Raw genomic sequence first — 53,056 nt, forward strand, 5'->3', positions numbered from 1 at the left:
ATGGAATTAAAGAACACTGGCATGTGATAGAAAGAGTAATGGTATGCATAAGTCCTAGTCCAACATCTAAAAAACTTATTCGAAGAGGTGCTAGAATAGCAAAGAGATTTAAATGTGAATGGATTGTGGTTAATATAAATAGTAAAAGAATTTTTGCACCAAAAATCACTGAAAAGGATGCTGCTACTTTAGAAGGACATTTTAAATTAGCAAGGCAGTTAGGTGCAGAAGTTGTAAATTTGACTGGGAAGAGTATATCAAAGGAATTAGCTCAGTTTGCAACTGAAAAGTATATAACACAGATTATTATTGGACATAGTACAAGAACAAAGATAGAAACTTTATTAAGAGGTTCGACGGTTACAAGACTACTAAAGCATACAAGAGATATAGAAGTTCATGTTATACCAAATGATTTAATATGAAAGGGATTGTTTCACTAAGAATATATATTATTATATATTTATTCTTAATGAAACAATCCTTTTATATATAGAGCTAATGCCTATTGAATACAAGGCTTCCTTTGCTTGAAAAATTTGAAAATGAAATTCTTGTTCCTTCTACTTTTCCATTTATATGTTTATTACTGAATAGGCGAGAAAAGGAATTATTGGGTATAAGTATTATTTTGTTATCTTCAATTGAATATTTACCATATACACTTTCTTCATCTTTTCCAAAGGTATTTACTAGAGTGAAGTTGTTATCTTTTTTTAATTCTAAGATTATAGAAGTGCTTGTCTGACAAAAATATTTACCATAGTAAGGATTTGAGTGAGAATTACCAGGTAGTAACAATATTAAGATGATTATTATAATTATAGATAGTGTTAAACCTTTCATTTATTTAATACCCCTTTCTATTATGTTAAGTAATTTACAATTAGTAATTATAATGTTTGGGGTAAGTTATTTAAAATTTAATAAGAAAATAATTAAAATGTTATCCATAATGTAAGATGTAATTAAAGCTAAATAGGTAGTTAAATCTAACATTTTTTAACGTTTAATAAGTATTTGGATTAGAATGATTAAAAATCAGAATATTAAGATATATTTGGAGTATAAACATAGTAATTTTACTCCTTTTTTTAATGCATTGTCAATTTATGATACTAAGGTTAAATTAAGAAAACAGTAAAAATTACTAAGAATTATAGGTATATTTTGCTTAAACTGTTCTTAATAAATTAGAGTTTTTTAAATTAAGATTAATATTAAATTTTAAATTTTACATTGATGAAAGTATAATCTGGGTATGCATTTGGGGGAAATACATTAAAATTAATACTTCATGATTAAAGGAGGTTTTTAATATGTTGGATATTATGTTTGCTGCAGTTCTATTTATAGGTTTTGTAGCCTTGAGATTTTTTATTGAATGGTGTGATGGGCAAATTGAAAATAAGAAGGATTAATATGTGGAGGAATTAAAAAATGTGGATACTAATTATAATAACTATTTTATTGTTTGTGTATTTATGCTATGCACTCTTTAACCCTGAAAAATTTTAAAATAATAGTTTTTAGGAGGAAACTTTAATGGAAGTATTACAAATAATAATACCTTTGGTGATATTTATACTTTTAGTAGTTCCTATGGGTAAATATCTTTATAAGGTTAGTACAAGGGAAAAAGCTTTTGGTGATGTTTTTTTTGATGCAATAGATAATTTTATTTATAAAGTTTGTAGAATAGACAAGTCTGAAGAAATGACCTGGAAGCAATATATAATCTCTATTATTGTAGTTAACGGTGTAATGACACTTTTAGCTTATATAATTTTGAGAACACAAGGAAGTCTTATTTTAAATCCAAATAAAATTCCAGGAATGGAACAATCACTTACTTTTAATACAGTTATAAGTTTTATGACAAATACTAATTTACAGGATTACAGTGGAGAATCAGGATTATCTCACTTAAGTCAAATGCTTGTGATTATATTTATGATGTTTACTTCTGCTGCTACTGGCTTTGCTGCAGCACTGGCATTTATGAGAGGAATTATTGGAAGACAAAAGACTCTTGGTAATTTCTTTGTGGATTTAACTAGAGTTATAACTAGAGTTTTACTTCCTCTATCAGTTATAGTCACTTTGTTACTAGCAGCTCAAGGAGTACCACAAACTCTTTCTGGCACTCACACCATAACTACTATAGAAGGTAAACTTCAAGATATAGCCTTAGGTCCAGTTGCAGCTCTTGAAGCAATAAAGCATTTAGGTACAAATGGTGGAGGTTTCTTTGGTGCTAATTCGGCTCATCCCTTTGAAAATCCAACACCTATATCAAATTTAATTGAATTATTATCAATGATGATTCTTCCAGGAGCTGTAGTTTATACTTTTGGATTAATGTTAAAGAATAAGAAACAGGGTTGGACAATCTTTGCAGCTATGAGCATATTGTTTTTACTTGTGCTTCCAGTTTGCTACTTAGCAGAAAAAGCAGGAAATCCAATTTTGGCACATGTAGGTCTTAATCAGCTTATGGGAAATATGGAAGGTAAAGAAGTTAGATTTGGTATACCCCAATCGGCACTATTTACAACTGTAACTACAGCTTTTACAACAGGAACTGTAAACAATATGCATGATTCTCTAACACCTTTAGGTGGACTAGTACCACTATTTAATATGATGCTGAATGTGGTATTTGGTGGAAAAGGTGTAGGTTTTATGAACATGATTATGTATGCCATATTAACAGTGTTCTTATGTGGACTTATGGTAGGCAGAACTCCAGAATTTTTGTCCAAGAAGTTAGAAGGAAAAGAAATTAAGTTAATTGCATTAGCAATTATAATACATCCTTTCTTGATACTCATGTTTTCGGCACTAGCTTTAATTGTTCCTCAAGGATTAGCTGGTATATCAAACCCTGGTTTTCATGGCTTGACTCAAGTAGTTTATCAGTTTACATCTTCTGCAGCTAATAATGGATCTGGATTTGAAGGTTTATCGGATAATACAATGTTTTGGAATACTACAGCAGGAATAGTGATGTTTCTTGGAAGATATTTGTCCATGATAATTCTTATTGCTGTGGCAGGGTCCTTAGCTTCTAAGAAAGCTATACCAGTAACTGCTGGTACCTTTAAAACTGATAATGCCATGTTTTCAATAACTTTAGTGGTTATTGTTTTAATAATTGGCGCATTGACCTTCTTACCAGCCATTGCTCTTGGTCCAGTAGCAGAGCACTTGACACTTATGCATTAAATTCAAAGGTAAGATAAATTTTGTAAATATTAAATAAGGAGTATTTGGTATGAGTAATAATAAAAAAAATAAATTTATTACCAAGAAAATAGTTGGTGAAGCTGTAGCTGAATCTTTTCGAAAGTTAAATCCAAAATATATGATTAAGAATCCAGTTATGTTTGTTGTTGAGATAGGTTTCTTTATATCATTAGTGCTAACATTTTTCCCATCCATATTTGGGGATACTGGTAATAATTTAAGAACCTATAATTTAATTGTTGCGTTAATTCTATTTATAACTGTTCTCTTTGCAAATTTTGCGGAAGCTGTAGCAGAAGGTCGTGGTAAAGCTCAAGCGGAAAGCTTAAAGAAAACCCGTAAAGACACTATGGCTAAGCTTTTAGATAATAAGGAAAATGTAAAAGTAATAAGTGCAAGTGAATTAAAAAAGGGAGATATTGTTCTTGTTGAAACAGGGGAATTAATTCCTAATGATGGTGAAGTCATACAAGGACTTGCTTCTGTAGACGAGTCTGCGATAACTGGCGAATCCGCACCAGTTATGAAGGAAGCTGGTGGAGATTTTGCTTCTGTTACTGGTGGAACTAAGGTTGTAAGTGACTGGTTAAAGGTTAGAATAACAGCTACACCTGGTGAATCTTTTCTTGATAAGATGATTGCATTAGTAGAAGGTGCATCCAGACAAAAGACACCAAATGAGATAGCTTTAAACACAGTACTTGTTAGTTTAACATTAATATTTTTAATAGTCTTAGTAGCTCTTTATCCTATGGCTATGTATTCAGGTGTTAAAATTCTTATATCAACTTTAATTGCACTGCTCGTCTGCCTTATACCTACAACTATTGGAGGACTTTTATCAGCTATAGGTATTGCTGGTATGGACAGAGTAACAAGATTTAATGTTATAGCTATGTCAGGTAAAGCAGTTGAAGCTTGTGGCGATGTTAATACAATGATACTTGATAAGACAGGTACTATAACTTATGGCAATAGATTGGCAGCTGAATTTATTCCAGTTTCAGATGCTAAAATTGAAGAGCTTATTGATTACTCTGTAATATCTTCATTTAAAGATGATACTCCAGAAGGAAAATCCATAGTTGAGCTTGGAAATAAGCTAGGAACTAAAGTAGAAGCAGCCAAGTATGAAAATTTAGATTTTATAGAATTTACGGCTCAAACCAGAATGAGTGGAGTGGATTTGAAGGATGGAAGAAAGGTTAGAAAGGGAGCACAGGATTCAATTAAGAAATTTGTAGTTGAAGCAGGTGGTGAAATTCCAAAAGATTTGGATGAAAGTCTAACTAAGGTTTCAAAGTTAGGTGGCACACCACTGGTAGTATGTGTAGATAATAAAATATATGGAGTTATATATTTAAAGGATACAGTAAAACCTGGTCTTGTAGAAAGATTTGCAAGGCTTAGAGAAATGGGTATAAAAACTGTAATGTGTACAGGTGATAACCCTTTAACTGCAGAGACAATTGCCAGAGAAGCTGGTGTTGATGAATTTATAGCAGAAGCTAAACCAGAAGACAAAATAGAAGCTATAAAGAAGGAACAGAGTGAAGGAAAAATAGTTGCCATGACAGGTGATGGAACTAATGATGCACCAGCCCTTGCTCAGGCAGATGTAGGCCTTGCTATGAACAGTGGTACTACAGCAGCTAAAGAAGCAGCAAATATGGTTGACTTGGATTCAGATCCAACAAAGATATTAGAGGTTGTCGAAATTGGTAAACAGCTTCTTATAACTAGGGGAGCATTAACTACCTTCAGTATTGCAAATGACGTTGCCAAGTATTTTGCCATAATACCAGCCATATTTACTGTAGAAATACCAGAAATGCAGATTTTAAATGTTATGAGATTATCAACGCCTTCCAGTGCAATACTTTCAGCATTAATATTTAATGCCATAATAATTCCAGCATTAATACCTATTGCCATGAGAGGTGTAAAGTATAAACCTATGAAATCAGAAATGCTTCTACTTAGAAACATGATGGTATTTGGTGTTGGTGGAATGATAGTACCATTTGTTGGCATTAAAGTAATAGATTTAATTATAACACCATTGTTAAGAATCTTGAATTTAAGTTAATTTATTGAAGGAGATTAAAGCCATGAAAACATTAAAAAGATCAATTCTCATAAGTATTGTATTTCTAATCTTATGTGGAATAATATATCCATTAACTATGACAGGAATAAGCCAGCTTATTTTGAATAAAAAGGCTAATGGAAGTATAATAATTGTCGGTGGGAAAGAGGTTGGTTCTGAGCTGATTGGTCAAAGCTTTACTGATCCAAGATTTTTTCATGGAAGAGTTTCAGCAGTTAACTATAATACTTACACTGAAGCGGATACAAAGCCTGATAAAAGTGGTAAAGCTGCATATGGAGGAGTGGCTTCTGGATCACAAAACCTTGCGCCATCAAATAAAGCATTAGCTGATAGAGTTCAAAAGGATATAGCAGATTTTTTGAAAACTCATCCTGGAGTAAAGAAAGAAGATATACCTACAGATTTACTTACAAGCTCAGGTTCAGGACTTGATCCCGATATAAGTCCCGAGTCAGCAAAGATACAAATGCCAGCTGTTTCAAAGGCTACAGGTATAAGTGAGGCTGAGCTTCAAAGCATTGTAAACAAATATACTGAAGGAAAAGCTTTGGGAATATTTGGAGAACCTAGAGTTAACGTTCTTAAAGTAAATATTGAAATAGCATCAGTCTTAAAGAAAATTTAATCTTTGCAGATACAAAATTTTTATTATAGGACAGAGGACAATTGACATAGGACAGTGAAGGATGATTTTTCTCCGTTATACTACGAAAAATCTTCAATTTATATGAATTAGTTTTCTGACGTAAGGAAGAAAGCTTACCTTTATTGTCCCATGTCCTTTGTCAATTGTCCTCTAAAAAAGCCTCTTTACATTAGATGAATCAAATGTAAAGAGGCTTTTTTATATGGCTGTATTTTCAGAAACGTTAACTATTTTATCAAAATAAGATTTTACAGGAACTTCAGTAACTTTTATCTTAAGCCAGTTGATTGTAACTCTTGTCCCACTTATCACTAGGTTGAATTCTCCGTTAGCTTCTTTTATAACAGGAACAGATTCACCAGTTATTGAGGATTCATCCACAAGTGCCAGGCCCTCAATTACTTCCCCATCAATGGGAATAATATCATTAGTTTCAGCAATAATTATATTTCCTTTTTTTAAATCACAAGCATTTATTAATTTAATATTTCCATTTTTGGTTATAAGCTTAACAGTTCCTTTGTCTGTAGTGTTGTTCAGGCTTTTAGCTTGTGTGTTTTTTTCCTCTAAAGTATACTTTGCAAAAGATACAAACAGAGTTTTGAAAAAGCCTTTTTTTTCATCCTTATCCATTTCATTTCACCTCTATAATGAATAAATAATTGTAAACATAAAAATTCCTAGTATTAGAATAATTATATCTCTTATAATTTCTTAGCTGAAGTTTTGAAAATAAGCTAAATTTACAGTTTCCTATCTATTAAATATATTCTTATTGAATTATTGTGCAAAGTCGCAGGTATATTTGCTGTTTTCTCAATTTAATATTCGTTCTAGTAATTGACCTTAGTTAATTATAATCTTATACTGATGAGTAAATGCAAAGTGTAGTGGTGGATTGGAGGATATATGATAAAAACGCTTAAGGGTAAAATTTCAGTAGTATATATATGTCTTGTTTTAATGATTGCAATAGTAGGTTTTACTTCTGTACTTAGTTTTCATATAATTAGCAAGTCTATAGATGGATTGATGGTGAACAATTATAAGAGTATAAATGCAGTGAACAATATGATTGAAGTTATTGATGTACAGAATATGGACATGTTAAATTATCTTAACAATGAGCAAATAGGAATTGATTCCTTTTATAAAAATGGTGATGAATTTTACAAATGGTATAATATTGAAGCTAATAATATAACAGAATCAGGAGAAAAAAATTATGTAACCAAGATCAAAGGGGATTATACTAAATATATGGTGCTGTTTTCAAAGCTGCAGGCAATAAAGAATAGGCAGGGAACAGATAAAGCATTTGATTTTTACAATAAACAAATTATAACTTTATATAACAATTTAAAATCTGAGTTAAAGGGTTTATCTTCCTTAAATGAAAAGGCTATGTTTGGAGGAAAAGATAAAGTAACTAATGATACTATAGTAATAATGTATATAATTTTAGGGTTATCCTCTGCTGCGGTAATAGGAGGTTTCTTCATATCAACATTTTTTATAAATAAATTTTTAAAACCAATATATACACTTACAGAAGGTATAAAGTCAGTTAAAGAAGGTGAACTACATAAAGAAATATCTGTAGCATCAAGTGATGAAATAGGACTTTTATCTCGTGAATTTAACAATATGACAAAGAGGCTTCAGCAGTTTGAATATAGTAATAAGGGGAAGCTTTTGAAGGAAAAAAACAAATCTATAGCTATTGTAAAGAGCATATCTGATCCATTAATTGTTTTGGATACAGATTATAAGATGATTTTGCTAAACAATGCTTGTGAAGATATTTTTGGGATAAAGGAGGAGGATGTTTTAAATAAACATTTTCTAGAAGGCATAAGGAATGGAGAATTGTACGAATATATATCTAGTGTTTACAAAGAAGATAATGAAAAAAGATCAGAAAAGATAATGAATATTAAAGTAAATGGAAATGATTATTATTTTAATATTATTTCTACAGCTATACAAGATAGGGATTCAAAAGCATATGGAATAGTTGTATTGCTTCAAAATGTTACTAAACTTAAACAACTTGAAAAAGTAAAAACGGATTTTATGGGAACTATATCCCATGAATTGAAGACACCTTTAACTTCAATAATGATGGGCTTGAGTTTGATTACAGATAAAAAAATAGGAGTCTTAAATGAAAAGCAGGAAACGATTGTAGATACAATGAAAGATGATGGAGAAAGACTTTCTAGTCTTATAACTGAGTTACTTCAACTTTCTAAAATTGAATCAGATAAAGCTGTATTCACCATGGAACAATGTTCTATTATTGGAGTAATTGAAAATTGTATAAAAAGATTTAATGACCAAGCTCTGTCTAAAGAAGTAAATCTATATTATGAAGGAAATGAGGAATTTCCAAAGGTAACAATTGATGCAGAAAAAATATCCTGGACTTTAAACAATTTAGTGTCAAATGCATTGAAGTATGTCAATGCTGGAGATGAAATTTCTATAAAAGCAGGGGTAAAGGACAAGAAAATGTATATTTCAGTTGAAGATACAGGAGTAGGAATTCCTGATGAATATCAAAAAATAATATTTGATAAGTTTGTTCAAGTGAAAGATGGAAATTTAGAAATGAGAAGCAGTGGTTTAGGTCTTGCCATTGCAAAGGAAATTGTAGAAGCTCATGGTGGTGAAATTTGGTGTGAGAGCATATTAGATATAGGAAGTAAATTTACCTTTACTCTTCCTATATATGATTAAGCTATAAAGGAGGTATTTATGAAAAAAGCATTAGTGGTGGATGATACAAAGAATATTAGAACTTTACTTACTACATGCCTTGAAATAAATGATTACGAAGTCATTACAGCTAAAAGTGGACATGAAGCAATGGAACTTTTAAATATTGAAAAATTTGATTTAGTATTTTTGGACATAAAGATGCCTGAAATAAGTGGAACTTCTGTTTTAAAAGAAATGAGGGAAATGGGAATAGATATTCCTGTAATAATTATGACTGCATTTGCTACAGTGAAGAATGCAGTGGATTGTACAAGACTTGGAGCTGCAGCGTATTTGCAGAAGCCTTTTACTGCAGAAAAAGTTAAATCAGTGCTAAATGAAATTTTTAATAATGATGATAATATAGATGATTTAGAAGGCTTATTAAAGCACAGCAGGGAATTAATTGAAGCTGGAAGGAATGAAGATGCGTATAATATTTTGAAGAAGGCTTTATCCATAAATCCTTCTTGTTCAGAGGTATATTATCTAATTGGGATAGTTCATGAAAAAAATGGAGATGTAAAGCAAGCACAAAAATTTTATGAAATTGCAGAGAGATTTAAAATAGATATTTAATAGTTGCCCTAAAAATGCTTGACTTGAAGTTAGCTTTAAGTGGTAAACTATATGTTAGTAAGGTAAAACATGCACGTTATAGAAATAATTGAATATTATTTTTAAAATGTGCAGTTTAACTTTTTGAGTTCAATAGTTTTTTATTCATGTAAAATAGAAAAAACTTAAGCAGGGGGTAAAAATTAAATGGAAAATGTAACATTAGGAAAAACGGGGTTAGTTGTAAGTAAAAATGGATTTGGAGCACTTCCTATTCAGCGTATTACAAAAAAAGATGCTGTTTATTTATTGCAGAAAGCATTTTATAATGGCATTAATTATTTTGATACTGCTAGATGGTATTCAGATAGTGAAGAAAAGCTTGGTGCTGCTTTTTGCTATATTAGAGACAAGATTACTATCAGTACGAAGACAGGAGCTCAAACAGCAGAGGATTTTTGGAAGGATTTAAATCAGAGTCTTGATAATCTACAGACAGATTACATAGATATATATCAGTTCCATAATCCAGCTTTTTGTCCAAAACCAGGTGATGAATCTGGACTTTATGATGCAATGTTAGAGGCAAAAAAACAAGGAAAAATAAGATTTATTGGAATTACAAATCATAGACTATCAGTAGCAAAAGAAGCTATAGAATCAAATTTATATGATACTTTACAATTTCCATTTTCTTATCTTGCAAGTGATGCAGATGTGGAATTGGTGAAAGCTTGTAAGAAAAATAATATGGGTTTTATTGCAATGAAAGCTTTATCAGGAGGACTTATTACAGATTCTGCTGCGGCATATGCATATCTTGCACAATTTGATAATGCTGCACCAATATGGGGAATACAGAGAGAAAGTGAACTGGACGAATTTTTGTCTTATAATGATGCGCCTCCTGTTTTAACTGATGATATGAAAAAGAAAATTGAACAAGACAAAAAAGAGCTTGCTGGTGATTTCTGCCGTGGATGTGGCTACTGCATGCCTTGTCCAGTTGGAATTGAAATCAATAACTGTGCAAGGATGAGCCTTCTTCTTCGTAGAGCTCCTAAGGAAATGAATCTTTCTAAAGAGTGGCAGGAAAAAATGAGAAAAATTGAAGATTGTCTTCACTGCAATCAATGCATGAGTAAATGTCCATATGGATTAAATACTCCAGAGCTTTTGAAAAAGAATTATGAGGATTATAAGACATTCCTATAAGTGATGAGATTCAATATTTAGCCATATATTAAATAAATTGAAAGTCAAACTTTCTAATTCCATGTATATTTTACAGTTAATAAATTGTTACATATAGTAATCTTACATTACTATATGTAACGATTTTTGTTTTAAAGTGATATAGAGAATTTTAATAATTTCATAAAGATAGATTTGAGTCAAAGATTGTATTTTAGAGGTTTTAACAATATATGATGCATAAATACATAAGTGAAAATGTTTATACAGAAATATAATTGGCATAATTATTGCTTTATTTTCTTGCAATACATATTTTACAAAGCAGGAGGATACAAAATGGTAATTTTAAATGCCTTAGGCAGCGTTTTCAGTATTGTTTTAATGATTTCAGCAGGATTGATTTTGTCTCATAAAGGATGGTTTGATGAAAAAATTTCTAAGGCTTTTTCAAAGTTAGTATGTAATTTAGCTATTCCTTGTCTTATGATTTCTCAGTTTAGTGAAAACTTTGATAAGGATAAATTGATTAGTTTAAGTAAAGGATTAATTGTTCCATTTACATCTATGGCACTTTGCTATTTAGTTGCTGTATTGGTTTCTAAGGTAATTAAAGTTAAAGAAGGACGAATTGGCATTTTTAGATCAATGTTTTTTGTATCTAATACAATGTTTATTGGGCTTCCAGTAAATATGGCCTTGTTTGGAGAAAAAAGTATACCTTATGTATTGTTATATTATATAGCTAATACTGCTTTTTTCTGGACTATTGGTGCATATGAAATTAGTAAAGATGGACAATCTGGTAAAGCTGATATTTTTTCTCTTGCTACAATAAAGAGAATTATGTCTGTACCACTTATGAGCTTTATAATAGCAGCAGCTCTTGTGTTATTAAATGTTCATTTGCCTAAATTTATTTTAGATACCTGCAAATATTTTGGAAACTTAACAACACCTTTAGCTATGCTCTTTATAGGGATAACTATTTATTTTGCCAACTTAAAACAGTTTAAATTTAGTCTTGACATGCTGGCAATATTTTTAGGAAGATTCCTTGTTTCCCCAATGCTGGTGTATGTGCTGTGTATTTTTATACACATCCCTTTGCTTATGGAAAAAGTATTTGTAATTCAAGCGGCAATGCCAGTTATGACTAATACTGCTATAGTTTCAAAAAGCTATAATGCCGATTATGATTATGCTGCAATCAATACCATTATAACAACCATATCTAGTATATTGGTTATTCCTATTTATATGTTATTGTTAAACTAATCAACTTTTGCAAAATAGCTACTTTTACTATAATATATTAATAATGATTTTATTAATATAGGAGGAAATGTACATGAAACCTATTCTTATAGTTGCTCCTAATAGTGACATTTTAAAAATATCCAAAAGAGTTGCTAAAAAATATAAAGAGGTTAGTGTTCAATTAGGATTGATAGATAAAGCTGTTGAGATAGCAAAGAAAGCAGAACACATGGGTGTGGAAGTTTTAATATCAAGGGGAATAACTGCTAAGATTTTAAAAGAAGAGGTTCCTTCTGTAGCTTTAGTTGAAATGATAGTTTCTTCCTATGATATATTTAGTACTATTGCTGTTGCTAAGAAATATGGAAAGAATATTGTTGTTTTAGGCTTTAAAAGTTTAGTAGAGGAAGTTCAGCAAATAGGTCCTATTTTAGATATAAACTTAAAAGCTTATCATATTGAACATGAAGAAGAAGGAGAGTCATATATTAAACAAATAATTTCTTCAGGAGAAAAAATAGATTCTATTTTGGGTGGAACAGTAGCTGAAAATATAGCTTCTAAGTTTGGAATTCATACTGTGCATTTGGAGACAGGGGAAGCGGCAATAGAAAAAAGTATAAAGGAAGCAGTGAGAATACTTGAGGTTAGTCGAAAGGAAAAAGAAAAGGCTGAACAATTCAAGGCTATTTTGAATCACATTAATCAAGGAGTAATTTCCATAAATGAAGAAGGTAAAGTTACTACTTTCAATCTTGGAGCGGAAAAAATAACTGGTATTATTGAAAAAGCTATTTTAGGAAAAGATATCATTAAATTTATGCCAAATACAAAGCTTATTGATGTAGTTAAAACAGGTACGCCAATACTAGGTCAATTATATAATATAGGTAAAACTGAAATATTAACTAATGATATTCCTATAATTGTAGATGAGAAAGTAGTAGGTGCAGTATCTACTTTTGAAGATGCTGCGAAAATTCAAGAATATGAACAAAAAATTCGCAGCAATCTTAGGGATAAGGGATATGTAGCAAAATATAGCTTTTCAGATATCATAGGTGAGAGTGAGATAATACAAAATATTAAAAAGAAATCTTTAAAATATGCTGTTACTGACAGCACAGTGCTAATTGTTGGGGAAAGTGGTACAGGTAAGGAAATGTTTGCTCAAGGTATACATTTATCCAGTAAGAGAAAAAATGGTCCTTTTGTAGCCTTAAACTGCGGTGCAATACCTGGAAATTTAATAGAAAGTGAACTCTTTGGTTATGAAGAAGGAGCTTTTACTGGTGCAAGTAGAAAAGGCAAAATGGGATTATTTACTGAGGCTCACGGCGGCACAATATTTTTAGATGAAATTGGAGAGCTGCCCATTGAATTTCAAGCAAGATTGCTAAGAGTTATTCAGGAAAGAGAAGTTAGACCATTAGGATCTAACAAAGTAATTCCAATTGATGTTCGTATAATTGCTGCTGCAAATAAAGATCTGCTTAAAGAAATTGAAAAAGGAAATTTTAGAAGTGACTTGTATTATCGTTTGAATATTTTAAGTATAAAAGTTCCTACATTGATGGAAAGAAGAGATGATATAAGGATTATTTTTAAGCATTTTTTAAATATTATGTGCTCCAGGTTTAATAAGGTAGTTAAAATATCTGAAAAAGCAATAAATATATTAAAAGAGTATAATTGGCCAGGTAATATAAGAGAACTAGAAAATATTACAGAGAGACTTGTCATACTTTCTGAAGATGAAATAACTGATGAATTAGTAAAAGAAGAGCTTGGAGATTTTATGCATTATAGAGATGAAAATGAAAGTTCCTTAGAACATTTAAAGCAAAATCAAATTTTAAAAGTTTTATCGGAATGTAAAGGTAATCAAACTTTAGCTGCACAAAAACTTGGAATAAGCCGTACTCATCTTTGGCGTCTTTTAAAAAAATATTGATGGTGATTTATCCAGCCACAGTAAATTCTTATGAATTTGTAAACGATTGAATGCATAGGATAAACGAGTTATAATTAGTATGTAATTCAACTTTTGCAGTTTAATAGAAAATAAATATATTTTTAGGAGGGTTATTATGTCATTTCAAGAAAAAAGTTTTAAATCATTTAATGAAAAAGATACAATACAAGCTTGGATTTACACTCCTATTCGTAAACCTCGTGGAATAGTCCAAATTGTACATGGCTTTGGAGAACATTCACGTAGATATTTACATATGATATTAAAGCTGAATGAGGCAGGGTTTGTAGTTGCAGCTGATGATCATGTAGGACATGGAAAAACAGCCAGTGATTCAGGCAATTGGAGTGATTGGGGAGATAAAGGTTATATGACAATGGCAGAAGATGAACATACTCTTCGTAAAATTGTACAAGAAGAATACCCTAATTTACCTTATTTCATGTATGGACACAGTATGGGATCTATGATTGCTAGATGTTATGCTGCTGCTTATGGAAAAGGAATTGATGGTATTATTTTATGTGGAACCTCAGGTGTGTTCCCAAATGCAGCCGAACTTGTACCTATTTTGGAAAAAGAAATAAATGAAGGCAAGGGAAAAGAAACTGATCTTGTTTCTTTGAATAAGCTTTTAGGTTGGATGACAAATCGTTGTGAAAATCCTACTACAGCAAATGATTGGATTTGTGGTGATCCTGATGTGGTAGCAGATCATGCAAACGATCCATTCAATAATTTTAAGACACCACCTAATGTACGTTCATTGTATCATTTTGTTAAAATGATGGATAGTATTGTTGGAACACAGTGGGCAGAAAAAGTACCAACATCAATTCCTGTTTATAATATGGCTGGAGATCAAGATCCAGTTGGTCAGTATGGAGAAGGCGTTTATGCTGTATCTAATTGGCTTGCAGAAACAGGACATAAGGTAAAAACAAAAGTTTATCCTGGAAAACGACATGAAATCCATAACTATCGTGACATCAGAGATGAAGTTGAGGATGGAATGATAGATTTTATGAATAGCATTATTGAAAAATAGAATATAAAATGAAAAATATAAGTGAAGATCAGTTATCAATATGAATTTATGGTATAAAAGTTTTGTTATAAGTTTAGTCAAGCATCTTTGGTGAAGTGGTGGTAGATGAGTAATGAAATTGTCTGCCACCTATTTAGAGAGGTTCTGTTTATGGCGTCCTATTAATGTCATATTCAAAGTAACATAATATTAGTATAACTTTAAGTTTATATGTTGAGAAAAGGAAAAGCCACTGAATCTAGGATAGGCTTTAGACTTTCAACAATCTTTTGAGTCATATCTTGTCCACTACTATCAAAAATATATTTTATTGTGGTCATAACTAAAGATGCATATATACATGCACGGTAATCTGTAAGTTCTGGATCTGAAACATTATGATCAGCTATATAAGCCTTGTATTTGTTTTTCAGTAGTATCTGCATATCATCGTAAAGATGGATAGAACGTGTATTAATTCTCCATAGGGCGCATAGAATATCTTTTTGTTCTAGCAGTCTATCATAAACATTTTTTATATACTGTGATAAGTCATCTCTATTTTTGTCTGAAAACCTTTCATCTAGAAAAGGGGAATAATCAACAAGAATTTCTTCAATAATACTTTTTGCAAGATGGAATTTGTCTGTATAATGTTTATAAAAAGTTGAACGATTTATTAATGCTTTTTCTAATATATTTTGGACTGTTATTTGATCAAAATCTTTTTCATTAAGTAATTGTATAAATGTATTTTTTATATTGTTTCGTGTCTTAATTACGCGCAGGTCTAATTTATGTTCCATATTTATACCTTCTTGTATTTATTATACTTTCATTTTACTAAATTAAGAGGAGAAAAGCAACACATATAGATGTTAAACAACATTATGTATAGTTAGTCAAGTATCTTCATCTCGTGGATACCATCAAGTTATCTTGATTTATATAAATAAGCAACAAATAACAAAACAATCGTTGCTTATCAAATACTTGAAGCTTTTTTGATGATTGAAGATAGGTGAAAAAAATTTTAATCTGTATGTGTAGCATAATAAAAATGATTGTTTAGGGAAAGGACAAATGGATATCAAAAAGCAAAGAAGGAGGAGTAAAATTATGACAAATCATAAAAAGATACTAGGAATTTGCGTTAGTAGTCGAAAAGATGGTAATAGTTCAATTATTTTAAACGAACTGCTGCGACCAGCCAAAGAAGCAGGACATGAAATTGAAATTTTAAATTTGGGGTCATTAAAGATTTTACCTTGTAGAGGTTGCTTTGCTTGCAGCAGTTCCCATAAATGCGTCCTAAAAGATGATTTGGAGATGATTAAGGCAAAGATCGAAATGGCTGATGCTATTGCATTAACATCTCCTTGCTATTATCTTTCTGCACCATCCATATTAAAAGCAATTATGGATAGGTCTGCTGCTTGGGCCATTAGCAAAACAGCGAATAGCAGCAAAAAAAAGTATGGAGTAGCAGTGTCAGTTGCTGGTGGAGCACCAATTGAATTTTCGCTTCAAAGAATTTTTACCAGTTTATTTTTAGGATTAAATAATTGTGAAATTATTGGTCAATTGACCATCGGACATGCTTTCAATAAAGGAGAGGTTTTACTAGATCCAAGTAAGTTGAGGCTAGTGTCTGAGATTGGTGAAAACTTTCTTCATTCCATTGAAGTAGATCACTGCATCAAATCAGCAATTAATGAATGTGAAGAGAAATTGGTATGCCCACATTGTTTGTCAGATGCATTTCAAATTTATAAAGACGGTCGTTTGATATGCCCAGTTTGTGGCGGAGAATTAAAACGTACAAATGAAAAAAATGTTATAGTTGGTTTTAATCGATTTTCCGTGCAAGGAGCACAAGGGCACAATGCGCATATTGTGAATAATGTAATTGGTGGAATGCTGGCTAGCGATGAAATCAGGCAAAGACTACAAAATTATTGGAAGTTTGATGTGTTACCCAAAGAAGGTTATCAAATTAATCTTGATTTAACTGAGGTAAAGAATTCATTGGATTGGGATAATGAAGCACTTGAAGCTTTAAAAGCTGCTATTCCTGCTGCATTTCAACAAATCATCAAGAAAGTCATTACTAAAAAAGCACTTCAAAACGGTGAAACTTGCATAACAAAGGAAACTGTACAACGCTATCTACCTAAATTTTAAGGCTTTGAATAATACGATCTGTTATTTTAATAATTCAAATAAAATTCATACAAATATTACAAAAAACAACTATAATTAAGGGAGGAACTATCATGATAAGTCAGATTAAATTTAAAAAAGGAACTTATAAGTTTCATGCAAATCCAAATTTCAATTATCAATTAAATCGTACCTACGCTTGGAGTAACGGAGATTTGGAAGAACTTAAAATTGCCGCTGACAAAATTACAGATGCTGCGACATGGGAAAAGGAATTGGTAAAATTAGCTGAAAAAGCCTTGAAAGAAAAACGTATGAAACATGCTATAGCTTATTATCGTATGGCGGAATTCTTTATGTACGATGGACATCCTGCTAAAATCATTACATATGACAAAGCTGTTAATCTTTTCTATGATTATTATGCTGATTTATTCAAATCTGGAATGATTAAAAGAGATTTAGTACCATTTGGCGATGCGCATCTTCCTGTATTATATACTATTCCTGAAGACGGTAAATATACGGATACAATTTTACTCCATGGTGGATACGATTCTTATATGGAAGAATTTGTACCAATGATGCTCTATTTACGAGAAAACGGATTTGCGGTTTACCTTTTTGAAGGACCTGGTCAAGGTGGAGCACTAAGAAAAGAAGGCTTGACATTTATTCCTCAATGGGAAATTCCAGTAAAAGCGATATTGGATTTTTACAACCTGGATGATGTAACGATTATTGGGCTGTCTCTTGGTGGAATGTTGGCACCTAGAGCTGCTGCATTTGAAGGACGGATTAAACGTGTTGTTGCTTGGAGTTTACTACCAAATTTGTTTGACATATTTTTATATGATATGCCTGAGAGTTTTCAACAAGTGACACGTTTACTGATGAAAATGGAAAACGAAGAAGTTATTAATTTAATAATGAAGAATTTAATGAAAAAAGATCCACTGATTGAATGGGCCATAAATCATGGAATGCATAATATGGGGGTGTACACTCCATATGAGTATTTGAAAAAGATAAATCAATTCCAATACATGGATGTTGCCACTGAGATAACCCAAGATTTTTTACTTATAGGTGCTGAAAAAGACCACTTTATTTCTGTTGAATTTTGCAAGCCCATAATTGAAGAGTTAAAAAATGTTAAATCTTTGACATACAGACTTTTTACTGAGAAGGAAAGTGCTGAAAATCATTGCAACGCTGGGAATACCAAACTAGTCCTTGACACAATTATAAATTGGATAAAAGTAATTAAGCAGTTTTAATATATAAATCAATAGTTAGGAGAGAGGATATGAAAAATTCAATACAAAAACTAATTAGTGTATTAAGCTCCGAGCAAAGACTGTAATAACACAGAACATATTTTGTTAGAAACTGCTTTAAAAGAGAGATTTAATCAAAATAGTTTTGTGCAAGTTCAGTTAAGAAATTAGGAAATAAATATTATCTTACTCAAAATAGTACTAGATTATTATTAGCATGAGTAAGATAAATATATTATAAGTCATGGTGGAATATATGAAAATGAGATAACGAGAACACTTAAAAACATTTAATATTAAATAAAGAAGGAGAAGTACCCGTTGATAGGGATTCTCCTTCTTTTATTTTGAATTCTTCATAGCACATAAAAATAAGAACAGCAGCTAATATAACATAACGGAGGCATTTAACTAAGTTGTTTTTCATAATTTTATAGACATTAAAATCAATTAAGTAAGTTATACTAAAGTTATTATTTTAAGAAAATAATATTGATAAGATAAGAAAAAAATTATAGGTATATGATATGTAATTAAAAGATATTAAACCATGGAGGGGATAAAATGAGTTTTAAGATTATTGCGGACTATCATACTCATACTAATATTGCTAAAGGACATATTCCTTTATTTAATATTATTTGGGGAGAACATGCAAAAGGAAGTATTGAATCGAATGTTAAAGCTGGAATAAAAAGAGGGTTAAAAGAGATTGCCATAACAGACCATGGGTATAAACATATTGCTTTTGGTATGAAAGTAAGTCAATATGAAAAATTACGTAGATTAATTGATGATTTTAATAAGAGTTCATTATTGAAGGAAAATGGGTTTAAGATTCTTCTTGGCGTGGAATGTAATATTGTCACTAAAGAGGGAGATATAGATATTAAAGATGAAGTAATTGATTACCTAGATATAATTTGTGCAGGTTATCATCCTGGAGCATTACAAAATCCACTTCTATTAACGAATTATACAGAAGCTGCAATTAATGCTATTGAAAAATATGAAATTTCAATATTAAATCATCCTTTAGAACATGTTAATCCGGATATTTTTGAAATTGGAAAGGTTGCTACTCTAAGAAATACTGCTTTGGAAATTAACAGAAGCCATAGAAATATGGATATTGAAACAATAAAAAAATTAAAGAATATGGGAGTTAAATTTTCCTTGGGAAGTGATGCACACAAATCCGAGGATGTGGGGAAATTTGGTGAAGCTTATAATATTGCAGTTAATGCAGGTCTTACAGATGATGATATTGTTAATGCGGATGGAAGTGCACATATATCAATGAAATTATTAAGAAATTAGGTTTAGTAGAGATAACAGATTATAGCAATATTTAAGGCATCAGAGAGAGGGGGGCCAAAAAAGTTTAATAGAAATATTTAATGGATATACTACAATTGTTAAAAGAAGGCTAAAAAATAAGAAATATAAAAATTAATAACATAATCAATAATATACCAGATCCAATATTAAGTGATTTATCTGGTTCATCTGACTTTAGAAAATGAGTCAGTACAAAAGGCCTTTGTAGAAAATTGGGGCTTTCAATGTGGATATTGTACATCAGGATTTTTGATGGTTTGTCATGCTTTAGCTAATATACATCCAGATGCCAATGATCATGTAATAGAACAGTGGCTTCAGTCAAATATTTGCAGGTGTACCGGATATGAAGAGATAAGGAATGCAGTAAAATCAATTTTTTTATATGAAAAGTAACTATAAAAAAGTCTTTTAAATTATAAGTTTTTTTTGTATTATAATAAGTGAACTCTAACATAATTAATCACATCCTTATTATATTTTTGTTTTGTAATTTAATTATAATTTGGATGATTAGTTTTTGTTATAAAATGTTAACTAAAACAATGAGTTAAATATATAAATCAATAGTTAGGAGAGAGGATATGAAAAATTCAATACAAAAACTGGTTATTGTATTAAGCTCCAAGCAAAGACTGTAATAAAACAGAACATATTTTGTTAGGAGCTGCTTTAAAAGAGAGATTTAATCAAAATAGTTTTGTGCAGTTTTTGCTTTAATATTTAAAAATATAAATATTAAATAGGAGCAAAGATTATGAAGTATAAAAACGCACAAAATATATTACCTAAAGAAATTATTAAGATAATTCAACAGTATGTTGATGGAAGTTATTTATATATACCTAGAAAAGATGAAAATAGAAAAAATTGGGGAGAGAATAGTGGATTTAAAAATGAATTAGTAGAAAGAAATACACAAATTTATAATTCCTTTAATAATGGAAGTTCAGTTAAGGAATTAGCAAATAAATATTATCTTACTCAAAATAGTATTAGGAGAATTATTAGGGAATATAAAATGTATTATAAATCAAGTGGTTTTTAGAGTAACTTATCTAGAGCTGAATTATTGTGCTGTAATTTGGAAATTGCAAAGGTTGTAAGTTATGCTTTAACATTATGAAGTTAAATAAAATTAAGGAGTAATTCAGTTATGCTTGATGAAAACATAATTAATCAAATAAAAGAATTTAGTAAGAAACCATCTTTATTTAATAAGAAATGCGGAAATATATGGACTGAAGAAAAAATGGCATATTGAGGAAAGTGGATTTTGGAGAGATAAGATACATTTAGTTCTAGAAAATGGGTTTCAATATGACAATGATATTTGGCTTGATCAATATATAGTTGCAGACAATAATGGAGTTCAAGTATATAGAAATTGGTTTCATGATTATACTGTTAAAACCATTAGTGATATAATTCAAAATAGTGGATTTAAGATTATTAATATATTGGGCGATCTTACTGGTGAAGTTTTAAAAGAAGATAGTGAATGGATTGCTATTATTGCTCAAAAGAAGTAGGAGTAAATTTAAAGTGATTATCTCTTACTTGAAGAAGATGTGTGTTGCCAATGGTAGCTATGAGATAAAGGTCCAGGTTTATAATTAGAGGAGGGCTTAAATTGAGATATCGCTGCTTAATTTTAGATCATGATGATACAGTAGCCAAAAGTACACCAGAAATTCATTATCCTTCTTTTGTAGAGGCTTTAAAGACATTAAGACCGAAAATGAAGGGATTAAGCCTTGAAGAGTTTGTTTCCTATTGTTTTAACCCTGGGTTTTCAGAATTGTGCAAAGATGTATTGAAGTTTAATAAAGTTGAGCAAGAATATCAATATAAAGTATGGAAGAGTTACACAAAAGAGAAATCCCCTGATTTTTATCCAGGGTTTCCTAATTTGATTAAAGAATATAAAAGATTGGGAGGCATAATATGTGTTGTCTCTCATTCAGAAAGCGAACAAATTTTAAGGGACTACAATTTACATTGTGGTTTAATTCCAGATTTAATATTTGGATGGGAGCTGGAAGAATACCAGAGGAAACCTAATCCGTATCCAATTATTGAAATTATGAAAAGATTCGATTTAGCTAATAATGAAATATTAGTTTTGGATGATTTAAAACCGGGATTAGATATGGCAAGAAGTTGTAATGTAACATTTGCAGGAGCAGGATGGTCTCATATAATTCCTGAGATAGAAGATTATATGAGAATAAATTCGGATTACTATTTTTCAACAGTAGATACATTTAAGGAGTTTATATTATCTAAAAATGGCTTAATTAAGGAGTAATCTGTTTATATGAAATAACAAAAGGCAATCTATTAAGGTTGCCTTTTGTTATTTTACATTTTTTATTGAATATAGGCTATATTTCAAAGAATAATTTTTACAATACAAATTGATGTAACAAAATACAATAAAGTATAATAAAGTTCAACAAAATATAATAAAGTACTTGACGATTTCGGAAAAAGTTATTATAATTTGACCATAGATTAATTTTGAAAGGGTAGACTTTTTATGGAAGATCAATTTTATACAATAGATAAAATTGCAGAAATATTAGGCATGCATCACAAAACTATTAGAAAGTTTATAACAGAAGGTAAATTGGCAGCAAGTAAGGTTGGAAAGCAATGGAGAATTTCAGAGCATGATTTAAGCATTTTTATGGAAAAAAATAATGTTAATACTAGTGATAAAAAAATTAATGAAGAATCAAATATTGATTTTGTTACTAATGGAGAAGTGAAAGATAATCTGCAGCAAAGGATAAATGTATCCACTGTTGTAGATATTAATGATATAGATAAAGAAGAATATTTTAGAATATCAAATACTCTTATAGCAGTAATGAATTGTAAAGATTCTAAAATGGGAAAATCAACAATTAATATGAAATATGATGAAAAAGTAAGTAGATTAAGGGTTTTGTTATGGGGAAATATAAGCTTCATTGAAGAAATGCTAAGTACAATTTCTATGCTCGTAGAACGAAATAATTTATCTGATCACAAAAAAGCTGATTATAAGGAGAGTGAATGATTTGAATTATAAAATAGTAAATAAAAATAACAATAAATATATTGAGTTTGCTTCTGATTTGAAGAAACTTTCTTCAGAACAAGATGTGGTAGACTGTATATCCATATGTATGGAAAATAACATTTATACAATAATGCTGCATTCTAATGTGTTATCTGAAGATTTTTTTAATCTTAAAACTAAACTCGCAGGAATGGCATTACAAAAATTTATAAATTATCATGTGAAAGTTGCTGTTATTATTGAAGATGAAAAAAAGCTTAATGAGAGATTTAAAGAAATGATTATGGAAGCTAATAAAGGAAATAATTTTAGAACATTTAAGAATATTCAAGATGCTGAAAATTGGATTTCAAAGTTGTCTGATGGATGCCATTTGTAATGTTCCACATATAGAAATAAATATTATAGCTGAAGCTGCTCGTTCTAATGTTAACGATGTGAATAAAATAATATCAGGTTTTACAGTTTAGAAATGTAAAAGGAGTGAATTAGCATGAATGACAAAAAAGATGATTTAGATAATGGTCCTTTTTTTCATGGTACTAAAGTAGAATTAAAAATTGGAGATTTATTAGAACCACAACACTTATCAAATTATCAAAATAAGAAATCTAACTATATTTATTTTACTGCGACGTTAAATGCTGCTAAATGGGGGGCTGAATTAGCTAAATCTAAATCAAAAGAAAGAATTTATATTGTAGAACCATTAGGTGAATTTGAAAATGATCCGAATTTAACTGATAAAAGATTTCCTGGAAATCCAACACGTTCTTATAGGTCTAAATCTCCTTTGAAAATAATAGCTGAATTAGGTTCATGGGAAAGACATTCCCATGAAGAAATAAATCATATGCTTTCATCTTTAAAAAAATTAAGTGATGAAGGAAAAAATATAATATACGATTAATCCTTTATATAATGTGGACTTATGGTACTAGATATGATTAGTACCATAAGTCCCTGTTTATATATATTAACTGAATTAAAGTCTATCCAAGATTGTCGCAAATGCTAATTTTAATTTTGTCTTGGAGTGTGTAAGGTATAGGAATATCATATTCGTTGTTAGTTAACTTAAATAGTTATCTTATACAGAAAAATGTTATTAAAAATGCAACAAGTGCTGAAAATAATGCAATAACAATAAAACTACGAGTAGCAGAATGAGAAGAAATAACCTTATTTTTAATTTGGTAAGCTGTTGAGATTAAACCTCCAATTATTACAATTAACAGTAGATCAAAGTTTGATTCTATAAGTGGATTACTTAAGTGCAGCCCTCTTAAGAATACATCGAAAAGAATTGCAAACATTATGAATCTACAAGCATAAGCATCTCCTTGATATACAATGCTTTTTGTTCTTTCATCTATAATGCCGTAAATAGAAGTATTTTTACTTTTTTTAAACATTTTTTATTCCTCCTCTAAATAAAATAAATCTTCGAAATTTTTCTGTAAACACTTTGCGAGTATTAGTGCTAATTTAGCAGTTGGACAGTATTGACCAGTTTCTATAGAACTTATTGTTTGGCGACTTACTCCTGCCATATTTGCAAGTTGCTGCTGTGAAATATTGAGTTCAGCACGTGCAACTTTTAGTCTGTTATTTAAATTAGTTTTATCATCCAAGAAAACACCTCCAGTAATTAAATAGTATCATATGTCAATATCTATGTCAAGTATACTTTGCAAAATGACAAGCATGCTTATAAAACTATGAAAAAAACTTCAACTTTTGAAATAAGGTTTGAAATAAGGTTGATAAGACATATATTTTGGTATATAATACTTAATATATAGATAGATTTCAAAAAAGAGAGGTATTTTTGTGAGTGTTTAGTATCTAAAAATAGGTAATTTAATATTGATTCTAAAATTGAAGGTGTAATACCTTTAATTGTTATAGAATTAATTACTATTTATAGATACAAGTCCACGAAACTACTTTGGGGTTAGTACCCTTTATTTAAGTTTGCAATTAGAGCTGTGGAGTATCCATGGCTTTTTTTATTTTACAATTAATACTAGAAGTCTATCTAGGTTTCGTCGGCTTGAATAAAGTTGAGGAAGGAATTTTAAAATGGATAATACGACATTAGAAAAATTGAATTATTATGAATTAAAAGAAATAGTAAAAGGATACTGTGTAAGTGGTTTGGGAAAATCCTTAATAGATAAACTAGAGCCAAGTACAAATATAAAGGTGGTAAATAGAAGATTAGATGAAACCTCAGAAGGAAGGGCACTTTTGGATGCTTCTTATCATATACCTTTTGATGGAATATTTAATGTAAAGCCACTTATAGATAAAATGGAAAAAGGTGCGGCATTAGATCCAGAAGAATTAACTACCATGGAAAATTTTTTAAGAGGCTGTAGAAAACTTAAATTATTCATGGAGAATAAGGATGGGTATGCTCCTACTTTAAGTTCATATAGCTTAAGTATAACAGATTTAAGTTATATAGAAGAAGAAATAAATGTATCAATATCGGGAAATAGAGTGGATTCTAATGCTTCAAAGGAACTAAAAAAAATAAGAAGGCAGATTGATGTATGTGAAGGTCAAATAAAAGGAAGGCTTGAAAAATTTCTAAAAAATCCTTCAAATAAAGAATATATACAAGAATTTTTTGTAAGTCAAAGAAATGGAAAATATACAATACCTATAAAAGCAGCTTTTAAAAATCAAGTTCAGGGTGAAATTGTTGAAAATTCATTAAAGGGAAGTACTGTATTTATAGAGCCAAATGTAATAGTTAAATATACTTCTGAGTTATCAACTTTAAAAGTTGAAGAATCTGTAGAGGAATATAAAATACTGGCTACTTTAACAGAAATGTTGTATGAAAGGATAAGAGAACTTAAGATAAATATGGATGTAATAGCTGAATATGACATGATTTGGGCAAAAGCAAAATATAGCAGTGACATAAAAGGAATAAAGCCTAAACTAAATGAGCATGGTTATATAAAAATAGTTAAGGGAGGATATCCTTTAATAAAAAATGGAGTGCCCTTAGATTTTGAAATAGGAAAGGATTATAGGTCATTAATAATTACAGGGCCTAATGCAGGAGGAAAAACTATAGTACTAAAAACTTTAGGAATGTTAACTCTTGCAGTTCAAGCAGGGTTCCATATAAGAGCTGAACAAGGCACAGAAATTGCTGTATTTAACAAGATATTTGTAGATATAGGTGATAACCAAAGTGTGGAAAATGCTTTAAGTACTTTTTCATCTCATGTGAAAAATTTAGCGTATATAATAAAACAAAGTAATAAGTCAGCATTATTGTTGTTTGATGAAATTGGCAGTGGAACAGAACCAAATGAAGGTGCAGCTTTAGCAATAGCTATTTTGGAAGAAGTGTATTATAAAGGTTGTATAACAGTGGCAACAACTCATTATGGAGAGATTAAAAATTTTTCGGAGCAGCATCCAGACTTTGAAAATGCAGCTATGGAGTTTAGATGTGACACATTAGATCCATTATATAAGCTTAATATAGGAAAGACAGGAGATAGTAATGCTCTTTATATATCAAAGAAAATGGGGATTTCAGATAATATAATTGAAAGAACTAGAAGTTATATAGAAAGTAAGAATTATAATTATGAATTAATAAGGGACAGCAAAATTATAAAGAAAAAAGATATTCAAGGAGACAAAGATGAAAGCTTTGAATTTGCTGTAGGAGACAAGGTTCTTTGGATGGATAAAAATGAAAGTGCCATTGTTTACAAAGAAAGAGATATATATAATAATATAACTATTTTATTTAATAAAGAATTTATTGATGTAAATTTCAAAAGGTTAAAATTAGAAATTAAGGCTTCAGAGCTATATCCAGAAGGATATGATTTAAATCAATTATTCGTTAGTTTCAAGGAAAGAAAGCTTGAAAGGGATATAGAAAGAGGGTCCAAGAAGGCTTTAAAGAAACTTAAAAAAAGTCATTTTAAATAATATATTAAAGGAGTATAAAAATGAATATATCAATTAGATTAGAAAATGAAAATGATTTTAAAAATGTAGAAAATATGATTAGAGAAGCCTTCTGGGATTTATATAGACCGGGATGTGTTGAACATCTAATTGTTCATGAAATTAGAAAGGCAAATTCATTTATTCAAGAGTTAGATTTTGTTGCATGTAATGAGGAAGAAGTTATTGGCAATATTATTTATTCCAAAGCAAAGGTAATTAATGATAACAATGAAGAGTTTCAAGTTTTGTGCATGGGTCCTCTTGGAGTATTACCTTCTTATCAAGGTAAAGGTATTGGAAGTTTGATTATGAAATATTCGATTAATGCTGCAAGAACATTAGGCTATAAAGCAATTGTTATTTTTGGTAATCACAACTATTATCATCGCTTTGGCTTTGAAAATGCCGAAAAGTATAATATTCAAACAGCTTGGGGGGCCAATATTGAAGCCTTTATGGTGCTTGAATTATATAAAGATTCGCTTAAAGGAATTTCAGGTAAGTACTATGAAGATTCTGTTTTTGAGGTAGATGATGAAGAATTAAATCTCTTTGAAAAACAGTTTCCGTATAAGGAAAAACACATCACTGATACTCAATTATGATAAATAGGATAAAATAATCAGATATTTAATTTGTATTTTTTAGTAAATGTAACAATTTAAAAAGCTAACAATTTACCTTAACACTGTATTATTCAAAGCTGAATTTTACAGTGTTTTTTGTGCTGCATTTTAAAGAAAGTATTGATTCCTTTATTGACAAATGTCTTATCAAAATAAATTCTGTTATAAATCTGTACCAGTCCACATTGATATTTTAACAATTGTTTTAAATATTTAAATATTTTACACTTTAAATATAGTACAAATGCTGTTTAAGTAAAATTTCAGGAGGTTAAGTTATGAAAGAAGAGGAAAAAATATTTGCAGGTAGACTATTTGATGCGACTAAGAAAGAACTTAGAGATATTAAACATAAGACACATGAGCTGTGCAGAAAATTTAATTTGCTTGATGAGTATGATGAAAGCCGTCCAACAATCATAAAAGAATTTATCGGAAAAATAGGAGAAAGATATCACTTTCAAGGACCTATACAATTTAATTATGGGTGTCATACGTTCATTGGTGAAAACTTTGCTGCCAATTTTAATACTACAATTTTAGATGATGGTAAAATTTATATTGGTGATAATGTAATGCTTGGCCCCAATGTTTCTCTTATGGCAAGTTCACATCCACTTATTGCAGAAGAGAGAACTACTATGAAGTATGAGGATGGGCATGTATCTGTTTCTGAGTATGCAAAGGAAATTCATATTGGAAATAATGTTTGGATTGCTTGTAATGTTGTAGTCTGCGGAGGTGTCAATATTGGAAACAATGTAGTTATTGGTGCAGGTAGTGTGGTCACAAAGGATATACCAGATAACTATATTGCATATGGTAATCCTTGTAAGCCAATAAGAATGATTACAGAAAAAGATTCAAAGTTAGACTTATTGTAATTATTCATAGTATAACTGGTTTATATATCAAGAATACTTGATACAGGACAATATAATTAATGTAAAATTTTTGGGTAGAGGTGAGTATATTACTTACCTCTCCTGTCATTTAGTATCTTAAATTTCATGCATACTAAAGTTACATGAATAATTATATTAAAAATCAGAGAAATTAAATAAATCACAGGTAAGAAAGGTGAGTAGGTATGAAGAAAATATTTATTTATATAATAACATTTTTTCTATTGATTAATTCAACATATATAGTTAAAGCGTCTAATATGAATATCAATACTGAAAGTTTAAATGCCAATGAGTATGATGTTAAAATTAAGCAGGATTTATTATGTTTAATGATGGCTTATCCAGAGTATATAGAGGATATAAAGAGTGATGAAAGCAATTATGTATATCTGATAATGAAATCTGGCAAAAAAATTTTATATGATGATAAAAAAGTAAAAACTCCTGAGGAAAAACTTGAAAATGCAGATTTGCAGGATATTATGGAGCAGATTTATCCTTTGACCAATATTTCAAAACTAATGGATAAAAATTATGATCCTGGGCGATATAGATCCTATGATTTATTAAAAGAAGTTTATGGTTCTTCTAGACAACAAATAGAGAAAAATCTTAAAAGTGTAAATTTAAATTACACACATGTTCTTTTTAACAATAATAACAAAGCAGCTGAAGCACTTGAAAGTACTATGCAAAATCTTATACCTCTTTTAAAAGAAAATGAAGCTGTTAGAAGATGTTTATTCCCTTGTATGGGTACTTTTAACTATCGATTAGTTGCAGGCACTAATCGATTAAGTCCTCATTCTTTTGGGATTGCTATAGACCTTGCAAGTGATAAAAGAGATTATTGGAAATGGTCTTCACCTAAACAAGGAGAAGAACGCTTAAATTCATATTCTAAAGAAATAGTTGAAGCTTTTGAAAAAAACAATTTCGTATGGGGTGGAAAATGGGGACATTTTGACATTTTACATTTTGAATATAGACCGGAAATTATTTTAAAAGCTAAATATTTTACCAATTTTAATGGTGATAAATTAAATTGGTACAAAGGGGTTAATGTGGAGGAGACTTCAATTAAGGAGTATATTGACAAAATTAACAAAGTGTTTTAATCAGTAATCTTTCTATTCAATTTTAAAAAAATTTATGAGAAAATAGCACTTATTTGCTGTAAACTATTTACTTTAACTCCATATTTGCTAAAGGATATATTAATTCAGCAGGGATAAAATATTAATGAATTCAAAAATATGTGCTTGTAGGAGGTAATTTATTATGGGGATATTTGATAACATTTTAGGAAATGATGATGATAAGAAGAAGGATAAGAATGAAGGAAGACTTACACTTCATAAGGAAGAGCTTGATATAAACAAAAATAGAGTTCAAAAAGGTGAAGTTGAATTAAGTAGAGAAATTGTTGAAGAGGAAAAAACAGTGGATGTTCCAGTTACTCATGAAGAAGTTGTCATTGAGAGGAGATCAATAGATAATGAAGCTAGTGATACGCCTATTAGTGATGAAGAAACAATACGTATTCCAGTAAGTGAAGAAAAAATAAATGTAGATAAGCACACTGTAATAACTGGAGAGGTATCTGCTCATAAACGAGAAGTTGAAGAAACAGAACACGTTGATGAGAAATTAAAAAGAGAAGAAGCACGTATAAATACAAACGGTGATGCAAATATAATAGATAAAAATTCAGAAGATGGTTTCCATTAAAAAATTTACCAAGTGAGTCTTAGAAGAACTTTTATAGTAAGAAAGTGTGTATATTAGCAATGGTAGCGGTGGAATAAAATAAATTAGAAAAGCACCTCTCAATTCATGAGGTGTTTTTTTAGGAGGAATAAAGTGTTAAATAAAGATGTACCTAATAAAAGAAATGTTGAATATTTAACAGATGCTTCCATTGATGGATGGATAGTTCAAAGCGATACACATAAGAACAATGATGAAAGTATTTCACAAGAAGTTTACCGTGATGGTAATAATGGTGTGAAAATGCAGCTTCGTGAAGAAGAAATGAAAATATCCAAGAAAAAAATACAAACTGGAGAGGTATCTATTCACAAAGAAGTTTTAACCAAAGAGGAAAATATTACTGTACCTGTAAAACAGGAGGAGTTAGTTATTGAAAAAAAGGTTTTTGATCCACAATCCTATGGTGAATCAAATGCCCATACTGAAATTATTAGAATACCTATTAGTAAAGAACGCATTGATATACACAAAGAACCAGTAACTTTAGAGAATGTTTCGGTTAGTAAGCATAAATATAAAGAGATGAAACATATAACTGAAATACTAAAAAAGGAAATACCGCATGTTGATATTAAAGAAAACAACAATCAAAAAAGAAAAATGTAGGAATAAAAATGGAGCTATAACTTAATATAGTTCCATTTTTCATACTACTGCTGTTCTTGTTATCAAAAAAATGTAATAGCTTTTTATGCTAAGTTAATTACATAATTTATATATATTGTTGACAATATCAAAAAATATGATACACTTATAGTCAGTACTGAGTATAAGGAGATTACAAATGAAAATACAATTATATATTCTAGGACTTCTTATGAGATATGGTTCTCAACATGGATATAGTATAAAACAAATAGTATCAGATAACATAGCGGCCTTTGCTAAAATCAAACTTCCTACAATTTATTATCATTTAGATAAACTGTCTGAAAAAGGCTATATAAATTCTGTTATCGAAAAAGATGGCAATAGACCTGAAAAAACAGTGTATTCTATTACTGATTCAGGAATTGCTTATTTTAATTCTCTGCTTAATAAAATTTTAGCTGAAAATTATAGTGTAGAATTTGATTTTGATGGAGTATTATATTTTTCTGACTTTGCTGATAAGGATGCTGTTATTAAAAATTTAAATAGACAAAAAGAATATATAGAAAATAAGCTGAAAGAATTAGCTAGAACTAAAGATAATACAGTAAGTAAATTGTTACCTGATTACAGAAGTTACTGCATTAGTATATTTAATCATCATATATATCATTTAGAAACCGAATTAAAATGGATAAATGAAACATTAAAGGAACTCTCTTAAGAGTTCCAAAAAAATGTCATTATAGTCAGTACTGAGTATGTTACGGAGGTATATTTATGGAAAAGAGTCTTTATTCAAGAAATTTTGAAGTTAATTATTATGAAGTGGAGGATAATAGTTGGAGAACTATCTCACATTTAATGGATCAACAACATGATATTCAAGTAATAGTAGATGTATCTGTACCAGATATGATTATACTAGATGCCAAGGTAGAATTATTGCGTTATCCAATTAAAGATTGTATTTTAATTAAAGATAAAATGAAAGAATTAATAGGTGTTAATGTTATTTCAGAATTCCGCTCTAAATGTGATGAATTGTTTTCTAGCGAAATTGGATGTGGCAATGTTAGAATGCTTCTTGGAATTTCTGTGCCTGGGGTAATCTTTAATTATTTTCCACATCAAATTAAAATAGGAAATATTACAGAAAATCAATGGTGGGATTTTTGCAAGGAAAAACTTCCTAAGGCATGTATAGCCCACACAATAATGAGTAATAATGCCTAAATACTAAAGTATTAAATAATTATTTATATAGGAGAGGATTAAAACTATGGATTATAAATTGAAAGAAGTAACAATAAGAACCAGTATTATTTAGGTGGAATATGCATTATTCCAGAATATCAGAATTTATCTGAATATAGACATTCAGATAAATTAGTGTTATTCAAGTTTAAAAAGATAGTATAACAGTAATCTTTAAATACCGTATTATTTAGAATGCTATGTTTCCTTTATGTAAAGGAAGTATATCAATAGAATAATACGGTATTTTTGTATATTTAATTATATATGATTTATAAAATGAATTAAATGCTTATTGCTAATGAATACAAAGGTATACTCTGCTATTTAATTTTTGACATGAAAAAATAATATGTATATAATGATAATAACAAATTGATAATAACACATAGATAATATTAATTGTGTGGATGTATCATAATAAATTGTAAAATTTAGAGTGGCCAATAGTATCATTTTAAACAGGTGAATTTTGCAAGAGGGGAGGGGTAACTGATGTTTACTGTAAATGAAATATTAACAATGAAAGAACCTGGAGATTTATTTTCCGATAGTAGGACAATAAAAGAAGAATATCATAAACTAACAAAGTACTGGCACCCAGACTTCAATTTTAATTCTAAAGAATCCCAGGATGTTATGGCTAAAGTCAATGAATTATATTTTAAAGGATTAGATCTAATGAAGAATGGAACCTGGAAAGCAGATGGTTTCATAAGAATATCTGGAAAAGATAACAAGGTATACGAACTCAAATATCATATTTTTCATAATTTTGAATTAGGTGCTATGTATATAGGAAATACCGCTGTTTTGTATTTAATAGATGAAAACAATAAAGACTTATATGAAAATGCTATTAAAATCATTGATAATTTTACTTATGCTGATTCAGGAATGAAAGAAGAAGTATCAAAGTATTTACCTAAGATACTTGGAAGGTTTGAAACAAAAGATAATAAGTTAGGAATTGTGATACAAAAAACATCTGACTTGTTTTTATTAAAGGATGTATTGGATTACTTTGATGGAAATATTCCTGAAAAGCATGCAGCTTGGATATTAAGCAGCTTATATAATCTTGTATGCTACTTAGATTATGCAGAGCTGTCACATAATTCAATATCATTAAAGAATTATTTTGTTTCACCTGAAGGTCATAGTGGTGCTTTATTAGGAGGTTGGTGGTATGCGGTACCTCAAGGTGAAAAAATGCTTGGAGTTACTGAAGAAACTTATTCAATTATGCCGCCAAAAGTTAAAAATACAAAGGTTGGTGATATTTCTACAGATTTAGAGTCAATTAGGTTAATTGGAAGAAAACTTTTAGGTGACAAAAATGGAACTAATCTTAATTCAAAAAGTTTTATACCTATTCCAATGATAAATTGGGTTAGGGGAGTTTCTTCTTCAAAAGCAGTGGAAGATTATGAAAACTGGATGAAATGTTTATATGACAGTTTTGGAGAAAGAAAATTTACAATAATGAATTTAAATGATACTCAGTTATATGAAAAAGTAAAAAAATTTTAGGAGGTATTAATTATGGGAACTGGTAGATTTAATTATAGTGATTGGAAAAATTATGCAAAGGATACTGTATCAAAGGCAAAGAGTGTAACAGATATATACACATCAAGGTCTATTGTGGATGAATTAGATCCTAAAAATATTAAAATGAGGGAATCTTGTGATTCGCCAAGCAATCCAAATTCAACACCTATAATCATAGGTTTGGATGAAACAGGATCAATGGGCTGTATTGCTGAATCAATGGCAAGAGATGGTTTAGTTACTCTTGCAACAGAAATATATGATAGGAAGCCTGTACCTGATCCACATATAATGTTCATGGGTATTGGAGATGTACATGCAGGGGATACAGCGCCACTGCAGGTTACGCAATTTGAAGCGGATATTAGGATTGCCAAACAATTAGCTAAAATTTACCTTGAAGGACGGGGAGGAGGAAATAGTTTTGAAGGGTATATTCTTGCATGGTATTTTGCTTCAATGCATACGAGAATAGATAGCTTTGAAAAAAGAAAGAAAAAGGGTTTCTTGTTTACAATAGGTGATGAAGAACCAACGCCTAACTTATTAGCTTCTCACATTGAAAGTGTATTTGGATATAATCCTCAATTTAAAGAACTGTCAGCAGAACAATTATTAACTATGGTAAGCAGACAGTATGAAGTATTTCATTTGATTGTAGAAGAAGGACATCATATGCGTTATGGAAGAGATGAAGTTATAAGGAAGTGGAGAAATCTTCTTGGCCAAAGAGCTATATTGCTTTCAGATTATAAAAAAATGAGTGAAGTTATTGTTTCAACTTTACAGGTGGTAAATGGTGCTAATACTGATACTGTAATATCAAGCTGGGATGGCTCTACAGCACTTGTTGTAGAAAAAGCTATTAAAGCATTAAATAACAATTCTAAATTAAGCGATGGCATTGTAAGGTTCTAATTTTTTTAAAAGAAGGTGTTGTAAATGAAAAATATTAAAGTTGTTATTGGTGCGAATTTTGGAGACGAAGGTAAGGGATTGATGACGGATTATCTTTCATCTACTTTAAATAACGGGATAGTTGTAAGATTTAATGGTGGTGCTCAGGCAGGTCATACTGTTGTAACTCCAAATGGACACAGGCATGTTTTTGGACATTTTGGTTCAGGTTCCTTTTTGGGATTACCAACCTATTTAAGCAGATTCTTTGTAGTTAATCCTATAACTTATATTAAAGAATTTAACAGCTTAAAGAGCAAAAATGTAAAACCTGCTGTATTTATAGATAAAGATTGTTACGTTACAACACCATATGACATGATAATAAATCAAATGGCTGAAATGGTTCGAGGCAGGAATAAACATGGAAGCTGTGGATTAGGTTTTAATGAAACTATTCAGCGCAGCATATCTAAAAATTGTTTCAAATTAACAGTTGAGGATTTGAAAAATGAAGCTCTAGTTAGAAAAGTGCTAAAAAACATTAAAGATTTATATTTACAAAAAAGGTTAATGGAATTAGGAATAGATAATATTCCAGATATGTTTTTAGATATAATTTCAAGTAAAGAGATAATTGAAAATTATTTATTAGATATAAAAAATATGCTTCATACCATAACTGTTACAAATTTAAAAATATTGAATTCATATGATGATGTATTATTTGAAGGTGCTCAAGGACTTTTACTTGATCAAAATCATGAATTTTTTCCTCATGTTACACGATCTAATACAGGAATGAAAAATGTAAATGAATTAATAAAAGAAGCTGGATACAGCATGGAAAATGTAGAAATTGTATATGCAACAAGGGCTTACATGACAAGGCATGGAGCTGGTCCGTTTCCAAATGAATTAGAAACAAAGCCATATGAAAAAATAGAGGATTTGACTAACATACCAAATCCTTATCAAGATACCTTAAGATTTGGCTTACTAGACCTTGATCTTTTATCAAAAACAATACAAAATGATTTATTAAATGTAAAAGGATTAAAGTATAAAATCAAAATATCAATCAGCTGCTTAGATCAATTAGATGAAAAAATAGATTATTATTATAATTCAAATAAAATGAAAACTTCAGTAGGTAATTTTATTAAAAATGTGTTTAAAGCAATTGATGTCTCAGAAGGATATTTAAGTTATGGCGATTCCAGAGAAACTATTAAAAATATAATTTACAGCTTAAATTAGAAGATTAATTTAGTTGGAATTAGATATATAACATTGAATATACATGTTATTAAGGAATATTTTTAGGAGTTGTAGTGACTTATGGAAGCATATAGAGCTGATATTCAACCATCTAATCCATCTAATGAACAAAGATATGCATTGTTAAAGAATGCATTGCGTAAATCAGGCAGATTAATTGACTTTAATAACATTATTAAGCTTTTAAGTCCTCCGCCGGATATTTTAAATTATGCATATCCAGGTGAATTTAAGAAAATTAAGGTAGGTATTATAGGTGGAGGCCTTGCTGGTATGTCATCAGCTTTCGAACTTAGAAAACTTGGATTTGACATAACAGTATTTGATGCTTTAGAAGATAGGGTTGGTGGAAGAGTATATACTTACTATTTTGATGAAGATAAAAAGTTTTATGGAGAGCTTGGTCCACTTAGAATTCCAGTATCGCATGAATCTACCTGGCATTATATTAATCTTTTTGGACTTGATACACAGCCATTTATTCAAAATAATCCTAATGACTTTGTATATGTACAAGAAACAAGAGCTAGAAACAATCCTAGAAGCATTGAAGAAAAAATTTATCCAAAATATAATTTAACTAGAAGAGAAAAAAATACAGCTTGGCCAAGGCTTTATGAATATGCAGTGCATTTTTTTATGAATAATCTGCGGCCAGAAGTAAGAGCGGAAATTTTAAAAATTCTTCCTCTTTATAGTCCAAGTTATAATACATTACTTAATATTAGCATCCGTCAAAATTTTGAAATGCTAGGTCTTAGTCCTGATGCCATAGATATGATAGCAAGTGTTGATGCATTTACAGGTGCACTAATTGATTTATCTTACAATGAAGTGTTGCAGGAGGATTATCCAGAAAATTTCTCTTATCTTTACAGAATTGCTGGTGGCAATGTAAATTTGCCAAATGCATTTTATAAATCTCTAACATCGAAATCACCTAAAGAATATAAAATACCTCAGAATGAACTGGGAAATGTGACTTGGAAAAAAGGTAGTCAAGTATGGGGAATATATAAAGCTGAAAATGAAAAAAATGTTGTATTGAGATACAAAGGTAATAATATTAAAGGAGAAGCTACAGAAGCATTTGATTATGTTATTTGTGCAATTCCATTTACAACACTTTCAACCATGGATATTTCACCTTTCTTTAGTAATAGAAAAATGCAAGCAATAAGGGAAATAAACTATGTAGATGGGCATAGAGCTCTGCTGTTGTGTAAAAAGCGTTTTTGGGAAGAAGATGCGGATTATGGAAGGATTGTAGGAGGTGTAAGTAATACGGATTTATCTATAACAAATATATTGTATCCTTCAGATCATGCTTTAACTGGAGCTAATCCAAATGAACCAGGGGTATTAATAGGTTCATACAATTTAAACAAGTATGCTACACATATAGGAGCTATAAAGGGAGAGGCTCACATACAGCAAGTTGAAAGGCAGGTTGAGCAAGTTCATGGTCTTCCTAGAAATTATCTAAATTCCATAGTAATGAAGTCGAAATTTATTCATTGGAATGAAGAAGAATGGTTTAGGGGAGCCGTAGCATTTTTTACACCAGAACAAAAAAGAATTTTTTCATATAATATTTTAAAACCAGAGTATGATAATAGGGTATTCTTTGCAGGAGAACATGCATCTGCAACCCATGGTTGGATGCAAGGAGCCCTATACACTGGAAAATTGGCTGCCAATAGTTTAGCTCGCAGTGTCAAGGCTGAAGGAAAAATGTAAGAGCATATATTTAAATCAAATCTCGCATATGCAAAACTTTAATTTAATATAAAAAGCATATGTAAGCGAAGTAACTTTCAACTGTATTCCGGCTGATATATGCTGTGAAGGAAAACTCACTTTATTAAGAAGTTCTAATGCTTGAGATATTGAAAAATGGCTACCTCCTCAAATGCGACGTCCTGTCGCTTTCGGAGCTTTTGCCTTCCTGGCAAAAATTACGCCATTTTTCAATATCTCAAGCAAAGAACTTCTAAAATTTGTTCGAATCTTCCTTCACAGTATATATCAGTCTCCATACAGTTGAAAGTTACTTCTTAGTGCATTACGTGCATTTATAATACTTTCTGATATGACTCTAATAAAAAGTGTAGCTTTCATAATACTTAGTAACTAGTTTATGTATAGTTCAGCTATTTTAATAATATCCTATGGCGCAGCCTACACCTTAATATTTAGGCGTTGTAAGTTATGATTATAAATATAATTTGGCTTATTAAAATTACTTATAACAATTTAATTATGTGCATATATTTGAAGTCACTAGTTTGGATCTTAACTTTTATGCAGTGATATATGATAAGGGTGTCATCACATTAGCTAAATTGTTTTAGAATAATTAAAACATTTAGCCGTGATGACACCCTTATCATATATCACGGAGTAAAAGTTAAAATCCAAACTTCCACTGCATCTTGTGTCGCATAATTTTTAAACTGCTAAAGTTAAGTCTTTAATAAAGGTCATATTGTACTAAGAAATTTAGTAAGTATTATAGTGAAAATGTTTCAGGTTCAGCAGTGAAAGAAGAAATAGTAGCTGTTCCTTTAGTAAAGTATAAAACTGCGAAAATTCCATCATCAACATTGTACATGGATTTTAAAGATGGAACAGCTTCAAGTGCTAATTCTTTCACTTCACGTCTATCATCATTTGCAACTTCTCCAGTAACACGAATCCATTGACCCTTTTTATTCATACCACTAATTTCAACTTTAGGATTTTCCATCATTTGTTTAAAACATTTTTTTGTATTATTTGAAACAATATATAATTTTCCTTCGTATTCAAATACAGCACCAAAAGGTCTTACTCTTGGTTGATCACCTTCATTAGTTGCTAGGTAAAAGGTACCGCTTTCTTTTAAAAATTCTAATGCTTTTTTCATGATTATTGCTCCTCTCATATATGTATGTTAAAATTGATTATGCATTAATAATACCATGTACAATAAAAATAACAAGTACGATTTTTTATAGATGTAAGTATATGAAAGATACTGAAGGAGGAGATTTAATGGAGGATTCTAATAGTCTTTTTGGGAAATGTCCATATTTTACAGCACAAAAAGTATTTTCGGGAAAATGGTCAATTTTAATTATGTATCATTTGGATGAAGGAGTACTGCGTTATGGGGAATTACAAAGGAGAATGGATGGTATCACCCAGGGAACACTAACAAAGCAATTGAGGATGTTAGAAGACTTTGGATTGGTTAAACGACATATTTATTCAGAAATTCCACCTAAAGTGGAGTACTCGTTAACTGATTTGGGAAAAGCATTTAGACCAGTGCTAAAAGAGTTCAGAATTTGGGGTGATAAGTATATCGAATATATTAAAAATAAATAGATATCAATATAATTATGGCAAATAATCTTTTTGGAGTTGTTACACTAAGAATAAACAGTGCAATGTATGGTGTTATTTTTTAATTTATAAAATAACATATTGTAGATCAAGTGATTAGTGTAACAGCTATCTTTTTTAAGTTTTTAGTAAATTAAGGAATAAGTTTATTTTTATAAAATTCTGTAGTGAAATCAATAAAACGCTTAGTGGCTTTAGTAACATATCTCTTTTTATTATAAGCAATGGCAACGCCACGCTTTGGCATAGGGCATTTTAATTTGTAAAAGCGAAGATTTTCTGCATCTGGAGAGCATTTTATAAGAGTATCTGCAATAAAAACTGCTCCAAGTCCTTTTGAAGCAAATTCAAAGGAAGTCATCTGTTGATTGAAAGACATTTTTACTAATGGAGTAATGTTATAATAATGAAAGATAGCCTTTGATCTTCCAAAAATTTCATTTGTAGGCTCTGGTAAAAGAAAAGGAAAGTTTTCCATATTGTATAGATCAATAGCTGGCTGCTTTTTAGAAAGGTGTTTATTTTTTCTAATTTCCTTGGATGTCATGCCGCAAGCAAAAATTTTTTTGTCTACAGGAAGATTCAAAGGTATACCAAGTAAAATTTGATTTTCAAATAAAGGAATGGACTGAAATATTTCTTCTTGAAACCAATCAGTATCTAAAATTAAGTCAATACTTCCATCTGCCAGCATGTTTTTAAGTACAGGAAGAGATGCTTCCTTTGCAGCAATTTCTATGCCTGGATATTGATTTGAAAATTCAACAATAAGTTCAGGAAGCAAATAGGTCATAGATATGATAGCACCACCAATTCTAATTTTTCCAACTTTAACTTCATTTAAGTTTTGAAAGTAATCAGCACATTCCTGTTCCATGGATATAATTTTTTCTACTTTATCAATATATATCTGTCCTGCGGCTGTTAATTTTAGTGGAGATGTTTTTCGTTCAAATAAAGGCTGACCAAGTTCTTGTTCCAATTTACGAATTGCAATACTTAAGGCTGGTTGTGTTATATGCAAGTTTTCTGCTGCCTTTGAGAAACTTCCAGATTTGTATATTTCATAAACATAATTCATATTTTGAAACAATTTTATCACCCCTGTATAAATTAAATTTATATGTATAGTAAAATATATAAATTTGATTATATAACAAAAGGATGATAATATCAACTCATCAATAAAACTTATGAGGAGATTAAAAATGATTGAGTATATTATCATATGTCCATTAGTTTTTTTTGCTGGTTTTGTAGATGCAATTGCAGGTGGTGGGGGACTTATATCCATTCCGGCATTCATGATTTCAGGAGTTCCAGTTCATTTGGCTATTGGTACAAATAAATTGAGTTCAAGTATGGGTACAACTATAGCTACATATCGCTATGCTAAAAATGGATATATAAAAATGAAATTGGCAGCTTGTAGTGCTGCTTGTGCATTATTGGGGTCACCAATTGGTGCAGAGATTGCCTTAAAAATTAGTGATTTTTACTTTAAAATTTTGATGCTAGCTATATTGCCAATTACTGCTTTCTATGTTTTGCGTAAACGCAATTTTAAAGATAATGAAGACATTAAAACATTATCTACTACTAAAACCTATTTAATATGTATGCTTATAGCATTCTTTGTAGGATTGTATGATGGCTTTTATGGACCTGGGGCAGGAACATTTTTACTATTACTGCTTACTGGTATTGCACATTTGGGGTTAAATCTTTCAGCAGGAACCACGAAAGCTATTAATTTATCTTCAAATGTGGCAGCACTTATTACCTTCATTATAAATGGAAAGGTACTTCTTATTTTAGGATTAGTTGCAGGCTTATTCAATATTTTAGGAAATTATATTGGTGCTGGTTATTTCACCAAAAAAGGCACAAAAATAGTAAGACCTATTATTATGACTGTATTGACTATATTCTTTGTTAAAGTATTATTTGACATATTGTCTGTGTAATTTTGATTTGTTACAAAAATCAAGGATACATTAAATTGGGGAATTTAATGTATCCTCGACTTTTATATAAATCTTTAAGGTTTAGGGTAACAAATTAATATTTTAGCACTCTTTATTAGTATATTTAGTATGAAGTAATTTGTGTGCTTTTTCACTATTTGGTTTACCTAAGAATTCATCATACAGCTTAATTATAGCTGGATTTTCATGAGATTTTCTTAAAGGTTTATTTCTATCTTCTTCATATAAAGCATTCATTCTGTCTTTTAAAATTTCATATTTTCCATGGATATATGGTTGACCGCCGCCATCTATACATCCACCAGGGCAAGCCATTATTTCGATTATTTGATAATCAGCTGTGCCTTCTCTAATTTTATTTAGAAGTTTACGTGCATTTCCAAGACCACTTGCAATAGCAGCTTTTACTTCCATATCTTTTATTTTTATTGAAGCTTCTTTTATTCCATCTAAACCACGAACAACTTCAAAATCTACATTATCTAGCTTTTCTCCAGTAATCCATTCATAAGCTGTACGAAGAGCAGCTTCCATAACACCACCTGTTACTCCAAATATAACAGCAGCACCAGTGGATTCGCCAAGAAGACTGTCGAAATCTTCATCTTGAAGCCTTTCAAAATTTATTCCTGCTTCTTTGATCATTTTTGCAAGTTCTCTAGTACTTATAACAATATCCACATCACTATTCATTTCAGGTCTTGCAGCTTCGTATTTTTTAGCAAGGCAAGGCATAACTGAAACTAATATGATGTCTTTAGGGTCCATATTCATTTTTTCAGCAAAATAAGTTTTAGCTACAGCACCAAACATTTGTTGAGGTGACTTACAGCTGGATGGAGAATCAAGTAAATCACTAAATTCATGTTCAATAAAGTTTATCCATCCAGGACAGCAGCTTGTAAGCATTGGAAGCTTGCCGCCATTTGTAATTCTATCCATAAGCTCTGTTGCTTCTTCCATTATAGTTAAATCAGCAGCAAAATCTGTATCGAAAACTTTATCAAAGCCTAAAGAACGAAGTGCTGCAACCATTTTACCTGTAACTGGTTTTCCAAGTCCTAAACCAAATTCTTCTCCAAGAGCTGCTCTTACAGCTGGTGCAGTTTGTACTATAACAAGTTTACCTTCAGTGTTTAATGCATCCCAAACCTTAGCTGTGTTGTTAACTTCTGCTAAAGCACCTGTTGGACAGACTGCCACGCATTGACCACAGAATGTACAGTTTGTGTCTATCATTGCAGTACCAAAAGCAGGAGATACAACAGTGTCAAAACCTCTGCTTACTGCAGACAATGCAGAAACAGTTTGAATTTCGCTGCATACAGTTTCACATCTTCTACATAATATACATTTATCTAAATCACGAACTATGGAAGGACTAGAAGTATCCTTTGCATAAGTTGACATTTCACCTTTATATTTAATTTCACGTATTCCCATATCAGCTGCTAAAGCTTGAAGTTCACAGTTAGTGTTCTTTTCACAAAGCAAGCAGTTTTGTGGGTGGTCTGAAAGAATAAGTTCTACTACATTTCTACGAGCTTTTATTGCTTTTATGGAATTAGTTTTTACTACCATACCTTCAGTTACAGGAGTAGTACATGCAGGAGCAAGATTTCTTCTGCCTTCTACTTCTACTACACAAACTCTACATGAACCAGGCTTATTTTCAAATCCGTCGTGAAGCTTTAAATGGCATAAAGTAGGTATTTCTATTTCAAGTAGTTTTGCAGCTTGTAGTATAGTAGCGCCTTTTTCCACCTGCACTTGTTTATTATTTATAGTAAGAGTAACTAAACTCAAAACTTCCACCTCTTTCTCAAAAATTTTGCACAATTATTTTTTTATGATAGCATCTACTGGGCATCCACTGAAGCATGCTCCACATTTTACACACTTGCTTTGATCTATAGTGTGAACTTGTTTAACCTTACCACTAATACAATTTACAGGACAGTTCCTCAAGCACTTAGTACATCCGATACATTTATCTGTAATTTCATATTTAAGTAAGTTCTTACAGACACCTGCTGGACAAGATTTTTCTTTTACATGAGCTTCATATTCGTCAGCAAAGTATTTCATTGTACTTAATATAGGGTTAGGTGCAGTTTGTCCAAGACCACAAAGAGAAGTATCTTTTATAGTTTGTGCTAACTCTTTTAACTTTTCTAAGTCATCTTCAGTACCTTGTCCGTTAGTTAGTCTTGTCAATATTTCTAATAAGCGTTTATTTCCAATTCTACAAGGTGTACATTTTCCGCAAGATTCTTCTACAGTAAATTCTAAATAGAATTTAGCTATATCAACCATACAGTTATCTTCATCCATAACAATCATTCCGCCAGAACCCATCATAGAGCCTATGGAAGTTAAGGATTCATAATCTATAGGAATATCTAAATTTGAAGCAGTTATACATCCACCAGAAGGTCCTCCGGTTTGTACTGCCTTAAATTTACGTCCATTTTTAATACCGCCACCTATGTCATAAATTATTTCTCTTAAAGTTGTACCCATAGGAACTTCTACAAGACCTACGTTATTTATTTTACCAGCTAATGCAAAAACCTTTGTTCCTTTAGAAGTTGCAGTACCTATAGAACTGTACCATTCAGCACCATTATTTATTATAGCTGGAATATTTGCTAAAGTTTCAACATTGTTTACGCAAGTTGGTTTATCCCAAAGTCCGCTTTCAGCAGGGAATGGTGGTTTGTTTGTAGGCTCACCGCGGCAGCCTTCTACAGAATGAATTAAAGCCGTTTCTTCACCGCACACAAAGGCACCAGCTCCATATCTTATATCTATATTGAAGCTGAATTCTGTTCCTAAAATCTTATCACCTAGAACACCATATTCAATAGCTTGGTCAATAGCTGTTTTAAGTCTGTTAACTGCAAGAGGATATTCTGCTCTTATATATATAACACCCTTTGAAGCACCAATAGCATACCCTGCAATAGCCATAGCTTCCAATACACTGTGAGGGTCACCTTCTAGTATGGAACGATCCATGAATGCACCAGGGTCTCCTTCATCAGCATTACAAATTATATATTTTTGATCAGCATCATAAGCTTTAGCAAAGGACCATTTTTTACCTGTAGGGAAACCTCCGCCTCCTCTTCCTCTTAATCCTGAATCTATAATTAATTTTATAACATCATCAGAGCTCATTTTTGTAATACATTTTGCAAGGGCCAAATATCCCTTAGTTGCAATACTTTCAGTTATATCTTCAGGATTTATAAATCCACAGTTTCTAAGTGCAATTCTATGCTGCTTTTTATAGAAGGACATTTCATCCTGTCTTTTTACTTTTTCATTTATAGATGGTTCTTCATATAAAAGATTTTCTAATACTTTTCCCTTTAATAAATGCTCATTAACTATATCAGAAGCATCTTCAGGTGTAACATGAACATAAAATACATTGTCAGGGCTTATTTTTACAATTGGTCCTTTTTCACAGAAACCGAAGCAGCCTGCAATTTCAACAGTAACCTCTTCTGAAAGACCAGCTTTTTCAACTTCTTCTTTTAAACTAGATACAATTACATCACCTTCTGCGGATTTACAGCCTGTTCCTCCACAAACAGTTACATAACGTTTACATCTTTTGTTTTCAACAGCAATTTCTTCTTCTTCGGATGCTTGTCTTATTTTTAAATTTTCTGAATACTTCAAGCATGATTTTTGGAGTTCTTCATAAGAATTGATTTTATTCAATGTCCTTTCCCCCTATTCCTTATATTCATCTAAAATTTTATCTACCATTTGTTTGGTAAAATGACCATAAACTTTATCATTAACAGTTACTACAGGAGCAAGTCCGCAAGCACCTACACATCTTAAAACTTGAATAGTAAATTTACCATCTGATGTAGTTTCGCCAACTTTGATATTTAATTTTTTTTCAAATCCTTCAAGCACATCTCCTGAGCCTTTAACAAAACATGCAGTTCCCATGCATATATTTATAACATATTTTCCAGTTGGTTCTTCAGTGAAATAAGAATAAAATGTGACTACCCCATTAACTTTAGATATAGGTAGATCTAATTTTTTTGCTACAAATTTTTGCACATCTTTTGATAAATATCCAAATAGATTTTGAGCTTTATGGAGAACTGAGATTAGTGATCCTTTTTTTTCTTCAAGGTTATCTATGAATTGTTCGAGTTCGTTAAAATATTGTTTTTCTAAATTATCACAACACACTAAGGTATACCCCCTCTGAATGTACAATTTTTTTATATGTTTAAATTATATCAAACTTTTTCAAAAAATAAAGGGTTTTTTCAAAAAAAACTATATAAAATTTTTCAATAAAAGTATTAAATTATACAAATCATAAAAATACAAAGGTATTCAAAGAATAATAATGCAAAATTCGACAAATAAAATATTGTTAAATATATAATTTTTTAATATTTATGATAAATTAGAAATATTTTAGTTTTTGTGTTAATAATGAAAACAATATACTATTTTAAAAAATTTATAATTTATAATGAAAAAACGTTTATTGTATATTATAATAAGTGATATGTAACTATGTAAGGAGGTATACATTTGAAGTTTGAAAATATTTTAACAGCAGCTTTAATTTTTGCATCTATTATTCAATTTTATTTATCTTTTATTAAAGGAAGAAGCAGAGAAGATGATTATGGTACTATGCTGCTTAAATTGAATATGGATATGGTTAAAAGAAAGTTTTTAGCAGCATTACTTATTGGTATATGTGTTTATTTTGTCTATGTTATTATAAAAAATAATTTTTCAGTATTAGGAATATTTATAGTAATGTATTTTCTTTTAAGTATATATGATTTTAGTAAAATAAAAATTATAACTTCTAAGGGGATAGGACAGAAAAGTTTCTATAGTAATTCCTATTATAATTTTACTAAATGGAGTGAAATTACAGATTGGCAGTGGTCCGAAGAAAAGAAAAATTTACTTTTAATTAAAATCCAAAAGAAAGACATGGTATTAAATAAGGAATGGAATGTTTTGAATTTTGAAAAGGAAGAGATAAGCAAACTTTTTGAAGATAATGTAAGAAGTAAGGGACTTCCTAGTTAATCGAAACTTCGAAATTTAAAAATAATGCGACACAAGGATGCAGTGGAAGTTTGAATTTTAACTTTTAGTCCGTGATATATGCTAAGTGTGTCATCACGGCTAAATGTTTTAATTATTCTAAAGCTCGAAATTTTTGAAAGCCTAAGAACTTTGTCAAACTCGGTCCCCTCAAACAGGACTAAAGTTCTAAGGCTTTCGAAAATTTTGAGCTAAGAATAATACTAAAACAATTTAGCTAATGTGATGACACACTTAGCATATATCACTACCTAAAAGTTAAAATCCAAACTAGCAAGTTTAAGTGTACGCACCTAATTACATTATTATAAGTAGTTTTAGTAAGTGAAAATTATATTTATAATCATAACTTATAATGCTTAAAAATTAAAGTTAAGCCTGTTGATAGGCTAATATATTTCATTTAAAAGTCAGTTGCTTTCTATATTTATAGAAATACCTTAAAAGAAATTTATTATTTTTGCAGCTGCGCCATAGAATATTATTAAAATAGCTGAAATATACATAAACTATATCACAGTATTATGTGTATACGTAATGCACTAAGAAGTAACTTTCAACTGTATGTAGACTGATATATGCTGTGAAGGAAGATGCGAACGAATTTTAGAAGTTCTTTGCTTGAGATATTGAAAAATGGCGTAATTTTTGCCAGGACGGCAAAAGCTCCGAAAGCGACAGGACGTCGCATTTGAGGAGGTAGTCATTTTTCAATATCTCAAGCATTAGAACTTCTTAATGAAGTGAGTTTTCCTTCACAGCATATATCAGCCGGAATACAGTTGAAAGTTACTTCGCTTACATATGCTTACGTCGCAATGTGCTTATATTAAGTCAAATTTTATATATGCCATAGTTGACAAGTATCAACTATTTAGAGTTTATATTCAGTATATCCTTAATAACTTCTCCACCTATTATCATACCTGCTACTGGTGGAACAAAAGAAATGCTTCCTGGTATTTGTCTTTTGGCTGCACATTTTTTTGTGCCTCCAGTGCAAACACAACCTTCTTTACAAGTTACAACTTCTTCATAATTAGGTTTTATAGGAACTTCTTCTGAATAAAGAACCTTTAAGTCTTTAATACCTCTTTTTCTAAGTTCATATCTCATAACTTTTGCTAAAGGACATATTTTTGTATCATATATATCAGCTATTTTAAATTGGGTAGGGTCTAATTTGTTTCCTGTACCCATACAGCTTATTATATCTATGTTATGATTTTTACACCATACTATTAAGGATAATTTTGATGAAACTGTATCAATAGCATCAACTACATAATCTGCATCTAAAGGTATTATGTCTTCTATGTTATCCTCTTTTATAAAAGTTTGATGAATTTCTACTTTACATTCTGGATTTATCTTTAAAGCTCTTTCTTTTATAACTTCAACTTTAGATTTACCTATAGTATCAAAATTGGCATGTATTTGTCTATTCAAATTAGTTAGACAAACAGTATCATCATCTACTAATATAAGATGTCCGATGCCACCTCTTACCAAGGCTTCAAAAGAAAAGCTTCCTACTCCACCTAATCCTAAAATAACTACAGTACTATTTTTTAGCTTTTCTAAAGAATCACGTCCTATTAATAATTCTGTTCTTGAAAGTGAATGTTGTTTCATTTTATTTAAGCTCCTTTGATTATAGATTACGGCATGGGGTATAAGTTAACTAAACTAATATTCATGTTATATTTGAACATATGTGAATTCAGTTTCACTTGATAGTATATAATACTATGAATAAATGTCAATAATACAACTCACTATTTAGGCAAAATATTTTTAGCTAATTTTCAAATAGGATTTATTTTCATAGTTTAATAAATTATAATTAAATTATTAAACCAAATTTTATAATGTGTTATGGTTATAACAATTGTAATTTTAGATTTAAGGGAACTTTTTTATTAAGTTTATTAATTATAACTGTATAATATTTGAATAAGCGCAAAATGGTATGAACAAATAAAAATATTGGGGTGATAAGAGAACTATGAAGAAGTTATCAAAGAAGTCCTATATTATCATTGCCATTAGCATTATTACATTTATATATACTACAGGAATGTACAAATATAGAAAGCCAGTTATCATACACAAAACGTTTAGTAATGTACTTGTAATAAAGTCAGGTATTCAAAGTACAGTAAATGCTGAGATAAATGGGAAAATATATAGAGGGATATATAGTGGTTCCATAATTGATTTAAATCTTCATTTTACAAATAGAATAGAAGGAAAAATTATAATAGATGGTAAGGAGTATAGCTTTAAAGGCTTTAATGGAGAATCTAAGCTTATTAATATATTAGGTAATGTATATGATAATACCCAAAATGCTTCAGTTGTTTTTTGGTTTAAAATGAAGGATTTAGATTCTATTGAATTATTAAGCCATGATGACTCTAAACTCAAATAGAGATAAATTACGTTTGGTATATGAATCTAACAAAGTTATTAATATGTTATATATAGAAAAGAGTATAAAAAGGAAAGAGGTGAGTTTTAGTGAGAGTTTAGTACTTATTATACACTCTCTCACTAAAGATAAACAATGAATGAAGTTAAAATAGGTTTGTGTCAGATGATGGTAGAGAAGACTTCTAAACAAGATAATATTAAAAAGGCTAGAATTATGATAAATAATGCAGTAGATCAAGGAGCTGAAATTGTAGCGCTTCCGGAGATGTTTAACTGTCCATATAACAACAAACATTTTAGGGAATATGGAGAAAGCTCCTTAAAAGATGAGACTTTAAGTATGCTTTCAGAAGTTTCTAAAGAGAAAAATATATATTTGGTAGGTGGTTCTATTCCTGAGCTTCATGAAGGAAAAGTATATAATTCATCTTTTATATTTAATAATGAAGGAAAATTGATTGGTAAACATAGAAAAATGCATCTATTTGATATAGATATTAAAAATAAAGTAAAATTTAAAGAATCAGAAGTATTAACACCAGGAGATAAAGCCACAATTATAGATACTAAGTGGGGAAAAATGGGGGTAGCTATTTGCTATGATATAAGGTTTCCAGAACTTATAAGAATTATGGCACTTGAAGGTGCTAAAGTAGTATTTATACCTGCTGCATTTAATATGACTACAGGTCCTGTTCATTGGGATCTTTCATTTAGAGCTAGGGCTTTAGATAATCAAATTTATATGGTAGGAGTATCACCAGCTAGAAATGTGAATTATTCTTATGTAGCATATGGAAATTCTTTATTAGTTGATCCTTGGGGGAAAATAATAAATAAGCTGGATGAAAAGGAAGGAATATTAGTGCAAAGTATAAATTTAGATTACATAGATGAAGTTAGAGAATCACTTCCTTTACTAAAGCATAGAAGAACAGACTTATATAAAATAGATTACGAAATTAAACAGAAATGATTTTAAGGTGAAGTAAATGATTATGATGATAATTACAATTATGGTTTCCTTTTTATGTGGTTCAATCCCAACAGGATATTTAATTACTAAAAAATTTCGTGGAGTTGATATAAGAACTAAAGGTAGTGGAAATATAGGCTCCACAAATGTAAAAAGAATTGTAGGGGCTAAATTATCAATCCTTACTCAAATAGTAGATATAACCAAAGGAATAATTCCTATAATTTTAGCTATGTATTTGGCAAAAACTACAAAATTGCCAATACCCACAAATGAATATCTCTCTATTATTGCAATAGTAGTAGTTTTAGGACATGATTTTACTCCTTTCCTTAAATTTAAAGGGGGTAAAGGAGTAAATACAACTGTTGGTGCATTTATTTTTGTAGCACCACTTCCAACACTAATTGGAGTAGCAGTTCATTTTATATTGCGCTTATTTACCAAAGTAGTGTCTATTAGGTCAATTGCAATAGGTATTACAATACCTGTTATGTGTATTATTATGAATCTGTCTATTTCCATAGCAGTTTCTGCGTTATTTGCGTGTATTTTAATGATATTTAGGCATAAAGATAATCTAATGAGAATAATACATAATGAAGAAGAATAGTTATGTGATAGCTGTTAATTTTACTATAAATCTTTCACTCTTCCAAGTGAGAGATTTATTTTTTTAAAAAGAAGCTGTTGCACTAATTTTTTAATACAACAGTTTCTTTGTTTCTATAAATTTATTTTTAATTTATATTTCCCAACAAGATCTATATTTTTCTATAAGCTTTATAAAACCATTATTTAATTTTTCATTTTTATCCATACGTTCTTCTTTAAGCTTTTCAACTTTTTTTTGCATGTCTTTTATTTTTTTGAATTCTTCATCTGCCTTTTTCTTTCGCTCAGAAGCATCTAAAAGGGCCTGTTGAGTTTCTTTACTTGGAGATAATTGAGCTTGCTTTTCAGCTGCATCAAAGTTATTTGTAGCATCATTTTTTTCTGCTACGATGTTGCCTATATTTATATTTATATTTAATATTTCAGTATCAATGTTTTGAATTTCTTTGTTAATTTTATTATAAAAATCTCTTTCTACTCTTATGCATTCCTTTTGACATGAAGTCAATTCACTCATAAGTTTATCCTCCTTTTTTAGTACATTTTATGTAAAATGCTAATTATTGTTACAACACAAATATAGTATGTGATATGAATAGTAAGAAAACAAAAAAAACTGTGATAAGTAAACTCTGTTCTTGCCAAATTTTCTTATGCAAGTATTTACCATGACATTGTAAGGGTGGTTCGGAAATGAAAGAGAGCTGTATTGGCTAAGGTGTACATAATTGAATTGTTATCTGCAGTGACTTGGTTTATAGTATATTGGGTAATGTGAGGGAAAGTTATACTTCCTTCAAAACAGAAATGACGCAATCTATTGGATAGCGTCATTTTTTATAATTTCAATAATTTTATCGGCTGTTTCTGAAATGGAAATATCGCTTGTATCAATTTTTATGGTATTCATGTTTTCATATAGAGGGATGCGATTTAAACCAGCATCCAAAGCTTCTTTTTCTCTTAAATTATTTTTTATATCCTTTGATACTCTTTTTATAAAACTGGTTTCATTGCAAATAAGGGTTATCTTAATTACTTCAAATTCTAACCCGTCAAGTTTACTTAAAATCATTTCAAATATTTCTTCTAGGTGTATTACCCAATTGAATATTACGTATTCATAAGATGAATTCGTTAGAAAATTTTTTAAAAGATGAGTTATGTTATCCATAACCATTGACTTATTTTCTTCATTTGCAATAAAAGGGTTCATCATCCAGCACCAATCACCATCAAGCCATACTGAATTTTCTAGTTTTTTATACAATGCTTTGCTAGTTGCGGTTTTTCCAACTCCCATAGTTCCATTTATAATAATTAATTTTTTCATTGGTTGCCCCCTTGAATTAAGCTGATTTTTAATATTATTATATAACAAACTTCTACTTCGAATAGGTTAACTATGCTTATTAACATATTATAGCATAATTGATTTGTTATGGAAAATAGATAACACTTTTAATTCAATAAATGAATAATTATTTAAGCACACAATCAATATAAAATTAATTTTGAATTATCAGATAATATATGCATTATGAATAAACTAATATAAAAAGTTCATTCATAATGTAAATTGTTTTTTAGTAGAATATGTCGTAAAGTATTCATAAGAGATGAATATACGTATTTAATGTAGGTTTATTGTAATCATAAAATTATAGTTGATTCTCAATAGATAGTGTTTAATTTAGTTAAAATCCAATTAAAATATAAATACCCTATATTTTATTGTGAATTCTCCCCATAAACTATACAGATTAAAAATCTGATAGTGGAAAGGGGAGTCTTTTTTTATTTCAATAAAATGAAAGAGATAGCTTTGAAATTCTTGTTTCTATAATAATTATCCGCTTTAATATACGAATTAACAAATAATAAATGTTTAGTAATAAAACATATTGTTTTTTGAAAATTATATTTATTTTTAATGCAATTGATGTTATAATTTATTCAATGTTACAAAGTTATACAAAAAGGGGGGAGTTAATGAAACTTACAAATGTAGTTTTATGCAGAAATATTCTTTGAATAATGTAAGTTTGGAATGGGGTAACATGTAAGTGAATTTTTTATAATGATAAAATTATATTAAAGAAAGGGGATATGCTTATAGGATCATTTTTGATATGTAAGCATAAATAAGTATATGATTGATAATAAAGCATTTTATAAATTAAGTTATGGGTTATATATAGTAAGTTCTGTTTTGGATGGTAAATTAAATGCACAAATTGCTAATTCAGTTTTTCAGATAACATCAGATCCAGCTATGGTTGCAGTGAGTATTAACAAACAAAATTTAACTCATGAATATATACAAAAAAGTAAATTGATAGGAGTTTCTGCATTATCAGTGGAAACACCTATGGATTATGTAGCAAGATTTGGATTTAGATCAGGAAGAGATACAAATAAATTTGAAGGTATATCGTATAAATTAGGAGAAAGTGGTGTACCAATAATTGAGGATAGTATAGCATCTTATTTTGAATTGCAAGTTGAAAAGGAAGTTGATGTTTTTACTCATACAATATTTGTTTGTAAAGTGTTAAATGCAGAATTACTTAAGGATATAGACTCCATGACATATCAATATTATCAAGATATAAAACGTGGTAAAATATCTAAAACTCCAATATCTCAAAACGAAAATAAAACTGAGCCTATAAAGTCAACAAGTTCTGCACCAAAATATAAATGTACAATATGCGGATATATTTATGATCCAGCTGTTGGAGATCCTGATTCAGGAATTTTGCCAGGAACTCCATTTAAAGATATACCAGATAGTTGGGGATGTCCAATTTGCAGAGTGAATAAAGAAAGTTTCGAAAAGATAGAATAAAGTATTTTGTATGTTGAAGCTAATATATATTAAAAAGTCATAATATTATAAGCATATTACGACGCAAAGGTGCAGTGGAAGTTTGGATTTTAACTTTTACTCTGTGATATATGATAAGTGTTTCATCACGGCTAAATGTTTTAATTATTCTAAAGCTTGAAGA

The 53,056-nt window shown here is 29.9% G+C and carries 51 protein-coding genes and 1 pseudogene (1 of these 52 running past the window's edge); 39 read left to right on the forward strand and 13 right to left on the reverse strand.

Going from position 1 to position 53,056, the window contains the following annotated elements; translation table 11 throughout:
* Positions 1-425 carry the end of a universal stress protein gene (locus tag EG57_RS0208725; RefSeq protein WP_032076850.1) on the forward strand. The gene continues 721 nt to the left of window position 1, outside the view, so only the last 425 of its 1,146 coding nucleotides appear in the window; the start codon falls outside the window, past its left edge; its stop codon occupies positions 423-425.
* Positions 426-498: 73 nt separating this feature from the next.
* Here EG57_RS0208725 and EG57_RS0208730 read toward each other — a convergent pair whose 3' ends face one another.
* Positions 499-846 (reverse strand): hypothetical protein, encoded by a 348-nt coding sequence (locus tag EG57_RS0208730; protein ID WP_032076851.1) that lies wholly within the window; start codon positions 844-846, stop codon positions 499-501.
* A 594-nt stretch (positions 847-1,440) separates the two neighbouring features.
* Between EG57_RS0208730 and kdpF the strand changes: the two genes are divergently transcribed.
* The 4 genes from kdpF to EG57_RS0208745 are packed head-to-tail and all read left to right on the forward strand — an operon-like array spanning position 1,441 to position 5,987.
* Positions 1,441-1,518: a K(+)-transporting ATPase subunit F gene (gene kdpF / locus EG57_RS27460; RefSeq protein WP_084572196.1), complete on the forward strand. Its 78-nt coding sequence runs from the start codon at positions 1,441-1,443 to the stop codon at positions 1,516-1,518.
* A 27-nt stretch (positions 1,519-1,545) separates the two neighbouring features.
* Entirely contained in the window at positions 1,546-3,228 is a 1,683-nt protein-coding gene (gene kdpA, locus EG57_RS0208735) for a potassium-transporting ATPase subunit KdpA (protein ID WP_032076852.1), read from the forward strand.
* Positions 3,229-3,277: 49 nt separating this feature from the next.
* The gene (kdpB, locus tag EG57_RS0208740) at positions 3,278-5,338 is read left to right on the forward strand and encodes a potassium-transporting ATPase subunit KdpB (protein ID WP_032076853.1); all 2,061 of its coding nucleotides are present in this window, start codon (positions 3,278-3,280) and stop codon (positions 5,336-5,338) included.
* A 22-nt stretch (positions 5,339-5,360) separates the two neighbouring features.
* Positions 5,361-5,987 carry a K(+)-transporting ATPase subunit C gene (locus tag EG57_RS0208745; RefSeq protein WP_032076854.1) on the forward strand — a complete coding sequence of 209 codons (627 nt, stop codon included), beginning with the start codon at positions 5,361-5,363 and terminating at the stop codon, positions 5,985-5,987.
* A gap of 219 nt (positions 5,988-6,206) precedes the next feature.
* Here EG57_RS0208745 and EG57_RS0208750 read toward each other — a convergent pair whose 3' ends face one another.
* Positions 6,207-6,641, reverse strand: coding sequence for a P-type ATPase actuator domain-containing protein (locus EG57_RS0208750; RefSeq protein WP_032076855.1), 435 nt, complete (start codon positions 6,639-6,641; stop codon positions 6,207-6,209).
* A gap of 276 nt (positions 6,642-6,917) precedes the next feature.
* Between EG57_RS0208750 and EG57_RS0208755 the strand changes: the two genes are divergently transcribed.
* The 6 genes from EG57_RS0208755 to EG57_RS0208780 all read left to right on the forward strand — a co-directional run bounded on the left by EG57_RS0208755 (position 6,918) and on the right by EG57_RS0208780 (position 14,806).
* A complete protein-coding gene (locus EG57_RS0208755) occupies positions 6,918-8,750 on the forward strand; it encodes an ATP-binding protein (RefSeq protein WP_032076856.1) in 1,833 nt (610 codons plus the stop codon).
* Between the two features lie 18 nt (positions 8,751-8,768).
* Positions 8,769-9,350 carry a response regulator gene (locus EG57_RS0208760; RefSeq protein WP_032076857.1) on the forward strand — a complete coding sequence of 194 codons (582 nt, stop codon included), beginning with the start codon at positions 8,769-8,771 and terminating at the stop codon, positions 9,348-9,350.
* A gap of 186 nt (positions 9,351-9,536) precedes the next feature.
* A complete protein-coding gene (locus EG57_RS0208765) occupies positions 9,537-10,544 on the forward strand; it encodes an aldo/keto reductase (protein ID WP_032076858.1) in 1,008 nt (335 codons plus the stop codon).
* 318 nt (positions 10,545-10,862) lie between these two features.
* Positions 10,863-11,801: an AEC family transporter gene (locus EG57_RS0208770; protein ID WP_032076859.1), complete on the forward strand. Its 939-nt coding sequence runs from the start codon at positions 10,863-10,865 to the stop codon at positions 11,799-11,801.
* A gap of 73 nt (positions 11,802-11,874) precedes the next feature.
* Positions 11,875-13,737: a sigma-54-dependent Fis family transcriptional regulator gene (locus tag EG57_RS0208775; protein WP_032076860.1), complete on the forward strand. Its 1,863-nt coding sequence runs from the start codon at positions 11,875-11,877 to the stop codon at positions 13,735-13,737.
* 136 nt (positions 13,738-13,873) lie between these two features.
* Positions 13,874-14,806 (forward strand): alpha/beta fold hydrolase, encoded by a 933-nt coding sequence (locus tag EG57_RS0208780; RefSeq protein ID WP_029159815.1) that lies wholly within the window; start codon positions 13,874-13,876, stop codon positions 14,804-14,806.
* 206 nt (positions 14,807-15,012) lie between these two features.
* Here the strand turns inward: EG57_RS0208780 and EG57_RS0208785 are convergent, their stop codons facing one another.
* On the reverse strand, positions 15,013-15,591 hold the full coding sequence (locus tag EG57_RS0208785) for a TetR/AcrR family transcriptional regulator (RefSeq protein ID WP_032076861.1): 579 nt from the start codon (positions 15,589-15,591) through the stop codon (positions 15,013-15,015).
* Positions 15,592-15,904: 313 nt separating this feature from the next.
* On the opposite strand from EG57_RS0208785, the gene EG57_RS25405 reads away from it, so the two are divergent.
* The 9 genes and pseudogenes from EG57_RS25405 (at position 15,905) to arr (ending at position 23,549) form a co-directional block, all read left to right on the forward strand.
* Positions 15,905-16,969, forward strand: coding sequence for an NAD(P)H-dependent oxidoreductase (locus EG57_RS25405; protein ID WP_052037802.1), 1,065 nt, complete (start codon positions 15,905-15,907; stop codon positions 16,967-16,969).
* Positions 16,970-17,061: 92 nt separating this feature from the next.
* Positions 17,062-18,228: an alpha/beta hydrolase gene (locus EG57_RS0208795; protein WP_032076862.1), complete on the forward strand. Its 1,167-nt coding sequence runs from the start codon at positions 17,062-17,064 to the stop codon at positions 18,226-18,228.
* A 564-nt stretch (positions 18,229-18,792) separates the two neighbouring features.
* Positions 18,793-19,548, forward strand: coding sequence for a PHP domain-containing protein (locus tag EG57_RS0208800; RefSeq protein ID WP_052037804.1), 756 nt, complete (start codon positions 18,793-18,795; stop codon positions 19,546-19,548).
* A gap of 195 nt (positions 19,549-19,743) precedes the next feature.
* Positions 19,744-19,965 (forward strand): annotated as a pseudogene (locus tag EG57_RS0208805) ((2Fe-2S)-binding protein); the annotation flags it as partial.
* A gap of 361 nt (positions 19,966-20,326) precedes the next feature.
* On the forward strand, positions 20,327-20,617 hold the full coding sequence (locus EG57_RS0208810; RefSeq protein WP_032076863.1) for a CD3324 family protein: 291 nt from the start codon (positions 20,327-20,329) through the stop codon (positions 20,615-20,617).
* Positions 20,618-21,202: 585 nt separating this feature from the next.
* On the forward strand, positions 21,203-21,880 hold the full coding sequence (locus EG57_RS0208820; RefSeq protein WP_032076864.1) for an HAD family hydrolase: 678 nt from the start codon (positions 21,203-21,205) through the stop codon (positions 21,878-21,880).
* Positions 21,881-22,111: 231 nt separating this feature from the next.
* Positions 22,112-22,636 carry a helix-turn-helix domain-containing protein gene (locus EG57_RS0208825; protein WP_052037806.1) on the forward strand — a complete coding sequence of 175 codons (525 nt, stop codon included), beginning with the start codon at positions 22,112-22,114 and terminating at the stop codon, positions 22,634-22,636.
* Position 22,637: 1 nt separating this feature from the next.
* Positions 22,638-23,018 carry a DUF4180 domain-containing protein gene (locus EG57_RS0208830; RefSeq protein WP_032076865.1) on the forward strand — a complete coding sequence of 127 codons (381 nt, stop codon included), beginning with the start codon at positions 22,638-22,640 and terminating at the stop codon, positions 23,016-23,018.
* 114 nt (positions 23,019-23,132) lie between these two features.
* Positions 23,133-23,549, forward strand: coding sequence for an NAD(+)--rifampin ADP-ribosyltransferase (arr, locus tag EG57_RS0208835; RefSeq protein ID WP_032076866.1), 417 nt, complete (start codon positions 23,133-23,135; stop codon positions 23,547-23,549).
* A 175-nt stretch (positions 23,550-23,724) separates the two neighbouring features.
* On the opposite strand, the gene EG57_RS0208840 is transcribed toward arr, so the two are convergent.
* A complete protein-coding gene (locus EG57_RS0208840; RefSeq protein ID WP_029159794.1) occupies positions 23,725-24,054 on the reverse strand; it encodes a hypothetical protein in 330 nt (109 codons plus the stop codon).
* A gap of 3 nt (positions 24,055-24,057) precedes the next feature.
* Positions 24,058-24,273 carry a helix-turn-helix transcriptional regulator gene (locus EG57_RS0208845; RefSeq protein WP_029159793.1) on the reverse strand — a complete coding sequence of 72 codons (216 nt, stop codon included), beginning with the start codon at positions 24,271-24,273 and terminating at the stop codon, positions 24,058-24,060.
* A 451-nt stretch (positions 24,274-24,724) separates the two neighbouring features.
* Here EG57_RS0208845 and EG57_RS0208850 point away from each other — a divergent pair, with 451 nt between their 5' ends.
* From EG57_RS0208850 to EG57_RS0208905, 12 genes are all read left to right on the forward strand, one after another.
* Entirely contained in the window at positions 24,725-26,614 is a 1,890-nt protein-coding gene (locus EG57_RS0208850) for an endonuclease MutS2 (RefSeq protein ID WP_032076867.1), read from the forward strand.
* Between the two features lie 20 nt (positions 26,615-26,634).
* Complete coding sequence (locus EG57_RS0208855; RefSeq protein ID WP_032076868.1) at positions 26,635-27,240, forward strand: GNAT family N-acetyltransferase; 606 nt, start codon at positions 26,635-26,637, stop codon at positions 27,238-27,240.
* Between the two features lie 299 nt (positions 27,241-27,539).
* Complete coding sequence (locus tag EG57_RS0208860) at positions 27,540-28,145, forward strand: sugar O-acetyltransferase (protein WP_032076869.1); 606 nt, start codon at positions 27,540-27,542, stop codon at positions 28,143-28,145.
* A gap of 206 nt (positions 28,146-28,351) precedes the next feature.
* Positions 28,352-29,287, forward strand: coding sequence for a M15 family metallopeptidase (locus tag EG57_RS0208865; RefSeq protein WP_032076870.1), 936 nt, complete (start codon positions 28,352-28,354; stop codon positions 29,285-29,287).
* Between the two features lie 163 nt (positions 29,288-29,450).
* Complete coding sequence (locus EG57_RS0208870; RefSeq protein WP_032076871.1) at positions 29,451-29,900, forward strand: YsnF/AvaK domain-containing protein; 450 nt, start codon at positions 29,451-29,453, stop codon at positions 29,898-29,900.
* 132 nt (positions 29,901-30,032) lie between these two features.
* The gene (locus EG57_RS0208875; protein ID WP_084572192.1) at positions 30,033-30,548 is read left to right on the forward strand and encodes a YsnF/AvaK domain-containing protein; all 516 of its coding nucleotides are present in this window, start codon (positions 30,033-30,035) and stop codon (positions 30,546-30,548) included.
* A 178-nt stretch (positions 30,549-30,726) separates the two neighbouring features.
* Positions 30,727-31,257, forward strand: a complete 531-nt coding sequence (locus tag EG57_RS0208880) for a PadR family transcriptional regulator (RefSeq protein WP_032076872.1) — start codon at positions 30,727-30,729, stop codon at positions 31,255-31,257.
* A 56-nt stretch (positions 31,258-31,313) separates the two neighbouring features.
* The gene (locus EG57_RS0208885) at positions 31,314-31,769 is read left to right on the forward strand and encodes a DUF2889 domain-containing protein (protein ID WP_032076873.1); all 456 of its coding nucleotides are present in this window, start codon (positions 31,314-31,316) and stop codon (positions 31,767-31,769) included.
* Between the two features lie 516 nt (positions 31,770-32,285).
* Complete coding sequence (locus EG57_RS0208890) at positions 32,286-33,323, forward strand: J domain-containing protein (protein WP_032076874.1); 1,038 nt, start codon at positions 32,286-32,288, stop codon at positions 33,321-33,323.
* Positions 33,324-33,335: 12 nt separating this feature from the next.
* Positions 33,336-34,262, forward strand: coding sequence for a hypothetical protein (locus EG57_RS0208895; protein ID WP_032076875.1), 927 nt, complete (start codon positions 33,336-33,338; stop codon positions 34,260-34,262).
* Between the two features lie 24 nt (positions 34,263-34,286).
* Complete coding sequence (locus tag EG57_RS0208900) at positions 34,287-35,501, forward strand: adenylosuccinate synthetase (RefSeq protein ID WP_032076876.1); 1,215 nt, start codon at positions 34,287-34,289, stop codon at positions 35,499-35,501.
* An 81-nt stretch (positions 35,502-35,582) separates the two neighbouring features.
* Complete coding sequence (locus EG57_RS0208905) at positions 35,583-37,262, forward strand: flavin monoamine oxidase family protein (RefSeq protein ID WP_032076877.1); 1,680 nt, start codon at positions 35,583-35,585, stop codon at positions 37,260-37,262.
* Between the two features lie 772 nt (positions 37,263-38,034).
* Here EG57_RS0208905 and EG57_RS0208910 read toward each other — a convergent pair.
* Positions 38,035-38,430, reverse strand: coding sequence for a pyridoxamine 5'-phosphate oxidase family protein (locus tag EG57_RS0208910; RefSeq protein ID WP_032076878.1), 396 nt, complete (start codon positions 38,428-38,430; stop codon positions 38,035-38,037).
* A gap of 128 nt (positions 38,431-38,558) precedes the next feature.
* Between EG57_RS0208910 and EG57_RS0208915 the strand changes: the two genes are divergently transcribed.
* The gene (locus EG57_RS0208915; RefSeq protein WP_032076879.1) at positions 38,559-38,894 is read left to right on the forward strand and encodes a winged helix-turn-helix transcriptional regulator; all 336 of its coding nucleotides are present in this window, start codon (positions 38,559-38,561) and stop codon (positions 38,892-38,894) included.
* A 151-nt stretch (positions 38,895-39,045) separates the two neighbouring features.
* On the opposite strand, the gene EG57_RS0208920 is transcribed toward EG57_RS0208915, so the two are convergent.
* Positions 39,046-40,005 carry a LysR family transcriptional regulator gene (locus tag EG57_RS0208920; protein ID WP_032076880.1) on the reverse strand — a complete coding sequence of 320 codons (960 nt, stop codon included), beginning with the start codon at positions 40,003-40,005 and terminating at the stop codon, positions 39,046-39,048.
* Between the two features lie 115 nt (positions 40,006-40,120).
* Here EG57_RS0208920 and EG57_RS0208925 point away from each other — a divergent pair, with 115 nt between their 5' ends.
* The gene (locus tag EG57_RS0208925; protein ID WP_032076881.1) at positions 40,121-40,879 is read left to right on the forward strand and encodes a sulfite exporter TauE/SafE family protein; all 759 of its coding nucleotides are present in this window, start codon (positions 40,121-40,123) and stop codon (positions 40,877-40,879) included.
* Between the two features lie 102 nt (positions 40,880-40,981).
* Here EG57_RS0208925 and EG57_RS0208930 read toward each other — a convergent pair whose 3' ends face one another.
* From EG57_RS0208930 to EG57_RS0208940, 3 genes are read right to left on the reverse strand one after another with little or no spacing between them, the layout of a single operon-like run.
* Positions 40,982-42,706 (reverse strand): NADH-dependent [FeFe] hydrogenase, group A6, encoded by a 1,725-nt coding sequence (locus EG57_RS0208930; RefSeq protein WP_032076882.1) that lies wholly within the window; start codon positions 42,704-42,706, stop codon positions 40,982-40,984.
* A 33-nt stretch (positions 42,707-42,739) separates the two neighbouring features.
* The gene (locus EG57_RS0208935; RefSeq protein WP_032076883.1) at positions 42,740-44,635 is read right to left on the reverse strand and encodes an NADH-quinone oxidoreductase subunit NuoF; all 1,896 of its coding nucleotides are present in this window, start codon (positions 44,633-44,635) and stop codon (positions 42,740-42,742) included.
* Between the two features lie 12 nt (positions 44,636-44,647).
* Positions 44,648-45,127: an NADH-quinone oxidoreductase subunit NuoE family protein gene (locus tag EG57_RS0208940; protein WP_032076884.1), complete on the reverse strand. Its 480-nt coding sequence runs from the start codon at positions 45,125-45,127 to the stop codon at positions 44,648-44,650.
* Between the two features lie 354 nt (positions 45,128-45,481).
* On the opposite strand from EG57_RS0208940, the gene EG57_RS0208945 reads away from it, so the two are divergent.
* Positions 45,482-45,997 (forward strand): hypothetical protein, encoded by a 516-nt coding sequence (locus EG57_RS0208945; protein WP_032076885.1) that lies wholly within the window; start codon positions 45,482-45,484, stop codon positions 45,995-45,997.
* An 888-nt stretch (positions 45,998-46,885) separates the two neighbouring features.
* On the opposite strand, the gene EG57_RS0208950 is transcribed toward EG57_RS0208945, so the two are convergent.
* Complete coding sequence (locus EG57_RS0208950) at positions 46,886-47,650, reverse strand: tRNA threonylcarbamoyladenosine dehydratase (RefSeq protein ID WP_032076886.1); 765 nt, start codon at positions 47,648-47,650, stop codon at positions 46,886-46,888.
* A 373-nt stretch (positions 47,651-48,023) separates the two neighbouring features.
* On the opposite strand from EG57_RS0208950, the gene EG57_RS0208955 reads away from it, so the two are divergent.
* The 3 genes from EG57_RS0208955 (at position 48,024) to plsY (ending at position 50,040) form a co-directional block, all read left to right on the forward strand.
* Positions 48,024-48,449 (forward strand): hypothetical protein, encoded by a 426-nt coding sequence (locus EG57_RS0208955; protein ID WP_032076887.1) that lies wholly within the window; start codon positions 48,024-48,026, stop codon positions 48,447-48,449.
* 135 nt (positions 48,450-48,584) lie between these two features.
* Positions 48,585-49,427, forward strand: a complete 843-nt coding sequence (locus EG57_RS0208960; RefSeq protein WP_032076888.1) for a carbon-nitrogen hydrolase family protein — start codon at positions 48,585-48,587, stop codon at positions 49,425-49,427.
* A 16-nt stretch (positions 49,428-49,443) separates the two neighbouring features.
* A complete protein-coding gene (gene plsY, locus EG57_RS0208965; protein WP_200880536.1) occupies positions 49,444-50,040 on the forward strand; it encodes a glycerol-3-phosphate 1-O-acyltransferase PlsY in 597 nt (198 codons plus the stop codon).
* A gap of 132 nt (positions 50,041-50,172) precedes the next feature.
* On the opposite strand, the gene EG57_RS0208970 is transcribed toward plsY, so the two are convergent.
* Both EG57_RS0208970 and EG57_RS0208975 read right to left on the reverse strand, forming a co-directional pair.
* Complete coding sequence (locus tag EG57_RS0208970) at positions 50,173-50,559, reverse strand: hypothetical protein (RefSeq protein ID WP_029163763.1); 387 nt, start codon at positions 50,557-50,559, stop codon at positions 50,173-50,175.
* Between the two features lie 300 nt (positions 50,560-50,859).
* Positions 50,860-51,375 carry an AAA family ATPase gene (locus tag EG57_RS0208975; protein WP_032076889.1) on the reverse strand — a complete coding sequence of 172 codons (516 nt, stop codon included), beginning with the start codon at positions 51,373-51,375 and terminating at the stop codon, positions 50,860-50,862.
* 819 nt (positions 51,376-52,194) lie between these two features.
* Here EG57_RS0208975 and EG57_RS0208980 point away from each other — a divergent pair.
* Positions 52,195-52,893, forward strand: a complete 699-nt coding sequence (locus tag EG57_RS0208980) for a flavin reductase (protein WP_032076890.1) — start codon at positions 52,195-52,197, stop codon at positions 52,891-52,893.
* Positions 52,894-53,056 lie beyond the last annotated feature (163 nt).

The organism is Clostridium drakei, from assembly GCF_000633595.2.
GTDB lineage: Bacteria > Bacillota > Clostridia > Clostridiales > Clostridiaceae > Clostridium_AM > Clostridium_AM drakei.

Bases quoted from the DNA above. Each gene is read 5' to 3' on its own strand.
- EG57_RS0208755 (WP_032076856.1), top strand. From the start codon at position 6,918: ATGATAAAAACGCTTAAGGGTAAAATTTCAGTAGTATATATATGTCTT.
- arr (WP_032076866.1), top strand. From the start codon at position 23,133: ATGAATGACAAAAAAGATGATTTAGATAATGGTCCTTTTTTTCATGGT.
- EG57_RS0208850 (WP_032076867.1), top strand. From the start codon at position 24,725: ATGGATAATACGACATTAGAAAAATTGAATTATTATGAATTAAAAGAA.
- EG57_RS0208855 (WP_032076868.1), top strand. From the start codon at position 26,635: ATGAATATATCAATTAGATTAGAAAATGAAAATGATTTTAAAAATGTA.
- kdpB (WP_032076853.1), top strand. From the start codon at position 3,278: ATGAGTAATAATAAAAAAAATAAATTTATTACCAAGAAAATAGTTGGT.
- EG57_RS0208730 (WP_032076851.1), bottom strand. From the start codon at position 846: ATGAAAGGTTTAACACTATCTATAATTATAATAATCATCTTAATATTG.
- EG57_RS0208765 (WP_032076858.1), top strand. From the start codon at position 9,537: ATGGAAAATGTAACATTAGGAAAAACGGGGTTAGTTGTAAGTAAAAAT.
- EG57_RS0208910 (WP_032076878.1), bottom strand. From the start codon at position 38,430: ATGAAAAAAGCATTAGAATTTTTAAAAGAAAGCGGTACCTTTTACCTA.
- EG57_RS0208810 (WP_032076863.1), top strand. From the start codon at position 20,327: ATGAAGTATAAAAACGCACAAAATATATTACCTAAAGAAATTATTAAG.
- EG57_RS0208865 (WP_032076870.1), top strand. From the start codon at position 28,352: ATGAAGAAAATATTTATTTATATAATAACATTTTTTCTATTGATTAAT.
- EG57_RS0208780 (WP_029159815.1), top strand. From the start codon at position 13,874: ATGTCATTTCAAGAAAAAAGTTTTAAATCATTTAATGAAAAAGATACA.
- EG57_RS0208800 (WP_052037804.1), top strand. From the start codon at position 18,793: ATGAGTTTTAAGATTATTGCGGACTATCATACTCATACTAATATTGCT.
- EG57_RS0208775 (WP_032076860.1), top strand. From the start codon at position 11,875: ATGAAACCTATTCTTATAGTTGCTCCTAATAGTGACATTTTAAAAATA.
- EG57_RS0208745 (WP_032076854.1), top strand. From the start codon at position 5,361: ATGAAAACATTAAAAAGATCAATTCTCATAAGTATTGTATTTCTAATC.
- EG57_RS0208870 (WP_032076871.1), top strand. From the start codon at position 29,451: ATGGGGATATTTGATAACATTTTAGGAAATGATGATGATAAGAAGAAG.
- EG57_RS25405 (WP_052037802.1), top strand. From the start codon at position 15,905: ATGACAAATCATAAAAAGATACTAGGAATTTGCGTTAGTAGTCGAAAA.
- EG57_RS0208915 (WP_032076879.1), top strand. From the start codon at position 38,559: ATGGAGGATTCTAATAGTCTTTTTGGGAAATGTCCATATTTTACAGCA.
- EG57_RS0208895 (WP_032076875.1), top strand. From the start codon at position 33,336: ATGGGAACTGGTAGATTTAATTATAGTGATTGGAAAAATTATGCAAAG.
- EG57_RS0208925 (WP_032076881.1), top strand. From the start codon at position 40,121: ATGATTGAGTATATTATCATATGTCCATTAGTTTTTTTTGCTGGTTTT.
- EG57_RS0208960 (WP_032076888.1), top strand. From the start codon at position 48,585: ATGAATGAAGTTAAAATAGGTTTGTGTCAGATGATGGTAGAGAAGACT.
- EG57_RS0208880 (WP_032076872.1), top strand. From the start codon at position 30,727: ATGAAAATACAATTATATATTCTAGGACTTCTTATGAGATATGGTTCT.
- EG57_RS0208905 (WP_032076877.1), top strand. From the start codon at position 35,583: ATGGAAGCATATAGAGCTGATATTCAACCATCTAATCCATCTAATGAA.
- EG57_RS0208975 (WP_032076889.1), bottom strand. From the start codon at position 51,375: ATGAAAAAATTAATTATTATAAATGGAACTATGGGAGTTGGAAAAACC.
- EG57_RS0208890 (WP_032076874.1), top strand. From the start codon at position 32,286: ATGTTTACTGTAAATGAAATATTAACAATGAAAGAACCTGGAGATTTA.
- EG57_RS0208885 (WP_032076873.1), top strand. From the start codon at position 31,314: ATGGAAAAGAGTCTTTATTCAAGAAATTTTGAAGTTAATTATTATGAA.
- EG57_RS0208860 (WP_032076869.1), top strand. From the start codon at position 27,540: ATGAAAGAAGAGGAAAAAATATTTGCAGGTAGACTATTTGATGCGACT.
- EG57_RS0208760 (WP_032076857.1), top strand. From the start codon at position 8,769: ATGAAAAAAGCATTAGTGGTGGATGATACAAAGAATATTAGAACTTTA.
- EG57_RS0208950 (WP_032076886.1), bottom strand. From the start codon at position 47,650: ATGAAACAACATTCACTTTCAAGAACAGAATTATTAATAGGACGTGAT.
- EG57_RS0208980 (WP_032076890.1), top strand. From the start codon at position 52,195: ATGATTGATAATAAAGCATTTTATAAATTAAGTTATGGGTTATATATA.
- EG57_RS0208795 (WP_032076862.1), top strand. From the start codon at position 17,062: ATGATAAGTCAGATTAAATTTAAAAAAGGAACTTATAAGTTTCATGCA.
- EG57_RS0208955 (WP_032076887.1), top strand. From the start codon at position 48,024: ATGAAGAAGTTATCAAAGAAGTCCTATATTATCATTGCCATTAGCATT.
- EG57_RS0208970 (WP_029163763.1), bottom strand. From the start codon at position 50,559: ATGAGTGAATTGACTTCATGTCAAAAGGAATGCATAAGAGTAGAAAGA.
- EG57_RS0208825 (WP_052037806.1), top strand. From the start codon at position 22,112: ATGGAAGATCAATTTTATACAATAGATAAAATTGCAGAAATATTAGGC.
- EG57_RS0208770 (WP_032076859.1), top strand. From the start codon at position 10,863: ATGGTAATTTTAAATGCCTTAGGCAGCGTTTTCAGTATTGTTTTAATG.
- kdpA (WP_032076852.1), top strand. From the start codon at position 1,546: ATGGAAGTATTACAAATAATAATACCTTTGGTGATATTTATACTTTTA.
- plsY (WP_200880536.1), top strand. From the start codon at position 49,444: ATGATTATGATGATAATTACAATTATGGTTTCCTTTTTATGTGGTTCA.
- EG57_RS0208785 (WP_032076861.1), bottom strand. From the start codon at position 15,591: ATGGAACATAAATTAGACCTGCGCGTAATTAAGACACGAAACAATATA.
- EG57_RS0208840 (WP_029159794.1), bottom strand. From the start codon at position 24,054: ATGTTTAAAAAAAGTAAAAATACTTCTATTTACGGCATTATAGATGAA.
- EG57_RS0208750 (WP_032076855.1), bottom strand. From the start codon at position 6,641: ATGGATAAGGATGAAAAAAAAGGCTTTTTCAAAACTCTGTTTGTATCT.
- EG57_RS0208900 (WP_032076876.1), top strand. From the start codon at position 34,287: ATGAAAAATATTAAAGTTGTTATTGGTGCGAATTTTGGAGACGAAGGT.
- kdpF (WP_084572196.1), top strand. From the start codon at position 1,441: ATGTGGATACTAATTATAATAACTATTTTATTGTTTGTGTATTTATGC.